Source organism: Nocardia sp. NPDC055029 (assembly GCF_053608525.1).
On sequence record NZ_JBSGVQ010000007.1, the window covers coordinates 56,822 to 112,308 of the forward strand.

Here is a 55,487-nt window from a genome sequence, read left to right on the forward strand (position 1 = left end):
CTACTCCACACATCGTGTCGTGGTAGCTGCGCATCGACTGCGCGGTGAAACTCGGCGCGAGGATGTTGTGCGCTCGGTGCCAGTTCGGCTCATGGTTGTAGGCCGTGAACAGGCCGTCACGAGCGATCGGCCGCAGCTTCTTGAACAGGACCCCGACGTGCTTGGTCCAGAACTTCTCGTCGTTGACCTCGTTGATCAGGTCGGTGCCCGAAACCACGACCATCGGCCAGTTCATGATCTTGCGCTCGAAAATCTCGCCGAGGTTCTGCGCGTCCCGCCACGACATCTGGACAGGCTTGACCGGATCGGTGGTCAGCAAGTCGCCGAACCACGGAAGCCGGAACTTCGGGTGGGGGAGAGCGCGGTGGGGCGTCGGGGCCGAGGTGGTGGTCACCATGGCGTAGCTCCTATCTGGCCACAGACAGATCGAGACGTCTGCGGTCATCGGTTGTGAGCATGCCGCGGGCGCGCGGCCATGCTTTGGCCAGCGCCAGCAGCTCCACAAGCTCTGCAGTGAGATCGTGGGTCCCTGGCTGGATTTCGGTGCGGAATGATGTGAGGCCGATCCGCGGTTCGCGGCCACCGGCTTTGGCGGCCATCGCCACCGCGACCCTCCGTGCGTTGTCCTGTGCACCGCCGCCGCCGGGCCGAAGAGTCTCGCCGGCATCGGTATAGCGCTCGAGGTCCAACAGGCTGTCGCGGATCTCCACGGTCATGCGATGCAGAAGAACCGCTGCGTCGATGTCGCTGCCTCGGCCCCGCGGCAGATCCAGCACGACCTCGGGTACTGCAGCGGTCAAATCCGCCCACAGGGGGTGCAGGCGTCGCCGGTACCGGCTGACGCGGTCCCAGCCCAGCCTCGTGATGAGAGTACTGACCAAGGGGACTACCGTGACGCCGACCAGGAGGACCGTCGCGGCCACGAACGTCGCTGCGTCTCTTCGCATCTCGGGATCGGCGATCGACTGGTCGGTCAGGACGCAAGTGATCGCCTCGACCACGCTGAAGGTTATGTCGGCGCAGAGCCCGACGCCGGTGATCACGATGACAGCGAAGACCGCGCGTTCGTAGACGGTGGTGTCCGCATGGCGCATCTCCCGGATGCAGATCCGGACGAGCAATATCATGGCGGCCGCGATGGGAAGGCAGTAGACGATCAAGAAGACGACCGCCGGCCAGCCCAGAAGCTGATCGACGAGCAGGTTCGCTCGCCGCGCTGGTGTGCCGGCGATCATGAGGATCACGGTGCAGGCGACAACGAAGAGGTCGTATCTGCGCTGTCGTTTCCATGCTGTTGCCGGGTCGGCGCCGCCCCACAGTTTGGCGATCCCGTAGAGGCTGGACACGATCAGCAAGACCGGTCCATGCGACACCTGTCTAGCCAGATTCACGACGTTGTTGTCGTCTCCCGGCAGCATCCAGGCCAGGGCGTGTTCGACCCATGACTCGCGCAGCAGCATGCCGACCAGCGCGGCAGCGATCGCGCGGTTGATCAGCCGGTCCACCGTGGTCTCGTTCAGCAGCAGTGCGCGCCCGGTCAGGGTCGCAAAGATGCCTACGATGATCGGCACGCTCAGATACAGCGGAATGTGGGATGTCATCTCACCGGTGCCGGGCGCGGAAGAGCGTCGAGCGGATCCGACTCGGCGTCCGTTGGGGAAGCATGGCGTGGACCATCAAGAGGTCGGCGAAAGTCTCGGCGTCACGCTCGCGGTCGCTGCCGTAGTCCTGTCTCCGCAGTACGCTGCGGATACTTTCGGCTGTCAGGGACGGCATCAAGTCGTTCAACGGCAGAGCATCGGCAGCCTCGGTCGAGCCGGCCCCCGCCTGGTCGTGGCCGAGCAGCATGTGCCCGATCTCGTGGGCGATGATGTGGTAGGCGTGCGACTCGGTTGCGCCGCCGTACATGATCACGTCGTCGTGTTCGCGCGCGATCCACAATCCGCTGCCGGTTCCGCATCCGGTACCTGCCAGCGCTTGTGGATCGATCGGGCACAGCACGATCGGACGTCCGCGGGCTTCGGCGACGCGGTTGACGTACTCGGTCGGATCCCACGGGTAGGGGATCGGCGCCGTGCGCGTCAGTTCGTCGAATTTCTGTTGGTCCATCATCACCCCCCTGTCGGCCCTGGCCGACTTAACGCTTCTCGTCGATCTCTGCAAGATGGGCCAGCGCCGCGGCGAGCTGTCCGGCATCGACATTGGCACCTCGCAACGCGATGTGCTTGACACCGGCATCACGCGCGGCGGCCAGCAATCGCAGGTCCTGGTCGATACCGGCTACGACATGCGGCTCGGTGCCCAAGTAGATACCAGACACCGAGAAATGCTGCGCAATGCCGGAAAGCAGATCAGGGTCGGCGCTGCCGTCGTCGTGATCGCCCGCACGAAGTCGGACGATCTCGATCTCCTCGACAGATCTGCCGATGAGGTGACTGATGGACCGGGCGACGATGGTCACGGATTGTTCAGGTTCCGACCTTGAATGGAAGGTCCTGAACAGCTGGTTGACCCTTGCACTCAAGGGAGGCAGCAGCGGACTGTCACTCGGCATGCATGTCACCTCCTCTGCTGCTTGGCCCGACGCTCGAACTTCTGCTGCAAGTCCGCAGAGAGATTCTCGGCGTACCTACCGCCGGCGAGGTATCGCCGATACAGCCGATCCTCGGCGTTCGGGTCGTCGCTCGCAACGGGAGTCGACAGCGCCTCCCCGAGAACAACCTCCAGTCCTGCGTGGAGAGTTCCCTGAGATCGGTTGCGCGCCATCATATCTGAGACCCATTGCCCAACAATCAGGTTGACCTCGTAATCGAGACGCTCAGCGAGTCCGCGTAGGCTGGCGAGTTTGGGATCACCATCGAGGGCAGTGTGGAAATCTGCTTGGATCTCCATCAACCCCGAGACCCGTTCGAGCGGAACCTCGATTGTCCCGCCGGTCAGCCTGAGCGGCTCACCGCCTCGACGCTCATCCTCCAGCCCGACCGGTGTGGCCGCGTACCAGTAGGCGCCCGCCGCCGAGCCGGGCACCCATTGCAGGGACGTGTCGAGGCGGTTGAAGGTCTTCTTCTTGGGGTTGGTGATCTCCCCGGCCTCGATCTTGACCATCGTCGGCTTCGACGGCCCACCGGCATCGGCCACATCGGCCAAGGACATGTTGAGCTTCTTCTCGCGGCGGTCTCGGACGAACCCCGCGAGGATCTCGGCATGTCCTCCTGGCATGGAACACATCGTAGCGATAGTTGACCGATTTTCTCCTACATCTCACTGTTGATGCGTGGCACCGAAGGACTTTCGGTAATTTTTAACCGAAATTTCTTGCCGGTAGTCGTTGCTGTGACTAGGCTCGGCGATGTCGCCTCCGGGCTGAGCTCGAAGGTCGAAGAGAGACAACAAGAGTCGAACGTTCGGGGGAGATGCCGAGGAGACGGAACAGGGTCAGCCGGTCTGGTCCGCGCCGACGTGCGCGACAGGCCCGACCCCATTGCGTGTCAGAGGACCGGGCCATGCGAGTCGTGGTGCGCGGGCAGACCGTGGACGCTGGAGGGGAGCGTCCACGGTTCTGCCGTACGGGATGTCGACACGGTTCATCGGCGAGTGGGCGGCTACGAGCATCGGCCTAGCCAGGGCATCCACGATACGTCGGTGCGCCGGGATGAGGCCGGTCAAGCTGCATGATTCACCCGTTCGGCGACGAACGAGATCGGCCGGTCAGGCGTTTCGCGGCGCGTACATGATGACCGCGACCCCGGCCAAGCAGATCGCCGCGCCGATCACATCCCAGCGATCGGGTCGGAACCCGTCCAGTGCCATGCCCCACAGCAGCGATCCGGCGACGAACACCCCGCCGTAAGCGGCCAGGATGCGTCCGAAGTTGGCGTCGGGCTGCAACGTCGCGACGAATCCGTAGATCCCCAGCGCGATCACCCCGGCACCGATCCAGGCCCATCCGCGGTGCTCGCGCACTCCTTGCCAGACCAGCCAGGCACCGCCGATCTCGGCGATCGCGGCCAGGACGAACAACAGGATCGAGCGCACCACCGTCATCCGCTGAGCCTAATTCTCCGGTGTCAGGAGGTGGTGACCGTCGTCATGCCACCCGCCGAACTGTTGGATGTTCACCTCGACCCAGAAAAGCTTCGATGCGACGGTGGCGGCCGTCGCACAGCCCGGCGTGATTCACAGTGCTGCCTGCGAACGCCGAACGGTCTCGGGATCGATCTCCTGGATCTGCAGAACGACGCCGTCCGGATCGGTAACCCGGATGCTGCGGCCGAAATCCTCCTCGACGAGGGTGTGCTCGTAACCGTCGGCGCTCAGCCGGGCGGAAACGTCCTCGAGCCGTTGATCGGTGGAGAAACCGAGTTCGACCGTGCCGGGCGCGCGCCCCTTCGAGACCGCGGCGTCGTGGATCCCGACCGCGCCGGCGGAGGCGTCCAGCTGCGCCCATACGGCGACGCTCTCCTCAGCGCGATAGGTCAATCCGAGACCTTCGTAGAAGCGACGGGATGCCGCTACATCGGCGACGTAGCGGATGGGCAGAACTGTCAGCACGAGAGTCTCCTTGGCGTTCACGGACTTCCGGCGTAGCCGGGTCGCCCTGGACGGGTACACACGACCACTGTGACCTGTACGAGGGAGATCGTCGTTCACGGCGGTGTCACATGGCGGATACCAGCATTAGAGTTGGTGCTCATGGTGGAAGTCGTCAGTCTCGACGAGGATGACCGGCGCATACTGCACGCGATCCAGCTCGACGGCCGTGCCTCGTTCGCACGCATCGCGACGGTGCTCGGCCTGTCGGAGCGCGCGGTCTCGCGTCGATACCACCGCCTGCGTTCCCGGCTGGTGCTGCGGGTGGTCGGCGTGACCCGGCACGACCCGCGCGCGCAGGCCGACTGGTTGCTGCGCATCACGGCTCCACCGGCATCGGTCGACGCCCTCGCTCGAGCACTCGCCGCCCGCAACGACACCTCCTGGATCGCGTCGCTGGCGGGCAGCGGCGAGCTCACCTGCATGCTGCGCACCACCGCGACAACCCGCGAGGCCGGCGACGTGCTCGAGCAGTTCCGACGGCGCGCCGATATCAACACGATGACCGCCCAGCGACTGCTCACCCCTGTCGCCGGTGTCGGCGGATGGCCAGGCCGACTACAAGCGCTCACCCTCGAAGAGCAAGCGGCCATCGCCCCGGCTCCCGCGACGCTGACACCTGAGCGGTCGTGGACAGACACACCCCGCTCGGCCGCCGACGAACGTCTGCTCGCGCTACTCGCCATCGACGGGCGGATGAGCATCGCACGCCTCGCCGCCGTCTCCGGCATCCCCGAATCGACTGTGCGCCGCCGAATCGGCGAGCTCACCGAACGCGGCGTGCTGATGTTCGAGGTCGAAGTCGATCCCAAGTTCTACGGATGCAACCTCGACGTCATCTGCTGGCTGGACGCGCGTCCCTCCGCACTGCGTGTCGTGACCGATGCCATCGGCTCCCATGCCGAAGTCGCGTTCGCCGCGACGACCACCGGTGCGAGCAACGTCCTGACCCTTCTCGAATTCACTGCCGCCGATGAACTCCACGACTACCTCGCCGACCGCATCGGTGGCCTGCCCGGTGTGCACCATGTCCGCAGCGAGATCATCTCGGGCTGGATCAAGCGAGCCGGCCCACTGCTGATACCTCGCGCCTGACACATCGCTGCGAGTAGACCGCCCGGCCCCGGGCAAGAAGTCGCCTGCACCGCCGTCGTCGCGAGTTCAAGGCCGCCGACAACGGCTGATCCAACTCCACGTCATCGAAATCCCCTGGGAGCCTTCGGGTTCCCGAGGGATTTCGCACTGTGGGTGCGCTTGCGGTTCTGAGCGAGGGGATCGGCGCGGGATAGTGTGGCGATATGACTTCGGTGGGGGAGATGCCGCGGCCGGGGCGACAGCGTCAACGACCGCCCGGCTGGTGGTTGATCACGATGGGCGTGGTGACCGCGGTGACTTGGCTTGCGGCATTGATCCTCTCGATCACGCAAGGCCTCGACTCGAATCTGCTGCTCGCTGTCCTTGCGATGGCGACCATTCTGGCGGCGGGCATACCCTGGCTGGTCCTGGCGCTGGTGGGCGTGGTGAAGTACCGCGCCTTCGCGGTGTCGTCGATCCTGCCGCTGATCCTCGTGGGGACGATGGTGGCGGTCGATCAACGTCTTCCGGAGCGGGCGGCGTGGCGGTTGTCCGAGGGCGCCATGACCGACGAGGCGCAGGAGTGCGCCGAACGAACCCAGCCGACGTGGATCGGCGTGCACCGAGTCGATTCGGTCCGCCGAAACGATGACGGCGCCTGCCTGTTCCGCGTCGGCAATGGCATCGGCTCGAACGGATTCGCCTACTTCGCGCCGGGCACCACCGCACCGGAACGAACCGAGGCGGAGGCGGCGATCTACTACCTGCCCTTCGACGAGGCTTGGCACAAGTACGACTACAACTACTGGTGACATGCGGGGTGCGGTGTCGGCGCAGCGGACGACATCGATTGAGCTCGGCGGGTCGTGCCAGTTCTCACCAGAAGTGGGGTGTGAGGCCCCAGAAGTCGAATTCGGCGGTGTGCAGGGTGCGCAGGGCGGTGCGGGTGGGGAAGCGGTCGGGGTCGGCGCCGGTGGCGGCGAGGGTGACCGTGTGGCCGTCGGTGGAGAAGGAGAGGTTTACGCCCACCTCTACGCGGCGGAACATATCGGGGTCGCCGGTGCAGACTACCGGGCGCATGAGGACGGCGGCGGCGTGGTGGTCGCCGATGGCGGCGACGCCCTTGGCTGTTTCACCGAGGTTGGTGCACAGGCATTCCGGGGCTTTGGCGGTGCGGGCGAAGTGGTGCAGGACGAAGCGGGGGAGGATCATCTGCAGGGGTTGCAGGTGCTGGAGGGCGGGGGTGGTCGCCGGGTCGCGGTAGGCGGTGGCGGCACGTTTGACCGACGCGCGGACGGCGCCCAGGTCGATGCGGTCGGTGGTGCTGTATCGGACCGAAATCGGTAGGCCGGTGGTGGCATTCGCGCGGGGATCGTTCGTGGTGCGCATCGAGTGGGGGATGTCGACGCGGATGTCGGCGGTGTCGCCGACGCGGCCGCTGCGACCGAGCAGGCCTGCCCCGAGTGCGATCAACAGGCCGTTGGTCGTGCCGGAATGCGTTGCGGCGACACTGTTCCACTGGTCGAGGTCGAGTTGCACGACGACATCCGCGGGCGACCATCGCGCGGGCAGTGGCAACGGGGGAGTCGTGGGGCGGGGAGTGCGGTCGGGCTCGGTGACGGCGCGAGCCGCGACTGCGGCACGGATGCCTTTCACCACCGCGCGTAGCTGCGCGCCCGCATCGGTGGCGGCCCAGGGCTGGCGTTGGCAGTTCTGGCCGGTGATGAACTTCACCGGCACCGCCGTACGGTGTGCCGTATGAAGCCTTTCCGCTGTGTCACGGGAAACGGTCGATCTTGGATCAGCGCCGGGCCGAGCGAGGCGAATCCGTAACTCCGAAACGGATTTCTGGAAACACGCCCGAGGAGCACCACTCTGAGACATAGTGGTAGACGCTCGCGTACCCCACTCATACGCGGGCGTACCTCACTCGATGTTCGTGAATTGGATCAGTAACCTTATGAGGACGAGCACATCCCCCGCGGCGGCCCGCGCCGTCGCCATCACAGCCCTGATCGTTGGTTCCGCAGGCGGATTTCCCGGGGCGGCCTACGCCGACAACGCACCCGGTTCTCCCACGGTGATCACGGTCGACACCACAGCAGACGGCGTCGCGGCCGATCCACAAAGCGGGTTATGCCGTACTGCCTCCGGCACCTGCACACTGCGAGCGGCGGTTCAGACGGCCAATGCCCGGCCGGGGAGCGCAATCGTGGTGCCCGAGGGGCGCTACATCTTGACGATCCCGCCCGACCCACAGAAAGTGCAGGGCCGCAACCCGGATCCGACCACGGGAGACCTGAACCTCACCGCGCCGACGACGCTGCGTGGCGCGGGCCGCGACCGGACAGTGTTGGATGCCAATGGGATCGACAGGGTGCTCAGTATCTCCGCGCCCGTGACGTTGACGGGATCGACCGTGACCGGCGGAGTCACCGCGCAGCATGAGATCCCGTACTACGACACCGGCGGCGGCGGAATTTCCAATTCGTCGAATCTCGTACTCGACGATGTCGTGGTCCGGGGTAACAGCGCCGGGTACGGCGGCGGGATCTTCAACGTGCCGGGGTCGGACCTGCAGACGAGAAACACGACTATCACCGGCAACACATCCGGCGAGGCGGGCGGCGTGCGATGCGATAACACCTGCACCTTCACCGACTCGACGATCTCCGACAACCGCGTGGTCAATCCCGAAGTGTGGTACCGCCCGGGTGGATTCGCCGGACGCGGCGGCGGCGTAGACGTCCGGGGCCGGGGCGTGGTGACTTTCGATCGTGCGACCGTCACCGGAAACAGCGCCTCGGACGCGGGTGGTGGCATCAACGTGGCGCCCGCCTACCTCGACACCCTTCCACAGCAGGTGACGGACGTGGTGAATTTTCCAGTGGGCACCGTGATATTGCGGAACTCCACCATCCGGGGAAACACCTCCGACACCGTTCGGGCCAACTGCGCGAAGGTGTTCGCGAGGATTGTTTCCGAAGGCGGCAACACCAGCGACGACGATTCCTGCGACCTCACCGGGCCGGGCGACAAAGTCGTGCCCTAGCCGGCAGGGATTTCCAGCCCGAGCAGCGTGCGGTGGATGTACAACACCATGTCCTCGAGCTCGAGCAAGTCACCTCCGGCGCGCAGGGTCCTGCGGACGGCCTCGTTGGTCGCATCGGTCACCGCCAGATACGCGTCGTCCGGCACCGATGGATCAACGGGGCCTGCCGCTGCACGCCATGATCGGATGAACCCGGCAAACCAGTGCTGGCATCGCTCGAACGACTCGATCGCGCGCGGCCCGGCCGGGGCGGTCTCCAGATAGAACGAGCGGGCGAACGACGGTTCGTCACGCAACAGGGTGAGGTATTCGCGAATTCCCAGCCGCAGTGCCTCGAACGGCTCCACCGGTCCGGCGAATACCTCCCTCATCACGTGCTCGAGATGCTCGATCATCAGATCCCGGCCCGTCTCGGCCGCGGCGAGGAAGCACGCTTCCTTGTCCGGGAAGTGCTGGTAGAACGTCCGGCGCGAAACCTTCGCCGCCGCAGCGATATCCGCGATCGTCACAGTGAGATAGCCGCGATCCGCGACGACGACCGTCACCCCGTACAAAAGCCGCTGCCGCTGCGACCCGGCAACCAGCTCACGAGCAAGGCCATGCGGCCCGTGCGGCAACTCCGCCAGGGTCGGCTCCAGCAACTTCTTACGTCCCACCCGCACCTTCATATCAGGCGCGCGCCTGGCGTGAAGAGCCGGTTCGGCAGACCAAAGGAGACTCCGGTCCGCACGGATCGGAATCTCTACCGCCTCAGCGCCAACGATCACCGTGGCCGGAATCGCTCACCGCGTTCGGCGATGTTCTCCGGTGCCGCCGTGAATGGCCAAGTCCCGCAGCCGGAGCCAATCGATCGTGGGCGCGGCGGCAGGGGTCCCCGGCCGGTTTCGCGGTACCAGCACGCGCAGCGCGCCCGGTTCGATGACGCAGCGCACGGGGGTGTCGAACTGAAGGGATTCGCCGTCGACGCCGACCGGGATCCGCGGTGCGTCGGTGTCGACGGTGACTTCGATCGTGGTCCGCTGTGTCAGGCCGTGGCTGCGGGTGCGACGGATCAGGCCGACCGCGTCGCGGGTGTTCGCGACCGAGAGGGTGACCGCGCCGAGCGCGCCGCGATCGAGGCGATCCCGTCGGCTCAGCCCAGCGAGATCGCTGGTGCCGTAGGGGTTGTTGCTGACCAGGATCGCCTGCGGCCCCGTGATCGTCGTGCCGTCGACGCGCACGACGAGCCGGTTGCCCGCGTGCCCGGCGAGGAGATCGGGGAGTAGGCGCAAGACTGTCGCGGTCTTGTCGTCGCGGTAGGCGGGACTGCGCACGATCTCGGCGTAGACGCCGAACGACGCGTTGTTGACGAAGGGCAGGCCGTTGATGCGGCCGAGGTCGACGCGCAACTCCACCCCGTCGCGGAGGGCGTCGAGCCCGGCGGCCGGATCGGCGCGGTCGAGGCCGAGGTCCATCGCGAAGTGATTCCGGGTCCCCGCGCTGATCACCAGGAACGGCAGTCCGTGCTCGGCGGCGATGCCTGCCACCAGCGCCTGGGTGCCGTCACCGCCCGCCACCCCGAGCAGATCCGCGCCTCGGTCGACGGCTTGCCTGGCCAGCGCCTCGACATCGACGGAGCCCTCCAGCAGGGCGACTTCGGCCCCGAGTTCCTCGGCTTTGCGGCGCAGATCGAACTTCTCGACCTTCCCACCGCCGGAACGCGGATTCATGATCAGGAACGGATGCCGGGCCTGCGGGGCGGGATGCTCGACCGCGGCGGTGCGCGGACTCCCGGTGCGCAGCGCGACGCGCGCGCAGGCGACCGCCAGCAGGGCCGATCCGGCGGCGAGCAGCGCCACCCACAGCAGGTGGGCGCGCACGAAGGCCACGATGACGAAGATCGGCGACAGCACCGCGATCGCCAGCGACACCCAGCGCGCAGGCCCGTACATGGTCAGAAACCAGTACAGCGCGGCGACCGTGACCACAACGCCGCCGGTACCCACGATCAGCAACCCGAGCGTCCCGACCACCCCCGCGAACAGCACCGGGATCACGGCTGTCATGGCGGCGAAGAGGAAGGCCGCCCTGGCCGCCCAGCATCGGATCCGAGCCGCGGAGTCATCGTTCACCGTGTGGACCGCCGATCGTCGTCGCACATCGCCGGAATGGACTCAGTGTTGGGGCTGCCAGGCCATGACGGCCCAGATGACGGCCACGCTGAGCCCGATGATCACGAGGGACCAGGCCGGGTAGTAGGGCAGGGACAAGAAATTCGCGACGATCACCAACGCGGCGACTCCCAGCGCGCTGTATCGGCCCCAAGTCGTCCCCATTACCAGGCCGACGCCGACGACCAGCGCCAGTACGCCGAGCACGACATGGACCCAGCCCCAGGTCGTGGTGTCGAATTTGTACACATATTCGGTTCCGGCGATATATATTTCGTCGCTCTGCAGGGCGGAAATACCCTGCAGGACCGAGACTGCCGCCAAGATGAGAAGCATGCACCCGGCCACGACGGATATTCCCTCCGCGACGGCCTGCCGTTGAAAAGGCTCTGCCTCGGGCGGGGGGCGGTGCGCCGGTGGTGTATCGCTCGTCATTTTCGACTCCTCGTGGTTGTAGAAGACGGCTCGGCCTCGGCGCGATCGAGTTCCTCGTCGAGCGCGAGGGCGGCGGCGATCAGAGCCAGGTGGGTGAATGCCTGCGGGAAATTGCCCAGTTGCTCGCCGGACGGACCGATCTCCTCGGCGAACAGGCCGACGTGATTGGCATAGGTAAGCATCTTGTCGAAGGCGTAGCGGGCCTGTTGCAGCCGTCCGGTCCGCGCGAGGGCTTCCACGTACAGAAAGCTGCACAGATTGAAGGTGCCTTCGGTCCCGCGCAGACCGTCCGGCGATGCCTCGGGGTCGTAGCGGTAGACCAGGCTGTCGCTGACGAGCTCCCGGTCCATCGCGTCGAGGGTGCTCAGCCACATCGGGTCGGTCGGTGACAGGAAGCCCATGCGGGGCATGAGCAGCAGCGACGCGTCGAGGACCTCGGTGGCGTAGTGCTGCACGAACGCCTGGCGCTGCTCGCTCCAGCCCCGCTCGACGATCTCGCGGAAGACCGCGTCGCGTTCGGCCGTCCAGCGGGCCAGGTCGGCGGGTCTGGCCTGCTCGGTCGCCATCCGGATGCCGCGGTCGAAGGCCACCCAGGTCATCAGCCTGCTGTAGGTGAATTCCTGTTTGCCACCGCGTGTTTCCCAGATTCCCTCGTCCGGTCGGTCCCAGTTGTCGGCGAGCCAGTCGAGGAGACCGGTGAAGGTCCGCCATCCGGAGATGGCGGCCAGATCGGTGGCCTGGGCCAGGGCATCGGCCGCCTCGCCGTAGATGTCGAGCTGAATCTGGTCTGCCGCGCCGTTTCCGACCCGTACCGGCGCCGAACCCTGGTAGCCCTCCAGATGAGTCAGGATCACTTCGTCCAGCCGGGGGTCGCCGTCGACGCGGTACATGATCTGCAGCGGTTCACCCGAGACGGTCCCGCCCGCCTCGACCCGGTCGCGCAGCCAGTGGCGAAACGCGTAGGCCTCCGCGGTGAACCCGAGGTCCATCAAGGCCCGGACCGAGAGGGAGGCATCCCGGATCCAGGTGTAGCGGTAGTCCCAGTTGCGTTCGCCGCCGATCTGCTCGGGCAGTCCCATGGTGGCCGCCGCGATGGGCGCACCGGTCGGCGCGTAGGTGAGCAGTTTGAGGGTGATAGCGGAACGGTTGACTTCGTCGCGCCAGCGGCCGCGGTAGGTGGACGAGCGCAACCAGGCCTGCCAGAAGTGACGGCACCGGTCCAACTCCTCGGCGATGTCATCCCACGACGGAGGCGCCGCGGCGGGCCCACCCGCGGCGGTGGTCGTCAGCACGACGGCGGCTCGCTCACCCGCGGCCAGCGTGAATCGCGCGGTGACATCGGTGCCGTCGGGGTGCAGCGTGATCGGGTCGGTGGTCTGCAGGTGGAGGTCGGCGGTGGCGGACCGGAACACGGCGGTGCGGTCGTCGGCTCGGTCGAGGGTGTGGGTGGCGCGTCCGTAGTCGAACCGGGGGCGGCACCCGAGGGTGAAGGTCAGGCTTCCGCGCACCACCCGCACGACTCGCACCAGCCGGTGCCGGTCGGTGGGCGCGGTGTTCTCGATCGGTTCCATGAAGTCGGCGACCTCGCCGACGCCGTCGGGCCCGGAGAACCGGGTGACCAGGACGGCCGTGTCCGGGAGGTAGAGCTGCCGGACGGCGCCCGCGGCGGTGGTGTCGACGGCGATCGAGCAGTACCCGCCCTTCTCGCTGTCGAGCAGCGAGGCGAACACGCTGGGGGAATCGAATCGGGGAGCACACCACCAGTCGATCGTTCCGGCGGCCGAGACCAGCGCCGCGGTCTGGAGATCACCGACGATGCCGTGCTCGTCGATCGGTGGGTACGCGTTCACGAGCGCTCCTCCCTCGGACCGTCCGCCCGGTGGCCGGCCGACTTCAGCCAACCAGCGGACCGCGTCGGCGGCCTCACCCGGAACGGGTGAATCTCGTGGCCGGTCAGTGGGTCAAGATCACCTTGATCGCCACGACGGTGGTGGCCGCGCAGCTCAGGAGTACCGCTCCGACCAGTGTCGAACGGTCGGGACCTCGCCCCTGGAGCCGATGGATGACGAAGGCGATGCCGCCGATCCGTACCAGCATCACCACCTCCGCGAGTATTTGCGCGGTGCGCGGTTCGAGCCACCCGAAGGCCGCGGCCGCCAGGATCGCGCAGGGCACCACCGCCGAGCTGAGGATGGGCAGCGAGTCGCGCAGATTCGCCCAGCGCTGTGGGGTGAAGCGCGGTGGGTAGTGCCGCACCGATCGACCGACGCTCTCGGCGAAGGAGTGCGCGATGAACGTGGACAAGGCGGTGCCGATGACGACGAGGATGCCGACATTCTCGGCGGACGGCGAGACCGGGATCAGCGCGGCGAGGATCAGGACGTTGCCGTAGATGTAGGCGCTGATGCGACTGGCCGCGTTGCCCTGATCGAGCGGGGCGCGGGCGAACAAGGGTCGGTGCAGGAGCTCGTATCTGTTGCCTGCCATCGGTCCTCACCGTGTTCGTCGGGCGTCACCGGTCTCACTTCGGAAAGGTTTGCTCCCTCGGTACTATATATTTCGACGGCGAAATTCTGTGGACCGTCCGTGCCGGTCGAAAATGCGCCTCGACCGGCAATTGATCGTCCGACGTGCCGATCGCGAGCGGAACTCGGGCATCGGGCAGATTCCGCGTCGGCACCCGCCTCACCTGCTGAAACGGCGATCACGTTGTCGGCGAGACGAATACACGAGCGCGCTCGCTGGTAATGCTCCAACGTCGGCGATATCGCGTCGTGATCAGCGGCAGCGAGTTGCTATGGTGGGCAGGCGAATCGTTCGTCCGAATGTTAGGAAGCTTGATGGGAAGCACTGCTCTCGACGTCATTGCCCTGCTGGTCAACCGTGCCGCCGGTTTCTGGAACTGGATGGCGACCGGCTCTGCGGGATTCCCGCCGCTGTGACGGTGTGACCTGTGCGCGCGAAACCCCCGAAAGCCCCTCGGCTTTCGGGGGTTTCGTCATTTCCCCGGCGGGCGGATCGGCCGGGGCTCCGTAGGGTGGGGCCATGACCACCGTGGAGACCGAGGCCCTGCCACCGACCCGGCGCTGGGTGCTGGCGATGCGCACGTCGGTGACGCTGGCGACCGGGGCGATCCTCGCCCTGCTGCTGAACGACGCCACCGAGTTCGACCTGCTTGTCGTGGTCGTCGCCGTCCTCGCGCTGCTGGTCGCCGGGGTGCTGTGGATGGTCTTCGCGCCGATCGGGTGTGCGCGATACCGCCGCTACGGCACCGTGGCGATCGCGCCGCTGGTGGTCCTGATCGGGATCGGCATCGCGGCGGCGGGCATCCCGGATCGGGTGGCGTGGTGGCTGTCGGAATCGGCGATGAGCGAGGCCGCGCATGGGTCGTGCGACGACGCCGACGGCGGCTGGGTGGGGGTCGTCCGGGTGTCCTCGATCGCGAGCCGGGACGGCGGCTGCCTGTTCGGGATCGGTGACTCGCTCGGCGGCCTGGCGCACTTTCCCGCCGGTGCCCGCCCGCCGGTGCACGTCCCGTCGGCGTACCGGCCGGTCTACACGCCGTTCGACGGGAACTGGTACCGGTTCTCCGTGGACACGCATGACGGGCACTGAGACGGACGTCCGGTTCTGTCGGACCCCGGCGTTACCGTTGGCGCACAGCCCATGTCGAGGAGGGTGACGATGACCGACAGTGTCGACGGCGTGCGGGAACGAGCGCAGCGTCCGGAGGATCTGAGCCGGCTGGTGGTCGAACGGCTCAATGCCGGCGACGTGGAGGGCCTGGTCGAGTTGTACGAATCCGATGCGGTGCTCGCCCTGCCGCACGGGGTCGTGGCGACGGGGATCGAGGAGATCCGGGCAGCCTACGCGCGCCTGGTTGCCGACCGTCCGGTGTTCCAGCCGGGGCCCCAGGCGCCCGCTCTGCAAGCAGGCGATCTCGCACTCACCTCGTCGCGGCTGCCCGGCGGCACCGGCGCCACCGTCGAGGTGGCGCGCAGGCAGCCCGACGGTAGCTGGCGCTGGATCCTTGACCAGCCGAACGTGCTGGGCTGATCAGGCCCGCGAATCCGTTGCGTCAGTTCTGGTTCAGGCCCGTCGACAGCACGACGACGACCTTGTCCTGGGTCACTTCCCTGACCCGGACATCCATGCCGTTGGATGCCTGCGACTGCCCGACCGGCACCGTGACCTGCTGACCGCCGACGCTCAAGGTGACCACGTCACCGTCGACGGCGACCAGTTCGGCATCGATGCCGAGGACCGAGGCCTTCGCGTTCACCCCGCGATCGAAGGTGACGGTGCAGCCGCTGACGGTGCACTCGGAGGTGGTGCCGTGGCCCGTCATGGTGCAGGCGGACGCGGCGAAGGGAAGCAGGAGGGCAAACGCGGACAGCGCGATCAGCCGACGAACAGGCATGACGGTCAGTGTAGTGCGAGTCGGCCGGTCGCCGTGAAAAGCGTGGACTAGGGATCGAAGGTACAACGGATCGGTCTCGCCGTGTTGCGGGTGCCCCGTGCCGGTAATAGCGTCGCTGAGAGGTAACTGGCATCGCAGCATTGGTGCCGATCGTGTCCGGTGCGTGTCGGGGTGACTGGTCGAAGCTGTCGATGGCGGACAGATCTGCCGGTCCGGGTGGTCGCTGGAAGCGGCGGCGGAGATCGGGAGGTGGGACCATGATCGCGGGCGAGATGACTGTTGCCAGCCGCTGGTGGTGGCGACCGGGGTGGACTCCGGGACGTTCGTTCTATGACTGGCAGGTCACCCCGACCCAGCCGGTCGCCGACAAGCTGGTGGAGATCTTCGCACCCACCATCGCCCGCCTGCCCGGGCTCGAGCAGGTCGACGCGGCCCGCCTGCGCATCGGCGTGCAGGGGATCGGCTTCGTCGACGGGGTGAAGGGGGTGCACCTGGCGGCGCTGGTCGCCGGCGCCAGGGCGCGGCTGGCCGACCACGCGCCGTTCCAGATCGCGTTCGGCCCGCCGGTGGTCGCCGCCGACTCGGTCCGCCTGCCGATCGCCCTGCCCGCGGAGCTGCTGAGTGTGCGCACGGACCTGACCGGCGCGCTGACCGACGTGTGGATCCGGGAGCGGATTCCCGAATTCGGTGAGCCGCTGCGCCCGTATCTGGCACTGGCCCACGCCACCCGCCCCATGCCGGTCGAGCCGCTGCGCGCGGCGTTCGCGGAGGACGGCTTCGCCGACTTCACCCTCGACGACACGGTCTCGGCGATCAAGCTGGTCGAATTGCAGTGCGAGAGCGGGCGATACGACTTCGCCGAGGTGAGTACCGCCGACCTGCTCCGGGTGCCGGAGCCGGTCGTCGAACCCACCGTCTACGACGATCCGCTCTTCGGCGCGCTGAGGTGGCCGGAGGACGTTCTCAGGGGTTGAGCCGGGGCGGCGGTGCGCCGTGCGGTAGGCGTGGACCCACCGCGAGACGGGCGCCCGCGGTTCGGCCGTTGCCCCAGCCGAGCTTCTCGCGGTATCGGCCGATCTGCTCGGTCGGCAGCGTGGCCGTCGGTGCGAGCGGCGCGGCATCGGGAGCGACGTAGAGCGCGTCCGCCGGGCAGTAGGCCTCGCACATGAAGCAGGTCTGGCAATCGGATTGCCGTGCGATAACCGGTATTCCGGTGTCGGTGCGGTCGAAGACGTTGGTGGGGCAGGCCAGCACGCACTTGTCGCAGCCGATGCAGTCCTGTGCCCGCAGCAGTTCGATCACGACGCCACCGCCAGGCCGGAGTTGTGGGTCTGCGCCGTGCCGGTCCACGGTGTGTCGAGTCCGCCGGCGACCACATGGTGATGCTGTGCCGGGTCGGTGCCGGGATGGTCGGCGCGTTTGCTCATGCCGCGAGTCTCGGTGCGCGACAACGTCGATCGATACATCAGCCTGCCCACCGCGGTGATCGCCGCGGCCTGCCTGGCCCGCACCCGCTCGTCGCCGGTCGCCCCACCCAATTCCGCGGCTGCCGCGTTCCACAGCTCGTCCAGGCGGGCGAGCGCGGGCCGCAGCCGATCGCCGTGGCGCAGATAGTTCTTCTCGAACGGGATCAGCTCGTGCTGCGCGGCCGTCACCACCTCGGCGGCGGTCAGTGATCCGGAACCGGTGGGCCGCAACCCGACTCGGCCCGCGCCCTCGACCTCGCCGCCAGGCGACGCCGAGCGGGCATGGCGCGCGGCGCCCGCCCCGGCCCAGCTGCCCGACGACATCGCCCACGCCGCATTGTGACTTCCGCCGCCGGTGAAGCCGCCACAGATGCGCTCCCTGGTCGCCGCGTCGCCTGCCGCGAACAAGCCGGGAACCGTGGTGGCGCAGTCGTCGTCGACCACATCGAGGCCGCCGGTGCCGCGTACGGTGCCCTCGGCGAGCAGGTCGATCTCGAAACGCTGGGTGAACGGGTCGATGCCGCGCCGGTCGAACTGGAGGAAGAAGTTCGGCTGACCGAGGCGCATCTGCGCCTGCACCGTCGCGTCGGCGCGATCGAGCTGAGCGAACACCTTCTCCTGCACCAGGGTTCGCGCGATCACCGACCGGCCCCTGGTGGAGCCCGCGTCCTCCAGTACCCGTCCGTCCTCGCCGAAGAAGGTGGCGTAGCCGTAGTACGCGGTCTTGGTGATCGTGGAGCCCTTCGGCACGATCGCGTAGGCGTTGGAGAATTCCATCCCCGAGAACCTGGCGCCGACCTCCGCGGCCATCAGCGCGCCGTCGCCGGTGTCGACATTGGTGCCAAGCGCCCCGGACAGGAACGCGCAGCCACCGGAGGCCAGCACCACCGCGCCCGCGGTGATCCGGTAGTCGCGGTCGAGCTGACGCTGGTGACCCGCGGCGCCGCGCACCGCGCCCGCGTCGTCGACGAGCAGTTCCAGTGCGGGGGAGTGATCGTGGATTCGGACGCCGATCCGTTGGAGCCAGGCGCGCATCCGGCGCATGTACTCCGGCCCCTGCACACCGGTGCGCCATTGCTCGCCGGTCGCCGGGTCGACCGGGAACGGGTAGCGGCCTTCGACGGCGAGCCGGTTCATGTTCGTGTAGGTCTGGTCGAGGACGCGGTCCATCCAGTAGTGGTCGGCGAGGTGGCCGCCCAGCGCTTCGCGGGCCGCCTTGGCCGACGCGCGCGCCTCGGCTTCCGGTGCGACGTACCAGACGCCGGTGCCCGACGGTGCCGTGGCGCCACTGGTTCCGCAGTACCCCTTGTCGACCAGGATCACGTCGGCGCCGGACTCCCGGGCGTGGATCGCCGCCCAGGAGGCGGCCGGACCGCCGCCGATCACCAGGACATCCGTACTCGCGTGCCAGGTTTCGCTCATCGAATCGTTCTCCTGTCGAAAAACCGGTGCCCGGCCCGGAAGACCGGGCACCGGAGGGGTTGTCAGGCGCCGGTGAATTTCGCGCCGGCCACCGAGCTGGACGCCACACCGTCGACGCCGACCGGGATATCGCCCTCGAGGGTGGTGCGGTAGAGCACCCGGGTGACGTCGAGATGATCGAGGTCGCTCGGGGCCAGGTGGGCGGTGGCCCGGTTGTCCCAGAACGCGATGCTGCCCTTGTCCCACCGGAACCGGACGGTGTAGGCGGGGTGGGAGATCTCGTCGAAGAGCAGCTGCAGCAGGGCATCGCTCTGTGGTGGGGTCAGGCCGATGATCCGGGTGGTGAAGCCGGGATTGACGAACAGCACCCGCTCACCGGTCACCGGATGCACCCGCACCACCGGGTGCTCGGTCACCAGCGGCGAGGCCGCGATCTTGCGGGCGTAGTCGCTGTCGGCGTCCCACGGCGGGATCCGGCCACCGAAGCGGTGTTCGGCGCGCAGGCCGTCGAGGAAGGTGCGCAGCGATTCCGGCAGCCCGGCGTAGGCGGCGGCCAGATTGGTCCACTGGGTGTCGCCGCCACGCTCCGGGGCGATCTCCGCGCGCAGGATGGAGGCGGCGGGCGGGTTGATCAGCGGGGAGACATCGGTATGCCACTGGTTGGTGTAGCTGAACTTCTTGCGGCCGAATCGCTTCTCGTAGAGGCGGCTGTCGACGGCGAGGATCTCCGGGTGCTCGGTGGGCGCGTCGTCGTCGTAGGGGTGTGACGGGGTGACGGCGCCGAAGCGGCGGGAGAACGCGATCTGCTCGGCGTGGCCGATCTGCTGATCACGGAAGAACAGCACCTTGTGCCGGTGCAATGCCGCGGTGAGCTCGTCGACGTGGGCGTCGGTCAGTTCCTGGCGCAGGTCGATGCCGGTGACTTCGGCGCCGATGTGCCCGGCGACCGGGGCGATCTCCAGCGTGGTGGCGGTGCGGGGGCTTTCGATGGTGGTCATGTCGTTGGTCCTTCGGTGGAGCAGGCTGGGGCGTGGGTGGTCATCGGCCCGGACAGGCGCTGCTCACCACCCGCATGAGCTCGATGTCGAGTCGCCGGGTGTGCATCAGGCGCTCACCCGTGAATCACGCTGGGCGAACTGGCTTTCGACGGGGTCGAGCCCGTAATGACCACGCAGCGTTGTGGATTCGTAGTCGGCGCGGAACAGGCCGCGTTCCTGCAGGATCGGCACCACCCGGTCGACGAAGTCCTCGAGGCCGCCGGGCAGGTACGGCGGCATGATGTTGAAGCCGTCGGCCGCGCCCGCGTCGAACCAGGTGTGCAGCTCGTCGGCCACCTGCTCGGGGGTACCGGCGAACGTACGGTGTCCACGGCCGCCGCCCAGCTTGCCGATGAGCTGGCGCACCGTGAGATCCTCGGTTTCGGCCAGCTCCTTGACCAGCGTGAAGCGGCTCTTGCCACCCTCTATCTCGCTCTCGGCGGGCAACGGGGGCAGCGGTGCGTCCAGTGCGTGCGCGGTGAGGTCGACGCCGAGCATGGACGAGAGCTGGCGCAGCGCGTAGTCGGGCGAGATCAGGTCGGTGAACTCCTGCTCGAGCGCTCTGGCCTCCTCGACGGTGTCGGCGATGAACGGAACGAGGCCGGGCAGCACCTTGAGTTCGTGCTCGGCGCGACCGTACTTCGCCAGCCGTGCCTTGAGATCGCGGTAGAACCGGACGCCCTCTTCCACGGTGCGTTGCGCGGTGAACACCGCCTCGGCACGGTGCGCGGCGAACTCCTTGCCCGACTCCGATGACCCCGCCTGCACCAGCAGCGGCCTGCCCTGCGGTCCGCGCGGCGAATTCAGCGGCCCGCGCACCCGGAATCGCTCCCCGGCGTAGTCGAGGGTGTGCACCCGGGTGGGGTCGGCGAAGACGCCCGCCTTGGTGTCGAGCACGATCGCCTCGGATTCCCAGCTGTCCCAGAGCGCGACAGCCACGTCGACGAACTCCTCTGCCCGCTCGTAGCGACGGGCGTGCTCGGGAATCGCGTCGAGGCCGAAGTTGTAGGCCTCGTCGACACTGCCGGAAGTGACGATGTTCCACCCCGCCCTGCCCGCGCTGATGTGGTCGAGCGAGGCGAACTTGCGGGCCAGGTTGAACGGCTCGTTGTAGCTGGTCGAGGCGGTGGCGATCAGGCCGATCCGCTCGGTGGCGGTGGCGATCGCCGACAGCAGCGTCACCGGCTCGAACACCGCGAGAGTATTGCGTTCGATGCGCGGGCCGACGGCGAGGGTGTCGGCGAAGAACACCGAGTCGAGCTTGCCCCGCTCGGCGATGCGGGCCAGGTTCTGGAAATGCCGGACGTCGAGCACGCGGTGCGCGTCGGTGCGCGGGTGGCGCCAGGCGGCCTCGTGGTGGCCGACGCCCATCAGGAAGGCGTTGAGATGGAAGGTCTTGCGGGACATGGGGAACTCCTGGTCAGGCGTCGGCCGGTGAGGTGCGCCAGCGCGACAGGCGGCGTTCCAGTGCGACGAGGGCGAAGTTGAAACCGAGGCCGATCAGCGAGATGGCCACGATGCCCGCGTACATCTGCGGGATCTGGAAGTTCTGCTGGGCGGCGGTGATGAGGTAGCCGAGGCCGGCGCGGGCGCCGACCATCTCCGCGGCGATGAGCACGAGGATCGAGCCAGCCGCTGCCATCCTGATTCCGGTGAAGATGGACGGGACTGCCGCGGGCAGGATCACCTTCTGGAACAGCCTGATCGGCGAGAAGCCGAGCGACACCGCCGATTTCACCAGCAGCGGATCGACGGTGCGGACGCCGGTGATGGTGTTGAGCAGGATCGGGAAGAAGGTGGCGTAGCCGATCAGCGCGATCTTCGACGTCTCGCCGATCCCGAGAATCAGGACGAACACCGGCAGCAGCGCCAACGCGGCGGTGTTGCGGAACAGCTCGAGGACCGGATTCAGGAAATCCGACACCGGCTTGTACCAGGCGATGGCGATCCCCACCGGCACCGCGATCACCAGGGCGATGGAGAAACCGGTGACCGAGCGGGTGAGGCTGGCCGAAACATGCTCGCCCAGTTGCCCGTTGGCGGTGAGTTCGGCGAAGGCCTGCACGACCACCGAGAACGGTGGCAGGAACACCTCGTCGACCACGCCGAGGCGCGGCGCGAGTTCCCACGCGCCGAGCAGCAGTACGAAGGCGAGCAGGGGCTTGGTGATGCGCACCAGGGTGGTGGCGCTCGTGCGGGCGGCGCGGACGAGCCCGGCCGGGAGGGCCGGCCTGGGGATCGCGACGGCGCCGCGGGGCGTGGCCGGTTCGGCGGTGACCTCGCTCGGGCGGACGAGCAGGGGGACGGCGCTAGACATGGGCGGGACTCCTGTCGGTGGACGCGTCCGCGGCGGCGGCGCTGTCGTCGGTCGCGAGCTCGAGCCGCTGGGCCCGGCTCACCTCGCTCTGCAGTTCGGTCCAGATGCGGTGGCGGTAGTCGCGGAACTGTTCGCTGGAGCGGACATCGTTGTCGCCGGTGCGGTCGATGTCGATGTCGATCACGGCCTTGACCCGGCCCGGCCGGGAGGTGAGCACCGCGACGCGCTGACCGAGATACACGGCCTCGTCGATGCCGTGGGTGATGAACAGGATGGTCTTGCCGGTCGTGCGCCAGATGCGCAGCAGTTCGTCCTGCAGCGACTCCCTGGTCTGGGCGTCGAGCGCGGCGAACGGTTCGTCCATCAGCAGGACCTCCGGGTCGAAGGCCAGGCTGCGGGCGATCGCGACGCGCTGCTTCATGCCGCCGGACAGCTCGTGCGGGTAGCGGTCGCCGAACCCGGCCAGGCCGACCAGTTCCAGGTAGTGGTCGGCGATCTGCCTGCGCTCCTTGCGGGCGACACCCTTGGCTTCGAGCCCGAACTGGATATTGGCGCGGGCGGTGCGCCACGGCAGCAGCGCGTACTGCTGGAACACCACACCGCGGTCGAGGCCGGGGCCGGTGATCGGTGCGCCGTCGAGCAGGATCTGCCCCGAGCTCGGTGTGCTCAGGCCGCCGAGCAGGTCGAGCAGGGTGGACTTGCCGGAACCGCTCGGCCCGACCAGGACGAGGAATTCGCCGGCCCCGACCTCGATCGTGATGTCGTCGATCGCGGTGAACTTCTCGGCCGCGCCACGGACGGCGAACTGCTTGCCTACCCCGTGCAGCGCGAGTTTGGCTGTGGTGCTGCTCATTTCGCGGCCACCACCTCTCCGGTCGGGCCGCTGGCCGGCTGGTAGGTGCCGTTGGCGTAGGGGTTGTCCTTGTTGGTGAACAGATCGGTGGCGGCGATCTTGCCCTTGGGCAGTTCCCCGTTGCGCTCGAGCCAGTCGATCCAGATCTGGATCTCCTTGTCCGCGATCACCGCACCCGGCACCGGAATGCCGGAGCTGCGCCAGTAGTCGAGCAGTTTCAGATTCTCGTTGCGGCCGCGCTTGGTGATGATGTCGGTGAACTTGGCGATCACCTCATCGCGCGGCGTGATCTGCAGCCAGCGGGTCGCACGGGCCGTGCCCTGCACGAAATCCTTGACCGCTTCGGGGTTCTCCGCGATGAAATCCTTGCGGAAAACATAGGTGCCGTAATCGAATTCGCCGAAGATGGCGGTGTCGGTGAACAGCGGTCGCACCCCACCGCGCCCGACGGCGGTCTCGCGCCACACGCTGTTCAGCGCGCCGACGTCGATCTGACCGCTGCGCAACGCTTCCTCGGTATTGACCGGCGGCACCACGATCAGCTGGACCTGCTTGATCTCGGCCTCGGTCAGGCCCTGCCGGTGCAGCCATTCACGGGTGACGAACTCGTGGTGCGCGCCGAGGGTGTTGACGCCGACCTTCTTGCCGATCAGGTCGCGGGCGCTGGTGATCCCGGAGTCCTCGCGGACGAAGTAGCCGGTGTAGGACTTGGCGTCGGAACCGTAGGAACTCAGTACCGACTGCACGGGGGCGCCACCGGCGGCGAGCTTGACCACCGCGCCGTTGAACGCGCTGCCGAATTCGATCTGTTTGGTGGCGGCGGCCTGGATATTGGCCGGTCCGCTGGTGGTATCACCCTCCCACCGCAAGCTGATCTTGCTGAAGTAGCCGAGGTTGTCGGCGAGTTCGTAGGCGGTGACCAGGCCGGTCTGGCCCTGATAGCGCAGCACGGTCTTGCCGTCGGCGGTCGTCGGCGCCTCGGCGGCGCCGCACGCGGTGACCACCGCGAGGGCGGCGGGAGCGACGAGCGCGGCGGCGAGCGCACGCAGCGGACGTCGTCGGAAGATGGTGGACAACATGATGGGGGTTCTTTCGACGGCACGCGTGACCGCGCGGCGAGCCACACGTGGGCACGCCGCGACGATCCGCGCGAGGGGATTACCGGGGAGCGAGAAAAGGCGAATCGGCGACGGAGAATGCCGCCGCGCTGTCAGCTGCGACAGAATCCGGGAGACAGGCGCATCAGGTCCACCGTTCGGCGGCGGACGAGCGCGGGGGATTCGATCATGTCGAGACTTTCCTTACAGGTGCGACGAAGGATGCGCCGCATCGAATTACATAGTGCGCCTGCCGATATCGACCGGGCAATGGTGTTTTCGCATCGTGGAAATCATGGTGAGCCGAATCCCGTACCAGCGGCGGCGGTGTGGAAATACGGACCGATCCGCACGGCGATCTGGTGCATCGCGGGGACGACGGCCCGCACGAGATCGCGGTCGAGGCGCACCGCGCGCGCCTGCACACCCAGCGCGCCCCACACCTGCTTGTCGGGCCCGAGCACGGGGACGGCGATCGCGCGGATCGGTTCGTCGCTGTCGATCTCCTCCACCGCGAACCCGCGCCTGCGCACGGTGTCGAACAGTTCGCCGTTGCCGCGGTCGGCCCTGGCCGGTGTGTGCGCGAGCAGCGCGTGGCCGACGGCGCTGGCAGTGAGCGGTCGGCGTTCCTGCGGAATCTGGTTGTGGCAGAAGGATACCGGCGGCCTCGCGTGGAAGACGGTGAGGGCTTCCTCCGCATCGGGCACACTCAGGCTGACGGTGATCTTGATGCCGGCGGCGAGCGCGTACAGGTGCGGCGCGGCGGCATCGAGGCCGAGCCGCGACAGCGCGGGCCTGGCCAGGCAGGCCAGACCGTGCCCGATCCGGTAGCGGTCGGTGGCCGGGTCCTGCTCGAGCAGCCTGCCGCGCACCAGGGCCTGCGCGAGCCGGAAGGTGGTGCTCACCGGCAGTCCCGATCGCTGCGCCAGCTCGCTCAGCGACAGCTCAGGATCGCCCCCGTGGAAGCAGTTCAGCACATGCACCGCGCGGTCGACTGCTTGCGCGCCGGAACGCGGTGGTTCGGTGGTGGTCATGGCGACTCCCTCTCGACGGGTGCCGTGAACTATCGCCACTGTCGTGACCAGGCGCAATGCTTCCGCGCAGCGATAGCGGAATTCGGCGGCACCGGCCTGCGGAAACGGGCGTGGGCGGCGCGCCGGTCGAGGGTGCCCTTTCGAGGAATCGCTCGCGGGGTCCGCGGACCCAGGCAGAATCGATCCCACGGGCCATCTGAGGAGAGCGCAGATGAAGAAGCTGATCAATGATCCGGCGACGGTGATCCACGACGCGCTGTTCGGTCTGGCCGCGGCGCATCCGGAGCTGCGAGTCGACCTGGACAACCGGCTGGTGTTGCGCGCCGAGCCGCCGACACCGGGAAAAGTGGCGCTGCTCTCGGGCGGCGGGTCCGGGCACGAGCCGCTGCACGGTGGGTTCGTCGGCTTCGGCATGCTCGACGCCGCCTGCGCCGGTGAGGTTTTCACCTCGCCGGTGCCGGACCAGATCCTGGCAGCGACCAGCGCCGTCGACGCGGGCGCCGGGGTGCTGCACCTGGTCAAGAACTACACCGGTGACGTGATGAACTTCGAGATGGCCGCCGAACTGGCCGCCGCCGAGACCGGCGCCACGGTGCTGTCGGTGATCATCGACGACGACGTCGCCGTGCAGGACAGCCTGTACACCGCGGGCCGTCGTGGTGTCGGCGGGACCGTGGTGGTGGAGAAGATCGCGGGGGCGGCGGCCGAACAGGGCAGGCCGCTGGCGGCGGTGGCCGAGGTCGCGCGCACGGTGAACGAGCGCACCCGGAGTATGGGAATGGCACTGACCTCGTGCACCGTCCCCGCCGCGGGCAAGCCCACCTTCGCGCTCGGCGAGGACGAAATGGAGATCGGCGTCGGCATCCACGGCGAGCCGGGGCGCCGCCGCACGGCACTCGCGCCCGCGAAGGAAGTGGCCGCGATGCTGGTCGAGCCGGTCCTCGCCGATCTGCCGTTCGCCAGGGGCGACCGGGTGATCTGCTTCGTCAACGGGCTGGGTGGCACCCCGCTGCTCGAGCTGTACATCGTGTTCGGCGAGGTCGCCCGGATCCTCGCCGGACACGGCGTCGAGATCGCGCGCTCACTGGTCGGCCCCTACATCACCTCGCTGGAGATGGCCGGGTGTTCGGTGACGCTGACCAAGCTCGACGACGACCTGCTGTCGCTGTGGGACGCGCCGGTGCGCACCCCCGCCCTGCGCTGGGGAGCCTGATGACAACGATCGATGCGACGCGGTGGCTGCGTGCGTTCGCCGCGCTGATCGACGAACACGCCGACGAACTCACCGCGCTCGACGCCGCCATCGGTGACGCCGACCACGGCAGCAATATGCGGCGCGGCACCGCGGCCGTCGTCGCCGCACTCGATGACGATCCCCAGCCGACCGCGGGCGCGGTACTCAAACAGGTCGGCATGGTCCTGGTTCGTAGCGTCGGCGGCGCGAGCGGACCGCTCTACGGCACGTTCTTCCTGCGCGGTGCCACCGCGACCGGCGACGGCGAGCTCGACGGGCCGACCTTCGCCGCGGCCTTCCGGGCCGGTCTCGGCGGCGTGGTCGCCCGGGGCAAGGCCGAATTGGGCGACAAGACGATGGTCGACGCGCTCGCGCCCGCGGCCGACGCCCTCGACGAGCAGCTTGCCGCCGGAGCAGACCTGGCGGTGGCACTGGATGCCGCGCTGGCCGCGGCGACGACCGGCCGCGACGCGACCATCCCCCTCGTCGCCCGCAAAGGCCGTGCTTCCTATCTGGGGGAACGTAGTGCGGGACACCAGGATCCGGGCGCGACCAGCGTGACCTTGCTCGTCGCCGCGGCCAGGCAGGCGCTGCGGTGATCGGGATCGTCGCGGTCTCGCACAGTCACACGCTCGCACACGCGGCAGCCGCGCTGGCCGGGGAGATGCTGCGCGAGCAGCCGGTGCGGATCGAGATCGCGGCCGGGCTGGACGAGCAGACCTTCGGCACCGACGCCGTCGCCGTGTCGGAGGCCATCGCCGCCGCCGACAGCGGCGACGGGGTGCTGGTGCTGATGGATCTGGGCAGTGCGATGCTCTCGGCCGAACTCGCGCTGGAGTTGCTGGCGGGGGATCATCGGGTGCGGCTGTGCGCGGCGCCGTTCGTCGAAGGTCTGATCGCGGCCGCGGTGTCGGCGGCGGGCGGGGCCGATCTGGACGAGGTAGCGGCCGAGGCATCGAATGCACTGGTGGGCAAGCAGACTCACCTCGGTGCGGGTGCGGGTGCGGGTGCCGGGAGTGCCCCCGGGACTTCGGAGCGCGAAAAGGTACAGCGAGCCGCCGACCTCGCCCGCGAGATCGAGTGGAACGGCCGGGGGTTCGCCGTCGCCGAGTCCGGCCCGGTGTCACGGGCCGAATTCATCGTCGACAATCCGCACGGTCTGCATGCCAGGCCCGCGGCCCGGCTGGTCGGCGCGGTCCGCGGACTCGACAGTTCCGTGCTGCTGGGCAATCTCACCACCGGCGCCGGTCCCGCGCCCGCCTCGAGTCTGAGCCGGCTCGCCGCGCTGGGCGCACTGGCCGGTCATCGCCTCGAAGTCGCGGCGACCGGGGCCGACGCGGCGGAGGCCGTGGACCGGGTACTCGCCCTCGCCGCACGCCATTTCGACGAAGCACCCGGCCTCGTCGCCGAGGTCGCGCCCGTTGCGCGCGGGACCGGTCCGCTGCCCGCCTCACCCGGCATCGGAATCGGGCCGAGCTGGCAGCTCGCCGCCGCGCGGTTCGACACCACCGACCTCGACGATCCCGGACGAGCCGAGACTCCTGCAGGCGAGCGACGCAGGCTCGATGCCGCCATCAGCAGGGTGCGCGCCGAAATCGACCGGCTACGGGTCACCGCCGGGACGGAGGCGGGCATCTTCGCGGCGCATCAGGTGCTGCTGGACGACACGGAAGTGCTCGACGCCGTCCATTCCCGGATCGCCACGGGGACAGGCGCTGCCCTCGCCTGGGCCGGCGTGCTCGATGCCGGTGCGGCGGAACTGGATCGGCTGCCCGACGAGTACCAGCGAGCGCGCGCTGGTGATGTGCGGGCCGTGCGCGACCAGGTGCTGGCCGAACTGACGGGGCGTGCGACGCGGTTGGTCAGCCGCGCAGGCGTTCTCGTCGCCGCGGATCTCACCCCGGCCCAGGCCGCCGCGCTGGATCGGGCACAGGTCACCGGCATCGTGCTGGCCAACGGGAGCCCGACCGCGCACAGCACGATTCTGGTGCGCGCGCACGGGATTCCCGCAGTGGTCGGCGCGGGCCCGCGCGTGCTGGAGACCGTGGCGGGGACCACCGTCGCGCTGGACGGACAAACCGGTGCGCTGGTCATCGATCCGGACCCTGAGGTACTGGCCGAGTTCACCGAACGTGCTGTGGCGCAACAGCATCAGCGCGACGCCGCGCTCGTAGCCGCAGGCAAGCCCGCCGTCACCCGCGACCGCGTTACCGTGCACGTGGCGGCGAATGTCAGCGATCTCGCCGACGCGTCCGCGGCCGTGCGCAACGGCGCCGACCTCGCCGGGCTGGTCCGCACCGAATTGCTGTTCCTCGGCCGGGCGGACGCGCCATCGATCGACGAACAGGAACAGGCCTACCGCGCTCTGGCCGAGGCCCTCGACGGGCGCAAACTGATCCTGCGCACCCTCGACGTCGGCGGCGACAAACCGCTGCCCTACATCGAGCAGGCGCCCGAAGCGAATCCATTCCTCGGCGTGCGCGGTATCCGCCTCACCCTCGCGCGCCCCGAGCTGCTGCGCGATCAGCTGACCGCGATCGGCCGGGTCGCCGCCGACCACCCCGTCGGGGTGATGTTCCCGATGGTGACCCAGCTGTCGGAGCTCCTGGAGGCCCGCCGCATTCTGAGTGAAGTTGTCCCGCAGAACATTCCGCTGGACATCGGCATCATGGTGGAGGTCCCCGCGACCGCGGCCAAAACCGCCGCCTTCGCCGACCACGTCGACTTCCTCAGCATCGGCACCAACGACCTCACCCAATACGCCATGGCCGCCGAACGAGGCAACGAATCCCTCGGCTCCCTCGCCGACCCCCTCGACCCCGGCGTCCTGCATCTGATCGACACCGTGAGCCGGGCAGCCACGGGCCGGGCACGAGTCGCGGTCTGCGGCGAAGCGGCCGCCGACCCAGCCGCGGCCCCGGTGCTGCTCGGTCTCGGCGTCCACGAGCTCAGCGTCGGCCCGCCCTCGATCCCACTGGTGAAAGCCGCCGTCCGGGAACTGGATTCGACATCGTGCCGCGCACTCGCCACCCGCGCGCTGACCTGCTCGTCAGCCGAGGAGGTCAGAGCACTGATTCCCTGAACGACTGCCGACCTGGATGCCGTCGTGAGGAAGCGGAACTCGCTGCGCCGGCGCCTCGACCGCGCACTCGGATCGACCACCGGCAGCAACCGCTGGTGACCGGCCGCTGCTCCAGGTCAGTCGTCGTCGGAATCTTGCGGCGGGTTCGGATGCGTACCGGGGCCGGACAGCCGGACCACACCCGCATCGAGGTCGATCGCCAGCGCGGGATGGTGGCCCTGGCCATCGCTGTCACCACTGCCTTCGTTCTGCAGCTTCTTACCCGGAAACAGTTCGCCCATGATGCCCACGCCTCCACGATAGCCAAGCTCACCGGTCGGGACCTGCCCGCGAGCATTATCCACGACGCCAGCCTGCAACGGGCTCCACAGCGACAGAACTCGGCATGCCGGCCTTGACGACAATCGCCGGACGGACATCTGCCCCATCACGCATGCCGAACTTGTCGGCGTCTACTCGTAGCGTTCATGGAATGAACTGGCGACCGTGGCTGGAGCTGTGGAGCGAGGAATGGATCACCGCCAATAATCCCGGTGGCTTGGAGCCCGAGGTGGTGCGGCAGCGCTGGCTCGGCGCGGCATCGACGCCCGTCATTGTATCCAAGCTCGACAGCGAGTTGCTCGAATACGGCACGACCTCGCGCGCCGACAAGGAGGTTGCGTTTCTCGCGGGAATCCTCGCTCGGTTCCCGACCAACGAAGCGTTCGAGGCACTGCTCGATCGGTCCACGATCCCCCCAGTTGCGGACGCGCTGGCCGAAGCCATCGCAAGATTCCCGAACCGAGCGCAGCGCCTGACCGCTTGAACGCCTTGGTCCAGGAATTGATCTCGTAGTTGCGGTGCTGTGGCGCGACGGGGACGAGTTGTGTCGGTGCTGGCCCAGTCTCAAGCGCAGCGCATCGGCATGAGCGCGTACTGCAGGAGGCTGTAGGACGCTCGGCCCGTTGATCTTCCGCGGAGGATGAGTGTGCTTGTTGGCCACGGGGCGCACGTTGTCGGCCGAGTCCTGACGTTTCGTTAGAATCGCTCATGACGCCGAGGGAACTGTTCTTCCAACTGGGAGCTGATCGCCGACGACAGGTTCACCTTTCGCTATGCGAGGATGCCCTGCCGACCTGGATCGGCTTTATTCGGGGCGAGCCCGCCCCGCTTCGCTACCGCGACTCGGTTGTCGGGATGTGGCACCACGTGGATGTCGAGCTTCCGGCCGATGCCCTTCGCTCCGCTCGCGCCGGTGTGGATCTCGCGGATATCGGCAGCCGATACCTTGAGCCCATCACCGCGCTGCAAGACGACGATCTGGCATTCCCGGACTCGGTCGAGTTCGCCTATTACGCGATCTACAACTGCTTTTGCAAGTACGTCCGCGGCGACGACATCCCGGATTGGCTGATCGTCAACCAGGCCTTGTCGGTTCACGACGACAGCGAAGTGGCGTCACGCCTGGCGCGCACGATCGACGACATCGACCCAACCACGAGCGGGAACGCCGAGGATGTCGGATCGATGGGATAACGCCCTTGGTACTGGTGATCAACTCCGCGACCTGGAAGCGCAGGCGTGGTCGAGCAGCGACGGGTCGAGGGGCAAGTACGCCATGGGGTGCCGAATGACGCCTGGCCGATCAAGAGACCGATCCGCTGGTCCACCCCGCTGATGCTCCACATCCCCGACGATGTTCGGGTGGGGGCTCAGTGGTTTCACCAGCGCCTCGCGCTGGCCGTTCAGCCAGCGCGATCAACGGCATGTGCGGACGTAGCGACGGCCCCGAGATACCCCGGGGCCGTCGATCTTCAGCTACGCGGCGCAAGCCACATCCCGGACCTGCCGACATTCAGCCTAACGACAACATTGCAGCCATGTCTTGACATAAAGGGGAGCCATTGCAGCGCGCTTTCATGCGAGCGGTATGGCCGCGGTTGCCCATTCAGGTAGCAGCTCGCAGCTCGCGAACCATTCGGGCGGCACGCCCTCGAGGACGGGGCTGGCACCGAGAATGCCGCCGATGATTGCGCATGTGGTGTCACGATCACCGCCCACCGAGGCGGCTGTCCAGCACGAGTCGGCGAAATCATGGCCGTGGTGAGCCGCGACCCAGAGACAGAACGGGACGGTATCGAGCGCGGAGGTGTCGTGTCCGACTCCCAATTCCACAGCCGCAGTGACAGAATCGCGGACATCCCGGGCTTCTCTGATCTTGTCTCGGACCGGGCCAGCCGGCGTCCGGGCGGCCACCGTACCGAGAAACTGACTGCGGCGTAGCTGCGGTTGCGCCGAGAACAAGGCAGCAGCGACAGCCACCGCGACCGCACCGGCTACAGCATCGGGGTGGGCATGAGTGACTACCGCCGAAGCTGTCGCCTCATCGACGACCCGGTCAAGGTCGTCGGCGAACCACGCACCCAGCGGCGCCACTCGCATAGCGGCACCATTGCCCCACGAACCCTGCCCCTCGCGTGCCTGTTGAGCAAGTTCACGCCAGTGATAGCCCTTTTGCCGCATGAGCCGCAGGATCCGGCTTGTCCCGGGCCCGTATCGGCGATAGATGTCGTAATGCTCAGCGAAGGAACGAGCCAGCACCTCCTGATCGATTCGACCGTGGGCACTGAGCACAGCGAAAATCGAGCACGCCATCTGCGTATCGTCGGTCCACAACCACGGCCCAGGGAACAGGGTTCGCGACCGCAACGCGCCATGATTGATAGAGTCGTCGAAACACGCCCCGAACGCGTCCCCTACCGCCAAACCGCGCAAAGAGGACAGTGCCCGCGCCCGTGCATCAGGGTTCATCCAGCCAGTCTGACAGCCACTGCGACCACCGGCCCAAATCCGAGGTTGCCCGAACGCACGTAGACCACGGTCAGGATGCCGTGAGCCGCAACGGATCTAACCCGACACTGCGGACTCTGGCCGACGCTGTCAGCGCGGTATGCGGCAATACAGGATGTTCTCGAGAGCGGTCTCGGTGATGCGTTTGCGCAACGGGCAGGTGCGACTTGGGCGTGTCATTTGCGGGCGGCGATTGCGGCGTCGAGCTCCTGGACAGCTTTGTCGTACTGATTGCGGTCGAACAGGAATGGACCGAATGCGGTGTAGTTACGAGTGGTCCGGTAGGGCTGTTCGAAGCAGTCCCACACGACAAGGTCGCCGGTCAGGCTTATGCGCGTCAGCAGCGGCCAGCAGCCCAATTCCCCGCAACTGCAAGCAAGTACGAGGGTCTTCTGTCTCGTGAGGGAAGAGGACCCGTGGAAATGGTCGTTCGCTGACTCGAACCGGAAGAACAGGGGAGCGAGGCCACCGTACGCGTCACCCGCAGGCTCCATGCCAGCGCGGATTTCGAAGGTGTCGATGAGATCGGTCAGAGGGATGGTATCGATGCGGGGCATGATCCGGTGGGCGTCGGTACGTCCAGGCGGTCCCGGCCGATAATCGAACCCGATCTCGCTGATGGCTGTTAAACGCTTGCGCTGCAAGCGTTTGCGATCTCGGGCGATCGACCTGACACTCGCACGACGGCGCGCGTCGGGAGTCTGGGCCCTTCCGGGGATCATCGCCCGAGGCGCACGACGCCCTTCCCAGTTGAAAGAATCATGGCGTCAACGTACCCAGCGCTCGCCCATCCCGCAAGGTGGACGACCTCCGCTGCGCCGCCCAGACCGTCGCTCATCGGCAGATGCCGAGGACATTCGCGACCGCGCGCCCAGCGGCAGAAGAGTGTGTTCGGGTGGTGGATAGCGGCCTACTGTTGGACGGCTCGGGAAGTCCGAGGCACCCCTCGGCCTGCAGAAGGATCCAGCAGCGCGATCTGCCGCGAGATAAGCTCATCCGGCGCGGGAGACTACCGGGGAGGGTGGAAGTTCTATGATTCCAGCAATATTGGCTGCGATGGCGGGAGTCCTGGGCATCGTGATCGGTCGTTTCTGGGATTCCCACGCCGAGTCCACGAGGTGGCGTCGAGACCAGAACACTGCCAGCTACCAACGCTACGCGGAAGAGTTCCAGTCTTCATACGGGCTGATTCGTGCCATCGCTCTTGCGGACCGCGGGAGTGAGACCCTCGCCCGAGCGAAGGCCGATGGATTTCAAGCGTCTGACGCTGCGTTCATCACTGTGTGGATGCATGGGTCGGCATCGGTTGTCGAAGCTGCCACGAGAGTCGAGCACGCGATGACGGAGCTGTACGAGCAAGCACAAGAACAGACCGTGTCCATCGACGGTTGGCGGCAGATGGCCGACCCCACCCGCCGTGCGTTCGAGGGGTTTCTCCGCACGATGCGTAACGAACTGGCCCTGCCAGCTGTGTCTTCGGCTTTCTTCCGAGATCGGAGTCAACCGGCCGTGGTGGCCCCTCCTGGATGAGAGTCGATCATGGGGCGATGCACGCTCATCGGCCTGAGCGGCGTTCGGAGCCGGACATCTCGCCTCGCAGACCTCGAACGCACGGTGCGTGACAACAACGACGGAAATCTGGTGACAGATTCGCTGACCAAAGCGACCTGCCTCACGAGCTCGGGCATCGCTGGTGGTGACACACGTGGTGGTCAGCCACATCATTGAGGCGGACAACCGTATCTGCCACTTGATCAGGACGCCTGCCACCTAGAACGCGCGGGGCTACAACGCATCGGAGTGTGCTCGATCGCTGCGTCAGTAGAGAGCGCATTCCCATGACTCGAGGGCTGCTTGCCCCCTCGGGAGTTCCCCAGTGCAGTACTGGTACAGGAAAGCGGCGGCGCGACTCTCGGCGTACTTCTCGTTGAGTGGTTCTCCATCGTCGTCGAGTTCGAGGACATTGGCGAAGATCGCGAAACAGGTCTCCATCTGGGAAGGCGAGTCCTTCAGTTCGTCCCAGTAGTTGAGGCCCTCCAGCATCGGATAACCGACCGAACCGCGGGCGACCCAGCCGGCGAACCGACGGATCGCCCCCGACGCGCCGTGACCAAGATTTGTTGCCATCCGGCGAACCTATCCGGTGGGAGCCATGAGCGGATGTTCAGATGACACGCTCAGTCCGCGAGACATGCCCGCAAGCGGTGTCAGATTTCGCCGATACCAGTGGATCTCAGCGCCGCCGCCCGATGTCCGAATTCACCGATAGACGACGTCCGAACTCACCGCCGTGGCACTGAACTCGACGGTTGGTCAGGGAGGCCATACCCGCCCAGTACATTTTCGATCTCCAACGCACCGAGCGTCTCATGACGGGCAGTCGGTCAGCCTCACCCTGTCCTTCCACGCAGTCGGACAGCACGAAATCAGGTAGACCGCCACCGGCGGCGGTGGCATGATCCAGCGCGGTGCTGGATCAGAACGGACGGTGGGTTGTTGGTAGATCTCGATCTGGACGCGATCGCGCAGTGGGCCGAAGAGGTTTCCGCCGCAGCAATTCAACGCCCATATGCCAGTTGATTCCGCACTCGTCCGATACCACCGAAGCGATGCCGAGATCGCCAACGACGATGTCTACTCTGGGGCGATCTATCTGATCAGATCACCCGCGACGCTGCCGCCGTCGAGCGGATAGCGAGTGGCCTACCTTGTCGCCGGGCAAATACAGGGCTCCAACCCTGGAGATGGTGTTAGGCGATCGGTTCCCACCCGGACCAGGGTCTAGGACCAGCCCGGCCACGAAGGCAGTCAACTCGGTGTTGGGCCTGGGATTCATGTTTCATGTTCGCTCCTGCCACTTGGGCGGCCATGGAGGTCATGCGTAGCTCTCGAATATCGCGTAGCAGTGTGAACCCGGCCCAGGTTGTCACGTCGTCGCCGTATGCGTCACAGAAGTCGGCGTACCGTTCGGCTGAGATCCAGCCGAACGAACTGTGTTTGATCGCAGTCGACACGAGGTCCCACTCGGGCGGACCAACAGAAGCCCGTTCCAGATCAAGTAACGTGGTCACTCCCGCGTCGGTCGTGACCACGTTCCCTTCCCATGCATCACCGTGGATCGGCGACCACGGCTTGCCGGATGGCAATTCCTTCCAGCCTGCACGCAGCTCGGAGACTCGTTCACGCATCCAGCGCTGGTCTGTTTCCCTCAGTGAAGATGCACCGTCGATCCGCTGTTCGAGTCGAACGAAGGGCTCGACATCCGACAAGAACGCTGGCACAGGCAGGTTGTGTAGCTTGCGAAGTGCTCCACCTATCTCGCGTTCGGTTCCGTTTCGGTGTGGTGGTAGTTCCTTCCACAACGTCACGGGGCGCGAGTCGATGACGGCGAAATCGGAGCGGCTACCCAGCGGTTGAACGGCCGCAACGTTGTGGGATTGGAGCCAGGCAGCGATCTCGAGTTCGCGGCGCGCCGCGGCGGTCTGACCCGCGCGAGCTATGCGAACCACCAACCGCTGCCCGGGTACTCGAAAGATCGCGTTCTCGGCGATCTTGATGGCGATCATGCCGTCGGCGGCGATGCCTGCGCCCGCGCAGGCACGTCGGGCGACTTCCTCGAGTTGCTGTGCGCTCATACGTTGGGCGATGGCGCCGGGATCTTGACGTCGGCGCGATGTGCGTAGCGACGAAGCTCCGCAATATCCTCGGCGGCTCGCTGGGACTTGAGTTCGCGAGCTCGCCCGATCGCTTGCCCCGCAATCGCCAACGCTTCATCACTGTCACCGGTCGCCATGACCAGCGATGCCAGCTTGATCGTCGACATCGTGCGTGACCGCGCTGCGGCGTCGGCGTGTCCGTTGACCGCAGCGGACAGACGTTCGCGGGCCTCTCCCACGAAACTTCCGTGGACTGCGATGTCGAACAGGGCGTGGCCGGTATCGCCCGCGTGCTGCGCGCTGTCGTAGTAGCGCATCCATGCGGGGTCATCGCCAGGCACGCAGCGGCTGAAATCACGGTCTGCTTTGGCCACAGAGTTCAGCGTGGCGGGAACGTCTCCCAGTTTGGCGTGTACGCGCGCTTCGGTGGTGTGCAGCATCGCGCGCTCGGTCGCGGTGAGCTTGTCGGCTTCGGTGAATGCCCTTCGCACATAGCCGAGTCCGTCATGATTGCGGCCGGTCCAGATCGCGTGCCGGGCCATGGAGGACAGGATTTTCGCCCGCAGGTTCACCGCGCCGGACTCCTCGGCGCAATCGAGCGCGAGCGCGAACATGGATTCGGCGTCGCTGTGCGCGCACGCGTCGAAGGCCATGAACGCGGCGGTGTGCGCGAGTGAGCCGACCGACATCTGTAGTGCGGCGCGGTCGCGAGGTGAACAGTCAGCGCGTAGGTAGGCAACCGCGACCCGCAGCTGTGCGACCACCACGTCACGGACGAGGCCGCCGCCGTAGGTGGCGTCCCATCGTGCGAACAGCTGCGCGGCCTCGCGAATCTGTTCGATCTCGACGACGCCGACGCGTGACGGGCTGGTGACTGTGCGGGTTTCGCTCAGCATCTTGGTGAGGCGGTCCGGCGTAACCATGACTGTTGCAGCGGTAGCTGCGGCCGCACGCAGGAATCCTTGTCGGTCCACGGCGTCCACGGTAGCGGCGTTCGGAAGCTTGAACCACAACAAGTCCGGCGGGATTCGCAGGACGGTCGCCCAGCTGATCAGCTTGGACAGCATCTCGGGCGGCGGGCCGTTCTCTATCCGGCTCAACTGTGCTTGGCTCAGGCCCAACCACTGGGCCACCTGTATCTGACTGAGTGGCTGCCCGTGGGCGGGGTGGTTGCGATACGCCTCGATGACCGAGCCCATATGCCAGCTGGCGAGCGCCACACGCAACGGGTTGTGAGACCAGAATTCGGCCGGCATCTCAGGAGGCCCGTCGAATGGCTCGATGTGCGCGCACTTAGCGCACCAGGGGCCAGGATTCAGCCGACTCAGCACACCCCCACAGGTCGCGCAGTTGCGTCCGTTGCTCGTACGCGTCATCGTCTGCGCTCCCCTCGATCGGTGCCCCACACACAACGCGAATATGACGACGCTATCACCCGCTCAGGGTGCTGGTATGCGTCGTGCGTATGTCCGTTATCCACTGTGCGCGTTGCCCATAGGTGAGTTTCAAAGCGATTGTCAGTTTGTCCGCATCACAACGAAACGGACCTTGTAACCAACGGCAAGCCGACCGAGGTGGCCCGATGACAAACACGCTCGAAACCGATGTTCTCGCCATGCTCGAACGTGGTGGGATGCTGACCGCCGAGACGATCGCGCGCAACCTGAACACGTCGCCCTGGCGGGTGTCGCGTGTCCTGCACACGTTGCGCCGCAACGGTGACGCTTTCCGGAACCGGCAGGCGCAGTGGCAGATATCGGCCGGGCAGCGTCGCCCGCGACGTCAGGCGACCCGATGAATCACCCCACGCCAGCCACACCCGAGAGACTTGCCGACCTGATAGCCGCGCTGGAAGCAATGCGCGAAGCCGGATGGATCGACATCACGCCCGAACCGACACCGAGCCAGGGCGCAGGGCCGACCGGTCCGAACGGGGGCTACCGATGACACAAACCAGCCCACCCACCCCTATCTACAACGAAACGCCCCGCTCACGGTGTGAGTTCTACCGGCGCGTGTGCTCACTGCCCACCGTGGACGACCCGGTAACCGGGCGGATCACGATGCGGGCGGGGTTGGTCGGGGCGGTGATGATGCCCACCGAGCTGGCCGAGCGTGTCAAAACGGCCCTTGATGTTCGTGGGGTCGCGCCATTGACGATCATCGGCCACCCCCGCGCGGACATGTGGACGTTCTTGGTGCGCGCCGATATCCGGCCGATCGGTGACCCCGAAATCGTGGCCCGACTATGGCAAGCGCGGGTGGTGGTGATCCGTGAAGGCGATATCGCGCTGCCGTCCCCGACCCGCGACGAGCTGATGGTCCGCACGTGGATATCTCCGGCCATCAGCGCTTTCCGGCCCTCGGGCGCGGTGGTCGTCCATTGCGCCCTTGGGTTCATACCGCAGCGGCACCGGCGATGAACCGAAGAGGTCGGTCTCCGTGCCCGGACGAACCCGACGTCCATATATCGATCGAATTCTTTAGTGTGCGAATGGATTTCGTCGCGTGCCCGACGGCCGCACTCGTGTTCGTCTGTGACGTGGCCGCCCGCCGACCTGGCACCGTAGCCGTGGATTCCAGACACTGCGCGGGGTTTCCCGCCTGCCGAACGAACGTCTGTATCTGCTGCCCTGACCGGGCCTCCACCCGAACCAACCGCATGCCCACCCATGCGCGTGCCCCGGTGAAACCCACACGACACCTCACCGGCGGCCGCGCCGGACGGGCGGCCCCGGAGTCGTTTCCCAGCGATCTCCGGGGCCACACCAACTTTCGATCCGCAGGAAGGAGACCCCACGTGAGCGAACCCGGCCGCTCCACAGTCCTGGACCTGTCCCGCCCCAACAGCGCACGCATTTACACCGCCCTACTCGGTGGCAAGGACTACTACACCGCCGATCATGCGATCGCGCAGAAGCTGGCACGGAACAAGATCGCGCCCGCGATCACCGAATCACGGCGGTTCGCCCTACGCGCGGTCGGACACCTCATCGACCACCACCAGGTAACCCCGTTCGTGGAACTGGGATGCGGTATTCCGCACACACCCAACATCCACGACATCGCCGGGGATCGCCTCGACACCGCGCGCACGTTGTACATCGACAACGATCAACTCGCGGCGACCCACGCCCGCGCACTGATGACCGGACACACCACCCACACCGCCGAAATCGACCTCACCGACACCACCGCCGTACTCGACGCCATCACCACCACCCTCGACCCCACGGCACCGATCGCGCTCTGCCTGTCCGGCACCGCCGAACTGATCGGCGACGCCCCGGCGATGCTGGCGGCATTGACCCGCGCGCTACCGGCCGAAACATGGCTGGTGTTCACCCACATCACCGCCGACATGCACGGCCACCACATCGACGCAGCCGCAGAGACCTTGTGCGCGGCCGGGATCGCTTACCACCCACGCACCCACGACGACCTCACAGCGATGCTCACCGGATACCGCCTACACACCCCCGGACTGATCGAGCCACACCGCTGGCGACCCGAACTTCTCGGCGTCGGCCGCTACGACCACGCCATCGAACCGCTACACCCCGCCGTGTGGGACCTGAGCGCTTACGCCGCCATCGGCCAACAGTGCCCGACCTGATTGCACCGACCACACGTCTGCACACCGCATGGCTCGAGGCGCGTGACGACTGGGGGCCCGGCGTTCACGAGGACGGTTTCGGGCTGCGGCCGTCCGACGAGGTCGCCTCGCCGGCCGGGTTCGTGGCGTGGGTGACGCGCCTGGCTGAGGATTCTGATCCAGCGAAGGCGACGGAGGGTGGCCGGGTGCGCTGCACCTATCGATGGATCGTCGACGGGGACCGGGTCCTCGGCGGAATGGCGCTGCGGCACGAGTTCAGCGATCTCGGCCATATCGGCTACGGCATCCGGCCGTCCGCGAGGCGGCGAGGACTGGCTACCTGGGCGCTGGGCCGAATGCTCGGTGAGGCACAGGAACTCGGCCTGGACCGCGTACTGATCATCTGCGCAATCGACAACATAGCCTCGGCGAAGACGATCGAGCGCAACGGTGGCGTCCTCGAAGGTGTCCGCGACACCGAGCACGGCCCTACGCGGCGGTACTGGTTCGAAATCGGTGCGCTGGGGAGTTGACTCCCGGTCACACATCCGCCGGTGGGAGTCGGCACGGCCGCTACGAACCCAGAACATGGGAGAGCATGGACCGCGGCTTGCGGGTTGAGGCGGTCTTCGCGTCTCGAGGCTGCGTCAGCTTGACATGGACAGACAGGCCGTGGCGGCATGCGGACGGCAACTGGAGCTCAGCGAAGCGTGTCTCGCCTTCGCCGGTCTTCCAGCATGGAACGACCAACCTGAGATCGTCGAGAAGCTGCTCGCCGACTTCCTGCAGTGACCTGCCCGATCCCTTCCGCCTGAGGTTCTCACCAGAAGCGCGGGGTCAGGCCCCAGTCCGCGAATTCCGCGGCGAGGAGTTCCTGGAGGGCCGCGCGGGTGGGGAAGCGGTCGGGGTCGCCGCCGGTGACGACCAGGGTGACGGTGTCGTCGTCGCAGGAGAAGGCGAGGTTGACGCCTACCTCTACCTGGCGGAACAGGTCGACCGGGCCGGGGTTCACGACCGGGCGCATGATGACGTCGCGGGCTCGGTGGGGGCCGAGGACGGCGATGTTCTGGGCGGTGCGGCCCATATTGGTGCACAGGCATTCGGGTGCCTTGGCGGTGCGGGCGAACTTGTGCAGCACCACCTTCGGCAGCAGCATCTGCACCGGTTGCAGGTGCTGGATCGGGGGGATGGTCTCGGGGTTGCGGTAGGCCAGGCCCGCCGCCTTGAGTGCGGCGCGGACCGCGGGGAGGTCGGCGCGCTCGCCTGCCCGGTAGGTGACGCTGATCGGCAGGCCGGTGGTGGCGTTGGCGCGGGGATCGTCGGCGACGCGCATCGAGTGGGGGATGTCGACGCGGACGTCGGCGCCGTCGGCGATGCGGCCGCTGCGTCCCAGCAGGCCGACGGCGACGCCGATCAGCAGGCCGTTGGTGGTGCCGCCGTTGGCGGCGGCGACCGCGTCCCAGTCGGCGAGGTCGACCTGGACGATCGTCTCGGCGGCCTGCCAGGTCTCGGCGTGCGGCAGGCGGGGCTCGGCCGGGCGCGGATTGCGGGCCGGTTCGCTGACCCCGCGGGCGCGGCGCGCGGCGCGCACACCGCGCGCGACGGCGCGCAACTGTCCCCTGGCATCGGCGAGATCGGCGGCGAAGCGGCCCGAACCCGCCACCGGGCCGACCAGATTGCCCGCGCTGGCGGCGCGGTCGGGGGTCTCGCTGCGATTGAGCCGGTCGAGGGAATCGACGATCGCGTGCATCATGCCGCCACCGTCACAGGCGACATGCGAGGCGACCAGGGTGACGACGGTGCCGCCGGACTCCGTGTGCGCGCCCGCGAGCTGCCACACCAGCCCGCGCTCGGGGTCGAACTCCACCGCGGCCTGCTCGAGGAACCACTCCAGCACCGCGTCGTCGGGCAGTGGCGTCGCCGACCAGACCAGGGGAAGCGACTCCTCGGCGGGCTCCCAGTGGGCCCGCGCGATCGGGAACCGGGTGGTGCGGACCCGGCGGGCGATGAACCCGGTCGACAGATGCGCGTGCCAGTGCCGCAGCAGCTCGGGGTCGAGGCGCTCGTCGAACCGGTAGGCCAGCTGGTTGACCAGGGCGTTCGGGTAGAGGCTGTGCAGTTTGAAGAACAGGTCGTCGTCGGCGGTGATCCGGTTGAGGCCGGCCGGTCCGGCCACGACGGCGGGGGAGGTGACGGTCATCGGTAACTCCTCATCGGGAACGGAGAGTGCGCACGGTCAGCGGCGCGAAGACGGCGACAACGACCACCGAGGCCACCAGCGACCAGCACGCGTCGGCACCGACGGTGCCGTGGGCGGCCAGCTCGCGCACCGCGGAGACCAGGTAGGACACCGGATTCACGTTCGAGACGTGCTGCATCCAGGTCGGCATGGATTCCTCGGGCACCAGGGCATTGGAGGCGAAACCGAGGAAGGTGAGCACGAGCATGCACATGCCCTGCACCGCGGCGGGCCGGGCGACGGTGGCGCCGATGAACGCGAACAGCCAGCTGATCGCGGTCGTGGCGAAGACGACCAGGACGGCGCCCGCCAGGAAGCCTGCGGTGTGCTCGGGCCGGTAGCCCATGCAGAAGCCGACGATCACCACCGTCGTCGCGGCGATGAGATAGCGCACCGTACCCGCCAGCAACGCTCCCGCAACCGGTGCCGAGCGGGCGATCGGCATCGCGACGAACCGGTCGAACACACCCGAATGGATGTCCTCGGACAGCTGCACACCGGTGGCGACCGAGGAGGTCAGCACGATCTGCACCAGCACACCGGGAATCATGATCGGCAGATACGCCTCCATGCTGCCGGCGATGGCGGTGCCGAAGATGCTGCCGAACAACACCGGTCCCACGATCGGCAGCAGGATGGCGTCGTAGAGCAACTGCGGACTGTGCCGGAAGGTGAGCAACCCGCGCCAGGCCATCATCAGCGAATGCTGCAGGGCGGCGAGCGCACTGACACGGGTGACCCGCGGAGCGCGCACGACCTGTGTCGGCTCGGCGGCGGTCTCGGTGGTGAGAGTCATGGCGGTTCTCGAACTTTCCCGGAGGGTGGTCACGCCACGCCGACGCTGTCGGTGGTCTTCGCGTGCCCGGTCAGCGACAGGAACACCTCGTTGAGGTCGGGCCGGTCGACCGCGAAACCACGCAGGGTGATGTCGGCGGCGCGGCAGGCCGCGACGATGTCGGCGCCGAGCGCGACATCACGCAGGGCGACGGTCAGCATGCCCGTCGAGGAACCTTCGGGGATGTCGCCGGTCAGGTCCTGGATCAGCGTCTCGGCGCGGCGCAGGTCCGCGGTGTCGGGGATGTCCAGGCGCAGAACCTGTTCTCCGATGGACGCTTTCAGCTCGGCGGCGGTGCCCTCGGCGACCAGCGTCCCGCGGTCGATGACCGCGATCCGGTCGGCGAGCGCGTCGGCTTCCTCCAGGTACTGGGTGGTCAGCAGCACGGTCGCGCCGCGGTCGACGAGGCCGCGCACGATGCCCCACATGCGATCACGGGTGTGCGGGTCGAGGCCGGTCGTCGGCTCGTCGAGGAAGATCAGCGGTGGCACCGTGATCAGCGTCGCGGCCAGATCGAGGCGGCGGCGCATGCCACCGGAGAACGCGGACACACTGCGGCGGGCGACGGCCGAGAGCTCGAACTCCTCGAGAAGTTCGTCGCTGCGCTGCGCCGCGGCACGCCGGGACAATCCGAGGAGTCGCCCGAACAGGCGCAGATTCTCACCGGCGGTAAGCGTTTCGTCGACGGAGGCGTACTGGCCGGTGAGCCCGATCATCGAGCGGACCGCGGTCGCGTCGCGCACCACGTCGAAGCCGAAGACCTCGGCGCTGCCGCGATCCGGGCGCAGCAGTGTCGCCAGCATGCGGACCGTGGTTGTCTTGCCCGCGCCGTTGGGGCCGAGCATCGCGAACACCGAACCAGCGGGAATGCTCAGGTCGATGCTGCCGACCGCGGTGAAGTCACCGTAGGACTTGCCGAGTCCGCTGGTGCGCACGGCGATTTCGGTGCTACTCACTGCGGCCTCCCGGCATGATCCAGTTCGGGTGCCGGGAACGACGCGGGGACAAGGGCTTCCACCTCGTCGGCGGCGAGACTGACGCCGCTGTCGGGGAAACGGCCCGCGTAGGCGGCGGCACGTGCGACGACATTCGGGTCGGCGACCCGGTCCAGCATGGCGGTGAGCGCGTCCGCGTCCAGATCGGTGGCGCGCAGGGTGTCGGCCAGGCCGAGCCGCGACAGCGCGCGCCCCCAATACGGTTGATCGGCCTGGATCGAGCAGATCACCTGCGGCACACCGGCACGCAGCGCGGCGGCCGTCGTGCCCGCCCCGCCGTGGTGCACCGCGGCGACGCACCGCGGGAACACCGCGGCGTGGTCGACCTGGTCGACGATCGCGACCTCGGCCGACAGTTCGGGCTCGATGCCCGCCCAGCCCGCGGCGAGCAGCAGCCGTCTGCCGCGCCGGGCGCAGACCGTGCGCAGCATCGTCACCAGCGCCGCCGGATCGTCGACCGCCATCGAGCCGAAGCCGACATAGATCGGCGCCGCCCCCGCGTCGAGCCAGGCGGACAGCGCGGAATCGACCGGGCCACCGAGGGAACCGTCGGTGTCGACGGCGAACCCGGTGATCGGGTGCCGATCCGGCAGCTCCGCCGCCAACCCGGGAAACAGGTCGACGTCATAGGCCTGGATCGACACCCTGTCCGGCAGTGGATGTTCGACGATCCCGAACTCGGCCAGCGGTTCGGCCAGCGCGGCGTCGCGCGCCCACCGCAGCCCGGACCAGATCCGCCGATTGAGCGCACCGGGAATCCGCTGACCCCACGCGGTCGGCACCACCGGTACCGAGCGATTCGGATGGATCGGGAAGAAATGCACTGCGGCCAACGGCAATCCGACGCGCCGCGCGGCCTTCTCGGCCGCTTCCTCACCTGCCATCCCGGTCACCAGCACGTCGTGGCCCGGCGCCAGGACGAGCAGGTCGCCCACCGCCTCGGTCACACCGCGCCGCTGCAGATCCAGCACCGCACGCAGCCGCTGTCGCGGACTGAGGCTGCGGAACCGGCGATCGGCGTGCTGGGTGCGCAGCAGTTCGGCACTGTCGCGACCGAAACCGACGGCGGGAACACCGTGGCCGGTCGCGAACTCGACGAGATTGGGGGAGAGGGCGAGCGTCACCGAGTGCCCGCGAGCCCGCAGTTCGCGGGCAAGCAGGATGCCGGGCTGGGCATCGCCCCGGCTCCCGGTGAAGGCCAGCAGTGCACGCATCGTCAGCCCGCGCTCAGCGCTGCCGACGCGGCGTCGGCGACCGGTGCGGCCGCGGCGGGCGCGGCGAGGGTGGTGACCGCGTAGATGGCCCTGGCGAATTCGGTGAGGAAACGGTCCATCACCTCGGCGGGCAGACCGGCGGGGTAGCGGGTGGAGACGTAGAGACCCTCAGGGCCGCGCACGACCCAGAAGTACACCTCGTCGGTGGAGTACGAGACGGCGCGCAGGGTGCGTCCGCGCAGGTCGGCGACCAGTTCGTAGTCCGGGAGCATGCGGATGTCGAGGAAGGAGGCGCCGAAGGTCGGGCCTTCGAGCGCGCCCGCCATCGCCAGGGACCGGCCCCACGAGGCGTCGTTGCAGACATGGGCGCGCTTGAGCGCGGCCCGGGTGACATCCAGCGCGACCGACATGTCGGCGCCCGCGGGCAAGGCGATGTCGACCGGGACGACATTGACGAACCAGCCCATCGACTCGAGCCAGCTCAGATCCGGCCGGGTCGCGATCGGCATGATCGTGCGGAAACGGTCGTCGCCGAACACTTCCCGGGACGCGGCGGCGAGCGCGGCGAAGACGGTGACCGAGAGCCGGTGCTTGATCCGGCCGAGCGACGCCTCCACCTCTTCGAGCTGCTCGAGGGTCAGCAGCGTGCGCGAGACACTGGGCTGGGCGTGCTCACCGTCGAGCGCGGCGACCATGCCCTCGGCGAAACGAGGCATGGGCGATCCGGGCTCACCGACGAAATCGCGCCACACCGCCACGGCGGGGGAGTCGGGGGTGAGTTCTTCGGCCGCGGCGCGCTCGACGGCGGCGTAGTCGGCGGCGCTGCCGAAGGTGGCCGAATCGCGGATCTCGCCGCCGGTGCGCACGGCGGTGTAGAGGGTGCGCAGCTCGAGGATGAGCACGGCCTGCGAGTAGGCGTCGAGCACCGAGTGGTCGGCGGCGACCAGGACGGTGAAGTCGTCGGTGTCATGCGCGACGGTGGCCACCAGCAGGTGCGGCCACACCAGCGGGGAAAGACGCAGTTCCAGTGTGCCGCAGAGGAAGTCGTTGATCTGGTCGCCGTCGGTGAGATCGGCGACCGGAACGCCGGTGACCCGCACGGTGCCGGGGGCGGTGGTCACCCGGTGGTAGTCGCCGTCACCGGTGGGGGCGACGGTGGTCCGGAATCCCTCGTGGCGGTCGTGCCACAGCTCCAGCGTCGTGGCCCACACCTGCGCGTCGAGCGGGGCGTCCATCTCGAAGATGGTGCCGATCCAGCGCCCGCGCCCCGGGCTGGGATCCTCGGGATCGAGGAAGCCGAGGTACTGGGAGTGGACGCTGGCGAGCGGGCGCTCGTCGTCGTACCAGGAACCGGGAGAGGCGAGTTCGGGCGTCCAGATGGACAGTGCGCCGGAGCGAATCCGGAATTCGGACAGGTGGGTGTATTCCATGCGGGGGTCACCTCGGGGTGCAATGCAAGCCGAAATCGGCGCGAACGGGGAAGGTCGGTGAGCGCGGCCGCGTCACCGGGTGTTGCTCTGGATCCCGCACCGGATGTAGCTGGCGAACCCTGGGCTATCCCGAGTCTATAACTCTGAGAGTTTTCTGAAATGCTCGTTAGTCACAACTGGTCTATGTGAAGAAGCTCACTTTCGAATTGTGTCGGATCGCCAGCGTAACCCGGTGCCCCTGAAGTAAGGGGGTTTCTGTTCAGAAATCTGAGCGAAGGTGGCCGGCAGTGCTGTGAGCTGCGGTTATGGTGCTGATGGAGCGCCGTACTCGGCGAGAACGGTGCCATGCCGGACCACGCCGGACAGTCCTGGCAGCTCTGTCGGGGGCGACCAGGACCGGAATCCGTCATAGCTGTCGCTGAAGAAATAGCGACCATCGAGGTAGGCATCGAGGTAGATCCGGTGCCCACCGTCGGGCAGCCGGACCACCGACTGGCCTTCGCGCGGACCACCCCATCCGGCCCAATCGCCGGTCGCCACGAACGTATAGGGCCCGATCGGGCGATCGGCCACGGCGAGTTCGATCAGCTTGGAATCCTCGTTCTTGACGAACGCGAACACCCGGCCCGCCAGACGCACCAGCGTGGTGTCGATGTAGCCGAGGGAACCCGGCTTGCCAGGGCCGAGTCCGAGCAGGGGGACCGGCGGCGCCCAGGTCGTGAGCCCGGCGTCGAGGGGGATCAGCAGGTGCGGGGTGAATCCGCGTCCCCCGGTGAGCGAGACGATGATGCCGACCCGGCCCGCCGCGTCGGCATACCACTCCGGCGCCCATGCGCCCTCGAGCCTGCCCGGCACGAGCATCGGGATATTGCCGAGCGCGGTCCAGGTGATCCGGTCCAGGCTGCGGGCCAGGCCGATCGCGGTGGCGTCTCCGGCGATCGTGTAGGTGAGGTAGTAGATGCCGTCGCTGTGGAGCAGGATGCTGGGATCGCGGACCAGGCCCGACGGCGGCGTGAACGCGTGCTCGCTGACGGCGGTGAAGTCGGTGCCGTCCGTCGATTCGTAGACGGCGAGGGTGGTATCGCTGTCGGCGCGGAACGCGGTCATCGTGTACCGGATCGGTGCGCGGTCCGGGTCGGCCCCGACGCCGGGCCCGAGGGCGGACTGCGCGCGCGCCGTGCCCGCGGCCAGCAGCGGCAGCCCGGCCAGCAGTGCGAGTGCGGATCTGCGGCCCACGGTCATCGCCATGACGTGGGATTATCCGGCCGCGACGGCGCCGGATGCGGCAGGCGCGCCGGTCAGCCGCGGACGTTCACTGGTTCCGCGTCCGGAGTAGCTGCCGGAGCGGGCGCCAGCGGTAGCCGCGCGTCCAGGACCAGTCCCAGCAGGCCGATCGACAGGCAGATGGCCGACACGGTGACGGCGATCGGGTTGGTGTCACCCGCCAGGGAGCCGGCGAGGATCACCGTCGAGATCGTGCCGGGCGCCGAACCGGCGAGCGTGGCGATCAGATACGGCAGCGTGCGGACCGAGGACAGGCCACAGCAGTAGTTGACGATCGAGAACGGTGCCATCGGGATCATCCGCAGGGCGGCGACCGCGAGCCAGCCGCGCTGGGCCAGCCGGGTATCGATCGCCCGGACCGCGGGGTGGTTCAGGTGGTCGGCGACCCTGGCCCGGCCCACCGCGCGCACCCCCAGCAAGGCCAGCGTCGCACTGACGCCGGTCGCGCCCAGCGCGATGACCGAACCGAGGACCGGGCCGAACAACACCCCGCTGGTCACCGTCAGGACGGTGCGCGGCACCGGGGCCACCGCGACGAGCGCATAGAAGAGGAAGAACAACACCGGCAGCAGCGGCCCCGCGCCCCCCGCCCACTCCCTGATCTGCTGCGGACCGGGCAGCGGAACCAGCATCGCCACCACGAACAGCACGGCGATCCCGGCCAGGGCCATGAGCAGGCGCGGGGATCTGATCAGTCCAGACACCGCGCAAGCGTACCGGTCGGTAGGGGATGGCCCCAGTGCTCGGACAGCGTGTCACAGTTAGCATCATGGATGAACCGGACACATCCTGGTTCGCCGCTGTATCCGCTGCTGGGTTGGTGCTGCCGGATCGGCAGTACACCGGGGTGCGGTCGTCGAATGGAAGAGGGAACAGCAGCTATGCCGATTGGTTCAGAGTCCGGGGCGGGGCTCGCACCGGATCCGGTGCCCGAATATGCCGCATGGCGCAAGGGCGTGGCGGGCGTGCTGGCCAAAGCGCGACGAGTCGAGGCATCCGAGCTCCCCGCGGAGCCCGAGCATCTGCTCGACGAGACCACCTATGACGGGCTCACCATCGCCCCGCTCTACACCCGCCGCGACGAGCTGCCCGAGCAGCCGCTGCCCGGCGCCTTCCCGTTCGTCCGTGGTGGCAGTGCCACCCGCGACCCGCAGCGCGGCTGGTTCGTCGCCGCCTTCGCCGGCTCGGCCGACGCCGCGGCCACCAACCAGACGATCCTGTCCTGGCTGGAGAACGGCGTCAGTGCCCTCTCGCTCGGGGTCGGCGCCGACGGCGTCGCGATCGCCGACATCCCCACCGCGCTGTCCGGCCTGCTCTTCGAACTGGCCCCGCTGACCCTGGTCGCGGGCGCCGACGTCGACGCCGCCGCCGACCAGGTCTTCTCGCTGCTCGACGGCTACCAGCTCGCCGACCGCGCCGAGATCCAGGTCGGGCTCGGCGCGGCCCCGCTGACGAGCGCGTTCGCCGGCACCGCCGACATCGACACCGATCAGGCCGTCGCGCTGGCGTCCCGCGCGATCGCCCGCCCGGAGACGGTGCGCGCGATCACGGTCGACGGCACCGCCTTCCACAACGCCGGCGCCGCCGACGCCCAGGAACTCGGCGCGTCCGTCGCCGCGGGCCTGGCCTACCTGCGCGCACTGACCGCCGCGGGTGTCGACATCGCCGACGCGTTCGGTCAGCTCGAGTTCCGCTTCGCGGCCACCGACGATCAGTTCGCCACCATCGCGAAATTCCGTGCCGCCCGGCGACTCTGGGCCCGCGTGGCCCACGTGTGTGGTGCGCCCGCCTTCGGCGCGGCTCCCCAGCGCGCGGTCACCTCGGCCGCGATGATGACCCAGCGCGATCCGTGGGTGAACCTGCTGCGCACCACCCTGGCTGCCTTCGGCGCCGGTGTCGGTGGTGCCGACTCGGTCACCGTGCTGCCCTTCGACTCCGCGCTGCCCACCGGCGAACTCGGTGTGTCGCAGTCGTTCTCGGAGCGCATGGCCCGCAATATCCAGCTGCTGCTGCTCGAGGAATCACGCCTCGGTCACGTCCAGGACCCGGCCGCCGGCTCCTGGTACGTCGACTCGCTGACCGACGAACTGGCCGCCAAGGCCTGGGAGTTCATGCAGGAGATCGAGGCCGCGGGCGGTTACCCCGCCGCGCTCGCCGCCGGTCTGGTCGCCGAGCGCATCGCCGAGACGGCCGCCACCCGCGCCGCCGACATCGCGCACCGCAAGACCGCGGTCACCGGCGTCAACGAGTTCCCCAACCTCGCCGAGACACCGCTGTCGGAGCAGGCGCGCGCCGATGTCTCGGTCGCCCGCTACGGCGCCGCGTTCGAATCGCTGCGCAACCGGTCCGACGCGTACCTGGCCGCCAACGGCGCCCGGCCGAAGGCGCTGATCGTTCCGCTCGGCCAGGTCGCCGAACACAACGCGCGCACCATCTTCACCGCGAACGTGCTGGCCTCCGGTGGCATCGAGTCGGTCAACCCCGGCCCGCTGACCGTCGACGGTATCGCCGCCGCCGCTGCCGAATCCGGCGCGCGGATCGCGGTTCTGTGTGGTGCGGACAAGCGCTACGGTGAGGAAGCGGGCGCCGCGGTCGACGCGTTGCGCGCCGCGGGCATCGACACGGTACTGCTGGCCGGGCCGGAGAAGTCGGTCGCGCAGTACAGCGGTACACAGCGTCCCGACGGGTACCTGACCCTGCGCATCGACGCGGTCGCGGTCCTGTCGCAGCTGCTGGAGAAGGTGGGAGCCTGATGACCACATCCGATATCGAGCACCTGATCGGTAGTTTCGCCGAGGTGCCGCTCACCGAGCGCGCGCCCGAGGCCGCCGACGTGGACGACGCGCAGGTGAAGGAGTTCGTGGCCGAGGCCGCCGCGGCCAACCACACCACCGCCGACCAGCTCACCTGGGCCACACCCGAGGGCATCGACGTGCCGCCGGTGTTCACCAAGGCCGACCGGGATGCCGTTGTCGCGCAGGGCTATCCGCTCGACACGGTGCCCGGTGTCGCGCCGTTCCTGCGTGGTCCCTACCCGACCATGTATGTCAACCAGCCGTGGACCATCCGCCAGTACGCGGGTTTCTCCACCGCCGCCGACTCGAACGCCTTCTACCGCCGCAACCTGCAGGCCGGTCAGAAGGGCCTGTCGGTCGCCTTCGACCTCGCCACCCACCGTGGCTACGACTCCGATCACCCGCGCGTGCAGGGTGACGTCGGCATGGCAGGCGTCGCGATCGACTCGATCCTGGACATGCGCCAGCTCTTCGACCAGATCCCCCTGGATCAGGTGTCGGTGTCGATGACCATGAACGGCGCGGTGCTGCCGATCCTGGCGCTCTACGTCGTCGCCGCCGAGGAGCAGGGCGTCACGCCCGAGCAGCTGGCCGGAACCATTCAGAACGACATTCTGAAAGAGTTCATGGTCCGCAACACCTACATCTACCCGCCCAAGCCCTCGATGCGGATCATCTCCGACATCTTCGCCTTCACCAGCGCGAAGATGCCGAAGTTCAACTCGATCTCCATCTCGGGCTATCACATCCAAGAGGCCGGTGCCACCGCCGATCTGGAGCTGGCCTACACCCTGGCCGACGGTGTGGAGTACATCCGCGCCGGTATCGCGGCGGGCATGGATGTCGACAAGTTCGCCCCGCGCCTGTCGTTCTTCTGGGCGATCGGCATGAACTTCTTCATGGAGGTGGCCAAGCTGCGCGCCGGGCGCCTGCTGTGGAGCGAGCTGGTCTCCAAGTTCGAGCCCAAGAGCGCCAAATCGCTCTCGCTGCGCACTCATTCGCAGACCTCCGGCTGGTCGCTCACCGCGCAGGACGCCTACAACAATGTGGCGCGCACCTGTATCGAGGCGATGGCCGCGACCCAGGGTCACACCCAGTCGCTGCACACCAACGCCCTCGACGAGGCACTGGCGCTGCCGACGGACTTCTCCGCCCGCATCGCCCGCAACACCCAGCTGCTGATCCAGCAGGAGTCCAACACCACGCGCCCGATCGACCCGTGGGGCGGCTCGTACTACGTCGAGTGGCTCACCCACCAGCTGGCCGAGCGCGCCCGCGCCCACATCGCCGAGGTGGAAGCGCACGGCGGTATGGCACAGGCGATCTCGGAGGGCATTCCGAAGCTGCGCATCGAAGAGGCCGCCGCCCGCACCCAGGCGCGCATCGACACCGGGCAGCAGCCGGTGATCGGCGTCAACAAGTACCAGGTCGAAGAGGACCACGAGGTCGAGGTCCTCAAGGTCGAGAACTCGCGCGTGCGCGCCGAGCAGATCGAGAAGCTGGAACGCCTTCGCGCCGAACGCGATTCGGCCGCCGTCGAGGCCGCGCTGGCCAACCTGACCCGCGCTGCCGCCGCCACCGAAGGCGGGATGGAGAACAACCTGCTGGCGCTGGCCATCGACGCCGCCCGGGCCAAGGCCACCGTCGGTGAGATCTCCGACGCACTGGAGAAGGTCTACGGCCGCCATCAGGCCGAAATCCGTACGCTCTCCGGTGTGTACCGTGACGAAGCAGGCAAGGCATCCAACATCGGCGCGGCCATCGCGCTCGTCGAGGAGTTCGGCGAAGCCGAGGGCCGTCGTCCCCGCATCCTGGTCGCCAAGATGGGCCAGGACGGCCACGACCGCGGCCAGAAGGTGATCGCCACCGCGTTCGCCGACCTCGGCATGGACGTCGACGTGGGCCCGCTGTTCCAGACCCCCGAAGAGGTGGCGCGCCAGGCGGCCGACAACGACGTGCACATCGTCGGTGTCTCCTCGCTGGCCGCAGGCCACCTCACGCTGGTGCCCGCCCTGCGGCAGGCACTGGCCGATGTCGGTCGCCCCGACATCATGGTCATCGTCGGCGGCGTCATCCCGCCCGGTGACTTCGACGAGCTCTACGAGGCAGGCGCGGCGGCGATCTTCCCGCCCGGAACGGTGATCGCCGATGCCGCCATCGACCTGCTGAAGAAGCTGGCCGCCTCCCTGGGCCACGAGATCGGCGGCGGCACAGCCGAATGAGCGACGCCGCACACACGGCCGGGGGTGGCCAGGCCCACCCCCGGCTCGGCACCACCGCGGGTGTCGGTGCCCCGCGCAACGGCGACCGGACCGTCACCGGCGTCCGCCGCACCATCGACGTCGACGCGCTCGCCGACGAGGTGAAAGCCGGACAGCGCTCGGCCCTGGCCCGCGCGATCACCCTGGTGGAATCCACCCGCGCCGACCATCGCGAACTGGCCCAGCAGTTGCTGCTGCGGCTGGGCACCGAGCCGGGCACCGTGGTGTCCAACCGGGTCGGGATCACCGGTGTCCCCGGCGTCGGCAAATCGACGTTCATCGACGCGCTCGGCATGTACCTGCTCGGCAAGGGGCATCGGGTCGCTGTCCTGGCCGTCGACCCGTCCTCGACCCGCACCGGCGGGTCGATCCTCGGTGACAAGACGCGCATGGCCCGGTTGTCGCTGGAAGCCGACGCGTTCATCCGGCCCTCGCCCACCGCGGGCACCCTCGGCGGTGTCGCCAAAGCGACCCGGGAGACCATCGTGCTGCTCGAGGCCGCCGGCTACGACGTGATCCTGGTCGAGACCGTCGGCGTCGGCCAGTCCGAGGTCACCGTCGCCAACATGGTCGACGTCTTCTGCTTCCTCACCCTCGCCCGCACCGGTGACCAGCTGCAGGGCATCAAGAAGGGCGTGCTGGAGCTGGCCGAGCTGGTCGCGGTCAACAAGGCCGACGGCAAGCACGAGATGGAAGCCAAGAGCGCGGCCCGTGAACTGCAAGGCGCCCTTCGGCTGATCCACCCGCACGACGCTCTCTGGCGCCCACCCGTGCTCACCATGAGCGGTCTGGAAGGCCAGGGCCTGGACAAGTTCTGGGACACAGTCCTCGAACATCGCCGCGTCCTCACCGAGGCGGGGGAGTTCGCCGAGAAGCGCCGCCGCCAGCAGGTCGACTGGACCTGGACCATGGTCCACGACCAGATCCTGCGCCGCCTCGCCGACAACCCGGCCGTGAAATCCGTTCGCGCCCAAGTCGAATCCGCCGTCCGGGACGGCACGCTCACTCCGGCCCTCGCCGCCGAACAAATCCTCGGCGCCTTCGACGCCTGACCAGAATTTTCGCAACCAAGGGTTGCGCGAACTCTTGTCGGCGTGAATACTTAGGTATGTGCCTAAGTATTCATCGGGTGAGCCGGACGGAGGACTGGACAGCGTCTTCCGGGCGCTGGCGGATCCGACGCGGCGGGCGATCGTCGAGCGGCTCGCTCGCGGCCCTGCGTCGGTGTCGGATCTCGCGGCGCCGTTCGAGGTCGCGCTGCCGACGATCGTGCAGCACCTGAAGGCGCTCGAGGCAGGCCAGATCGTCAGCTCGGCCAAGATCGGGCGCGTGCGCACCTACCAGCTGGTGCCCGGGGCCTTCGGGCTCGCGATCGACTGGTTGCGCCAGCAGCGGCCACCGGCCGAACGGCAGCTGGACCGGCTCACGGCACTACTCACCGAATCAGCGAACAACACAGAGGGAGAACAACAATGACCGACACCGCTACCCGCTCCATCGCCCACGCTCAGTTCACCATCGAGCGCGAGGTGCCCGTCGCCCCTGCCGTCGCGTTCCAGGCATTCGCCGATCCCACCGTCAAGAGCAAGTGGTTCGGCGGCGAAGAAGGCTGGGAACAGGGCGAGGTCTCCGTCGACTTCCGCGTCGGCGGCCTCGAGATCAACGAAGGCACCTTCCAGGAGACGATGACCTCCCGTTTCGTCGCCATCTACACCGACATCATCGACAACGAACGCCTCGTCTACACCTACGACATGTGGCTCAACGGCGCCCATATCTCCACCTCGGTCGCCACCTGGGAATTCGAGCCGACCACCACCGGCACCAAGCTCACCCTCGTCGAATTCGGCGCCCACCTCGACGGCCACGACACCGGCGCCCAGCGTGAGGAGGGCACCCGCGAGCTCGTCGCGGCCCTGGCGAAGTACCTGGAATCGGTTGCCTGACGCGGCTCACCCGTGCCCCATCGTCCCCCTGTCCATCGGCGCCGGCTGCTGTCCCGGCGCCAGGACCAGGAACTGGCCCATCATGCCCTGGTCCTCGTGATGCAGCAGATGGCAGTGGTACATGTACGGGAACGTCGGGTCGGTGTGGTCGGCGAAGTGCATGGCCAGGGTGTAGGTGGCGCCCGGCGCGGTATAGACGGTGTCCTTCCAGCCGGAAAGTGCCGGGGGAGGCGGGTTTCCGTCGATCGCCAGGATCTGGAACTGGACATCGTGGACGTGGAAGTTGTGCGGCCAGTTGTCCTTGTTGCGCACCGACCAGACCTCGGTGGTGTCGACGGGAATCGTCATATCGATGCGGTTCATGTCCATCCGGCGGTTGTTGATCATGAACCACTGCAACTCGAAGGTCCGCGTCGGCGCCGTGTTCGCCGCGGCGAGTGGGCTCATCGGCACGAGTGCCGCGGGGAGGGCCGCCGATGGCCGCAGGGTGTCGGCGGCGCGCAGGGCAAGGATGTCGAAGGAGTCGTCGAAGCCGAACTCGGCGGCCCGATCGATGCCGTCGCGGTCACCGATCGGCAGGGACCGTAGCGTGACATTCTCGCCCGCGCGGACGGTGACCACGATCTCGGCCCGCTCACCCGGACTGAGCGGGAGCTGGCTCAGGGCAACGGGTTCCGGCATAAGCCCGCCGTCGGTGCCGATCAGCTGGAACTGTCTGCCGTCGGCGAGCGCGAGGTTGTAGAGGCGGCCCGACGACCCGTTGAGGATGCGGAGCCGGACGCGCTCGGTCGTGACTGTGAAGTGGGCGCCCGCGATACCGTTGGTCACGATGATGTCGCCCAGCAGGCCGACATCGGTGGCGTCGGATTCGTCGAGCCCACCGTCGGCGGTGAATCGGCGATCCTGGATCACCAGCGGAATATCGTCTACGCCATAGTCTTTCGGTAGCTCCAGGCGATCGGTGGCATCGTCGTCGATCAGGAAGAAGCCGGCCAGCCCGCGCTGGACATGCTTTTCGGTCGCGCCGTGCGGGTGGGGGTGATACCAGAGCGTGGCGGCCTGCTGATCCACCCGCCAGCGCGGCGTCCACTCCGTACCGGGGGCGATCATCTGATGCGGTCCGCCGTCGAAGGCCGCGGGCAGAT

General features: G+C 67.9%; 58 protein-coding genes and 1 pseudogene (2 of these 59 running past the window's edge). 23 read left to right on the forward strand and 36 right to left on the reverse strand.

Annotation, left to right across the window (positions count from 1 at the left end; all coding sequences use genetic code 11):
- From ACWF9G_RS08920 to ACWF9G_RS08950, 7 genes are all read right to left on the reverse strand, one after another.
- A protein-coding gene (locus ACWF9G_RS08920; protein WP_452514626.1) for a cytochrome P450 crosses the window boundary here: on the reverse strand, positions 1-397 show its start. It extends 1,019 nt beyond the left edge of the window; the window shows 397 of its 1,416 coding nt (coding positions 1-397); its start codon is at positions 395-397; its stop codon lies off the left edge, out of view.
- Between the two features lie 10 nt (positions 398-407).
- Positions 408-1,601: an MAB_1171c family putative transporter gene (locus ACWF9G_RS08925; protein ID WP_452514627.1), complete on the reverse strand. Its 1,194-nt coding sequence runs from the start codon at positions 1,599-1,601 to the stop codon at positions 408-410.
- A 1-nt stretch (position 1,602) separates the two neighbouring features.
- Positions 1,603-2,196 carry a hypothetical protein gene (locus ACWF9G_RS08930; RefSeq protein WP_379309116.1) on the reverse strand — a complete coding sequence of 198 codons (594 nt, stop codon included), beginning with the start codon at positions 2,194-2,196 and terminating at the stop codon, positions 1,603-1,605.
- On the reverse strand, positions 2,138-2,461 hold the full coding sequence (locus tag ACWF9G_RS08935) for a hypothetical protein (RefSeq protein ID WP_379032151.1): 324 nt from the start codon (positions 2,459-2,461) through the stop codon (positions 2,138-2,140). The genes ACWF9G_RS08930 and ACWF9G_RS08935 overlap by 59 nt, the downstream gene beginning before the upstream one ends.
- Before the next feature lie 98 nt (positions 2,462-2,559).
- Entirely contained in the window at positions 2,560-3,219 is a 660-nt protein-coding gene (locus ACWF9G_RS08940) for a hypothetical protein (protein WP_379309117.1), read from the reverse strand.
- Between the two features lie 489 nt (positions 3,220-3,708).
- Positions 3,709-4,044 (reverse strand): YnfA family protein, encoded by a 336-nt coding sequence (locus ACWF9G_RS08945; protein ID WP_452514628.1) that lies wholly within the window; start codon positions 4,042-4,044, stop codon positions 3,709-3,711.
- A 132-nt stretch (positions 4,045-4,176) separates the two neighbouring features.
- The gene (locus ACWF9G_RS08950) at positions 4,177-4,551 is read right to left on the reverse strand and encodes a VOC family protein (RefSeq protein WP_379309119.1); all 375 of its coding nucleotides are present in this window, start codon (positions 4,549-4,551) and stop codon (positions 4,177-4,179) included.
- Positions 4,552-4,692: 141 nt separating this feature from the next.
- On the opposite strand from ACWF9G_RS08950, the gene ACWF9G_RS08955 reads away from it, so the two are divergent.
- Together ACWF9G_RS08955 and ACWF9G_RS08960 are read left to right on the forward strand one after the other, a co-directional pair.
- Positions 4,693-5,685, forward strand: a complete 993-nt coding sequence (locus tag ACWF9G_RS08955; RefSeq protein ID WP_452514629.1) for an Lrp/AsnC family transcriptional regulator — start codon at positions 4,693-4,695, stop codon at positions 5,683-5,685.
- Between the two features lie 275 nt (positions 5,686-5,960).
- Complete coding sequence (locus ACWF9G_RS08960) at positions 5,961-6,476, forward strand: hypothetical protein (protein WP_452514630.1); 516 nt, start codon at positions 5,961-5,963, stop codon at positions 6,474-6,476.
- A gap of 64 nt (positions 6,477-6,540) precedes the next feature.
- Here ACWF9G_RS08960 and ACWF9G_RS08965 read toward each other — a convergent pair whose 3' ends face one another.
- Complete coding sequence (locus ACWF9G_RS08965; RefSeq protein WP_452514631.1) at positions 6,541-7,404, reverse strand: hypothetical protein; 864 nt, start codon at positions 7,402-7,404, stop codon at positions 6,541-6,543.
- 220 nt (positions 7,405-7,624) lie between these two features.
- On the opposite strand from ACWF9G_RS08965, the gene ACWF9G_RS08970 reads away from it, so the two are divergent.
- Positions 7,625-8,716: a CSLREA domain-containing protein gene (locus tag ACWF9G_RS08970; RefSeq protein WP_452514632.1), complete on the forward strand. Its 1,092-nt coding sequence runs from the start codon at positions 7,625-7,627 to the stop codon at positions 8,714-8,716.
- On the opposite strand, the gene ACWF9G_RS08975 is transcribed toward ACWF9G_RS08970, so the two are convergent.
- From ACWF9G_RS08975 to ACWF9G_RS08995, 5 genes are all read right to left on the reverse strand, one after another.
- Positions 8,713-9,384 (reverse strand): TetR/AcrR family transcriptional regulator, encoded by a 672-nt coding sequence (locus tag ACWF9G_RS08975; protein WP_452514633.1) that lies wholly within the window; start codon positions 9,382-9,384, stop codon positions 8,713-8,715. The genes ACWF9G_RS08970 and ACWF9G_RS08975 overlap by 4 nt on opposite strands.
- A 114-nt stretch (positions 9,385-9,498) precedes the next feature.
- Complete coding sequence (locus ACWF9G_RS08980) at positions 9,499-10,761, reverse strand: diacylglycerol/lipid kinase family protein (protein WP_452514634.1); 1,263 nt, start codon at positions 10,759-10,761, stop codon at positions 9,499-9,501.
- A 108-nt stretch (positions 10,762-10,869) separates the two neighbouring features.
- A complete protein-coding gene (locus ACWF9G_RS08985; RefSeq protein WP_452514635.1) occupies positions 10,870-11,301 on the reverse strand; it encodes a DUF7144 family membrane protein in 432 nt (143 codons plus the stop codon).
- Positions 11,298-13,151, reverse strand: a complete 1,854-nt coding sequence (locus tag ACWF9G_RS08990) for a glycoside hydrolase family 15 protein (protein WP_452514636.1) — start codon at positions 13,149-13,151, stop codon at positions 11,298-11,300. The genes ACWF9G_RS08985 and ACWF9G_RS08990 overlap by 4 nt, the downstream gene beginning before the upstream one ends.
- Before the next feature lie 103 nt (positions 13,152-13,254).
- Positions 13,255-13,788 carry a hypothetical protein gene (locus tag ACWF9G_RS08995; protein WP_452514637.1) on the reverse strand — a complete coding sequence of 178 codons (534 nt, stop codon included), beginning with the start codon at positions 13,786-13,788 and terminating at the stop codon, positions 13,255-13,257.
- Between the two features lie 558 nt (positions 13,789-14,346).
- Between ACWF9G_RS08995 and ACWF9G_RS09000 the strand changes: the two genes are divergently transcribed.
- On the forward strand, positions 14,347-14,916 hold the full coding sequence (locus tag ACWF9G_RS09000; protein WP_452514638.1) for a hypothetical protein: 570 nt from the start codon (positions 14,347-14,349) through the stop codon (positions 14,914-14,916).
- A 69-nt stretch (positions 14,917-14,985) separates the two neighbouring features.
- On the forward strand, positions 14,986-15,357 hold the full coding sequence (locus ACWF9G_RS09005) for a YybH family protein (RefSeq protein WP_452514639.1): 372 nt from the start codon (positions 14,986-14,988) through the stop codon (positions 15,355-15,357).
- 22 nt (positions 15,358-15,379) lie between these two features.
- On the opposite strand, the gene ACWF9G_RS09010 is transcribed toward ACWF9G_RS09005, so the two are convergent.
- Positions 15,380-15,721, reverse strand: coding sequence for an LSm family protein (locus ACWF9G_RS09010; protein ID WP_189028041.1), 342 nt, complete (start codon positions 15,719-15,721; stop codon positions 15,380-15,382).
- Between the two features lie 272 nt (positions 15,722-15,993).
- Here ACWF9G_RS09010 and ACWF9G_RS09015 point away from each other — a divergent pair, with 272 nt between their 5' ends.
- Positions 15,994-16,695, forward strand: a complete 702-nt coding sequence (locus tag ACWF9G_RS09015; RefSeq protein ID WP_452514640.1) for a hypothetical protein — start codon at positions 15,994-15,996, stop codon at positions 16,693-16,695.
- Here ACWF9G_RS09015 and ACWF9G_RS09020 read toward each other — a convergent pair.
- The 8 genes from ACWF9G_RS09020 to ACWF9G_RS09055 form a co-directional block, all read right to left on the reverse strand.
- Positions 16,685-17,023 (reverse strand): 4Fe-4S dicluster domain-containing protein, encoded by a 339-nt coding sequence (locus ACWF9G_RS09020; protein ID WP_379309136.1) that lies wholly within the window; start codon positions 17,021-17,023, stop codon positions 16,685-16,687. The genes ACWF9G_RS09015 and ACWF9G_RS09020 overlap by 11 nt on opposite strands.
- Positions 17,020-18,609, reverse strand: a complete 1,590-nt coding sequence (locus tag ACWF9G_RS09025; protein WP_452514641.1) for an FAD-binding protein — start codon at positions 18,607-18,609, stop codon at positions 17,020-17,022. The genes ACWF9G_RS09020 and ACWF9G_RS09025 overlap by 4 nt, the downstream gene beginning before the upstream one ends.
- A 62-nt stretch (positions 18,610-18,671) precedes the next feature.
- Entirely contained in the window at positions 18,672-19,607 is a 936-nt protein-coding gene (locus tag ACWF9G_RS09030) for a TauD/TfdA dioxygenase family protein (protein ID WP_452514642.1), read from the reverse strand.
- Positions 19,608-19,712: 105 nt separating this feature from the next.
- Positions 19,713-21,053, reverse strand: a complete 1,341-nt coding sequence (locus ACWF9G_RS09035; protein WP_452514643.1) for an LLM class flavin-dependent oxidoreductase — start codon at positions 21,051-21,053, stop codon at positions 19,713-19,715.
- A gap of 13 nt (positions 21,054-21,066) precedes the next feature.
- Entirely contained in the window at positions 21,067-21,963 is an 897-nt protein-coding gene (locus ACWF9G_RS09040) for an ABC transporter permease (RefSeq protein WP_452514644.1), read from the reverse strand.
- Positions 21,956-22,816: an ABC transporter ATP-binding protein gene (locus tag ACWF9G_RS09045; protein WP_379309141.1), complete on the reverse strand. Its 861-nt coding sequence runs from the start codon at positions 22,814-22,816 to the stop codon at positions 21,956-21,958. The genes ACWF9G_RS09040 and ACWF9G_RS09045 overlap by 8 nt, the downstream gene beginning before the upstream one ends.
- Positions 22,813-23,895 carry an ABC transporter substrate-binding protein gene (locus ACWF9G_RS09050; protein WP_452514645.1) on the reverse strand — a complete coding sequence of 361 codons (1,083 nt, stop codon included), beginning with the start codon at positions 23,893-23,895 and terminating at the stop codon, positions 22,813-22,815. The genes ACWF9G_RS09045 and ACWF9G_RS09050 overlap by 4 nt, the downstream gene beginning before the upstream one ends.
- Before the next feature lie 311 nt (positions 23,896-24,206).
- Positions 24,207-24,947: an IclR family transcriptional regulator gene (locus ACWF9G_RS09055; RefSeq protein ID WP_452514646.1), complete on the reverse strand. Its 741-nt coding sequence runs from the start codon at positions 24,945-24,947 to the stop codon at positions 24,207-24,209.
- A 211-nt stretch (positions 24,948-25,158) separates the two neighbouring features.
- Here ACWF9G_RS09055 and dhaK point away from each other — a divergent pair, with 211 nt between their 5' ends.
- From dhaK to ptsP, 3 genes are read left to right on the forward strand one after another with little or no spacing between them, the layout of a single operon-like run.
- Positions 25,159-26,160 carry a dihydroxyacetone kinase subunit DhaK gene (gene dhaK, locus ACWF9G_RS09060; protein ID WP_452514647.1) on the forward strand — a complete coding sequence of 334 codons (1,002 nt, stop codon included), beginning with the start codon at positions 25,159-25,161 and terminating at the stop codon, positions 26,158-26,160.
- Positions 26,160-26,780 (forward strand): dihydroxyacetone kinase subunit DhaL, encoded by a 621-nt coding sequence (gene dhaL, locus ACWF9G_RS09065; protein WP_452514648.1) that lies wholly within the window; start codon positions 26,160-26,162, stop codon positions 26,778-26,780. The genes dhaK and dhaL overlap by 1 nt, the downstream gene beginning before the upstream one ends.
- On the forward strand, positions 26,777-29,263 hold the full coding sequence (ptsP, locus tag ACWF9G_RS09070; protein ID WP_452514649.1) for a phosphoenolpyruvate--protein phosphotransferase: 2,487 nt from the start codon (positions 26,777-26,779) through the stop codon (positions 29,261-29,263). The genes dhaL and ptsP overlap by 4 nt, the downstream gene beginning before the upstream one ends.
- A 116-nt stretch (positions 29,264-29,379) precedes the next feature.
- Here ptsP and ACWF9G_RS09075 read toward each other — a convergent pair whose 3' ends face one another.
- Entirely contained in the window at positions 29,380-29,553 is a 174-nt protein-coding gene (locus ACWF9G_RS09075) for a hypothetical protein (RefSeq protein ID WP_379309154.1), read from the reverse strand.
- Positions 29,554-29,735: 182 nt separating this feature from the next.
- Here ACWF9G_RS09075 and ACWF9G_RS09080 point away from each other — a divergent pair, with 182 nt between their 5' ends.
- Positions 29,736-30,068: a hypothetical protein gene (locus ACWF9G_RS09080; protein ID WP_452514650.1), complete on the forward strand. Its 333-nt coding sequence runs from the start codon at positions 29,736-29,738 to the stop codon at positions 30,066-30,068.
- 224 nt (positions 30,069-30,292) lie between these two features.
- Positions 30,293-30,778 carry a hypothetical protein gene (locus tag ACWF9G_RS09085; RefSeq protein WP_452514651.1) on the forward strand — a complete coding sequence of 162 codons (486 nt, stop codon included), beginning with the start codon at positions 30,293-30,295 and terminating at the stop codon, positions 30,776-30,778.
- A gap of 381 nt (positions 30,779-31,159) precedes the next feature.
- Here ACWF9G_RS09085 and ACWF9G_RS09090 read toward each other — a convergent pair whose 3' ends face one another.
- Complete coding sequence (locus ACWF9G_RS09090; protein WP_452514652.1) at positions 31,160-32,053, reverse strand: ADP-ribosylglycohydrolase family protein; 894 nt, start codon at positions 32,051-32,053, stop codon at positions 31,160-31,162.
- A 215-nt stretch (positions 32,054-32,268) separates the two neighbouring features.
- Entirely contained in the window at positions 32,269-32,736 is a 468-nt protein-coding gene (locus tag ACWF9G_RS09095) for a hypothetical protein (RefSeq protein WP_452514653.1), read from the reverse strand.
- A gap of 412 nt (positions 32,737-33,148) precedes the next feature.
- Between ACWF9G_RS09095 and ACWF9G_RS09100 the strand changes: the two genes are divergently transcribed.
- The gene (locus ACWF9G_RS09100) at positions 33,149-33,622 is read left to right on the forward strand and encodes a hypothetical protein (protein WP_452514654.1); all 474 of its coding nucleotides are present in this window, start codon (positions 33,149-33,151) and stop codon (positions 33,620-33,622) included.
- Between the two features lie 288 nt (positions 33,623-33,910).
- Here the strand turns inward: ACWF9G_RS09100 and ACWF9G_RS09105 are convergent, their stop codons facing one another.
- From ACWF9G_RS09105 to ACWF9G_RS09115, 3 genes are all read right to left on the reverse strand, one after another.
- On the reverse strand, positions 33,911-34,219 hold the full coding sequence (locus ACWF9G_RS09105; RefSeq protein WP_452514655.1) for a DUF7677 family protein: 309 nt from the start codon (positions 34,217-34,219) through the stop codon (positions 33,911-33,913).
- A gap of 623 nt (positions 34,220-34,842) precedes the next feature.
- Positions 34,843-35,727 (reverse strand): phosphotransferase enzyme family protein, encoded by an 885-nt coding sequence (locus tag ACWF9G_RS09110; protein ID WP_452514656.1) that lies wholly within the window; start codon positions 35,725-35,727, stop codon positions 34,843-34,845.
- Positions 35,724-37,004: a helix-turn-helix domain-containing protein gene (locus tag ACWF9G_RS09115; RefSeq protein ID WP_452514657.1), complete on the reverse strand. Its 1,281-nt coding sequence runs from the start codon at positions 37,002-37,004 to the stop codon at positions 35,724-35,726. The genes ACWF9G_RS09110 and ACWF9G_RS09115 overlap by 4 nt, the downstream gene beginning before the upstream one ends.
- A 326-nt stretch (positions 37,005-37,330) precedes the next feature.
- Between ACWF9G_RS09115 and ACWF9G_RS09120 the strand changes: the two genes are divergently transcribed.
- The 6 genes and pseudogenes from ACWF9G_RS09120 to ACWF9G_RS09145 all read left to right on the forward strand — a co-directional run bounded on the left by ACWF9G_RS09120 (position 37,331) and on the right by ACWF9G_RS09145 (position 40,135).
- Complete coding sequence (locus ACWF9G_RS09120; RefSeq protein ID WP_452514658.1) at positions 37,331-37,546, forward strand: hypothetical protein; 216 nt, start codon at positions 37,331-37,333, stop codon at positions 37,544-37,546.
- Between the two features lie 235 nt (positions 37,547-37,781).
- Positions 37,782-38,171 (forward strand): DNA-directed RNA polymerase subunit beta, encoded by a 390-nt coding sequence (locus ACWF9G_RS09125; RefSeq protein WP_452514659.1) that lies wholly within the window; start codon positions 37,782-37,784, stop codon positions 38,169-38,171.
- A gap of 377 nt (positions 38,172-38,548) precedes the next feature.
- Entirely contained in the window at positions 38,549-39,364 is an 816-nt protein-coding gene (locus tag ACWF9G_RS09130) for an SAM-dependent methyltransferase (protein ID WP_452514660.1), read from the forward strand.
- Positions 39,352-39,876, forward strand: coding sequence for a GNAT family N-acetyltransferase (locus ACWF9G_RS09135; protein ID WP_452514661.1), 525 nt, complete (start codon positions 39,352-39,354; stop codon positions 39,874-39,876). The genes ACWF9G_RS09130 and ACWF9G_RS09135 overlap by 13 nt, the downstream gene beginning before the upstream one ends.
- Positions 39,877-39,941: 65 nt before the next feature.
- Positions 39,942-39,992, forward strand: a pseudogene (locus ACWF9G_RS09140) (hypothetical protein); the annotation flags it as partial.
- A gap of 8 nt (positions 39,993-40,000) precedes the next feature.
- The gene (locus ACWF9G_RS09145; RefSeq protein ID WP_452514662.1) at positions 40,001-40,135 is read left to right on the forward strand and encodes a hypothetical protein; all 135 of its coding nucleotides are present in this window, start codon (positions 40,001-40,003) and stop codon (positions 40,133-40,135) included.
- A 28-nt stretch (positions 40,136-40,163) separates the two neighbouring features.
- Here ACWF9G_RS09145 and ACWF9G_RS09150 read toward each other — a convergent pair whose 3' ends face one another.
- The 7 genes from ACWF9G_RS09150 to ACWF9G_RS09180 form a co-directional block, all read right to left on the reverse strand.
- Positions 40,164-41,543 (reverse strand): hypothetical protein, encoded by a 1,380-nt coding sequence (locus tag ACWF9G_RS09150; RefSeq protein WP_452514663.1) that lies wholly within the window; start codon positions 41,541-41,543, stop codon positions 40,164-40,166.
- A 10-nt stretch (positions 41,544-41,553) separates the two neighbouring features.
- Complete coding sequence (locus ACWF9G_RS09155) at positions 41,554-42,378, reverse strand: ABC transporter permease (RefSeq protein WP_379308280.1); 825 nt, start codon at positions 42,376-42,378, stop codon at positions 41,554-41,556.
- Positions 42,379-42,407: 29 nt separating this feature from the next.
- On the reverse strand, positions 42,408-43,373 hold the full coding sequence (locus ACWF9G_RS09160) for an ATP-binding cassette domain-containing protein (RefSeq protein ID WP_452514664.1): 966 nt from the start codon (positions 43,371-43,373) through the stop codon (positions 42,408-42,410).
- A complete protein-coding gene (locus ACWF9G_RS09165) occupies positions 43,370-44,626 on the reverse strand; it encodes a glycosyltransferase (RefSeq protein WP_452514665.1) in 1,257 nt (418 codons plus the stop codon). The genes ACWF9G_RS09160 and ACWF9G_RS09165 overlap by 4 nt, the downstream gene beginning before the upstream one ends.
- Before the next feature lie 2 nt (positions 44,627-44,628).
- Positions 44,629-46,056: a condensation domain-containing protein gene (locus ACWF9G_RS09170; RefSeq protein ID WP_379308277.1), complete on the reverse strand. Its 1,428-nt coding sequence runs from the start codon at positions 46,054-46,056 to the stop codon at positions 44,629-44,631.
- A gap of 303 nt (positions 46,057-46,359) precedes the next feature.
- Positions 46,360-47,304: a hypothetical protein gene (locus tag ACWF9G_RS09175; RefSeq protein ID WP_452514666.1), complete on the reverse strand. Its 945-nt coding sequence runs from the start codon at positions 47,302-47,304 to the stop codon at positions 46,360-46,362.
- A 50-nt stretch (positions 47,305-47,354) separates the two neighbouring features.
- Positions 47,355-48,044 carry a TVP38/TMEM64 family protein gene (locus ACWF9G_RS09180; RefSeq protein ID WP_379308275.1) on the reverse strand — a complete coding sequence of 230 codons (690 nt, stop codon included), beginning with the start codon at positions 48,042-48,044 and terminating at the stop codon, positions 47,355-47,357.
- A gap of 177 nt (positions 48,045-48,221) precedes the next feature.
- On the opposite strand from ACWF9G_RS09180, the gene ACWF9G_RS09185 reads away from it, so the two are divergent.
- The 5 genes from ACWF9G_RS09185 to ACWF9G_RS09205 are packed head-to-tail and all read left to right on the forward strand — an operon-like array spanning position 48,222 to position 54,342.
- Positions 48,222-50,093 carry a methylmalonyl-CoA mutase family protein gene (locus ACWF9G_RS09185; protein WP_452514667.1) on the forward strand — a complete coding sequence of 624 codons (1,872 nt, stop codon included), beginning with the start codon at positions 48,222-48,224 and terminating at the stop codon, positions 50,091-50,093.
- Entirely contained in the window at positions 50,093-52,357 is a 2,265-nt protein-coding gene (gene scpA / locus ACWF9G_RS09190) for a methylmalonyl-CoA mutase (protein WP_452514668.1), read from the forward strand. Before ACWF9G_RS09185 ends, scpA begins: the two co-directional genes overlap by 1 nt.
- A complete protein-coding gene (gene meaB / locus ACWF9G_RS09195; RefSeq protein WP_452514669.1) occupies positions 52,354-53,448 on the forward strand; it encodes a methylmalonyl Co-A mutase-associated GTPase MeaB in 1,095 nt (364 codons plus the stop codon). The genes scpA and meaB overlap by 4 nt, the downstream gene beginning before the upstream one ends.
- A 58-nt stretch (positions 53,449-53,506) precedes the next feature.
- On the forward strand, positions 53,507-53,872 hold the full coding sequence (locus ACWF9G_RS09200) for an ArsR/SmtB family transcription factor (RefSeq protein WP_452514670.1): 366 nt from the start codon (positions 53,507-53,509) through the stop codon (positions 53,870-53,872).
- Positions 53,869-54,342 (forward strand): SRPBCC domain-containing protein, encoded by a 474-nt coding sequence (locus tag ACWF9G_RS09205; protein WP_452514671.1) that lies wholly within the window; start codon positions 53,869-53,871, stop codon positions 54,340-54,342. The genes ACWF9G_RS09200 and ACWF9G_RS09205 overlap by 4 nt, the downstream gene beginning before the upstream one ends.
- Positions 54,343-54,348: 6 nt before the next feature.
- Here ACWF9G_RS09205 and ACWF9G_RS09210 read toward each other — a convergent pair whose 3' ends face one another.
- On the reverse strand, positions 54,349-55,487 hold the 3' portion of the coding sequence (locus ACWF9G_RS09210) for a multicopper oxidase family protein (RefSeq protein ID WP_452514672.1). Its footprint extends 346 nt past the window's final position; the window shows 1,139 of its 1,485 coding nt (coding positions 347-1,485); its start codon lies off the right edge, out of view — the gene reads right to left on this strand; it ends in the stop codon at positions 54,349-54,351.

Bases quoted from the DNA above. Each gene is read 5' to 3' on its own strand.
- ACWF9G_RS08925 (WP_452514627.1), bottom strand. From the start codon at position 1,601: ATGACATCCCACATTCCGCTGTATCTGAGCGTGCCGATCATCGTAGGC.
- ACWF9G_RS08930 (WP_379309116.1), bottom strand. From the start codon at position 2,196: ATGCCGGACAGCTCGCCGCGGCGCTGGCCCATCTTGCAGAGATCGACG.
- ACWF9G_RS08940 (WP_379309117.1), bottom strand. From the start codon at position 3,219: ATGCCAGGAGGACATGCCGAGATCCTCGCGGGGTTCGTCCGAGACCGC.
- ACWF9G_RS08945 (WP_452514628.1), bottom strand. From the start codon at position 4,044: ATGACGGTGGTGCGCTCGATCCTGTTGTTCGTCCTGGCCGCGATCGCC.
- ACWF9G_RS08955 (WP_452514629.1), top strand. From the start codon at position 4,693: ATGGTGGAAGTCGTCAGTCTCGACGAGGATGACCGGCGCATACTGCAC.
- ACWF9G_RS08960 (WP_452514630.1), top strand. From the start codon at position 5,961: ATGGGCGTGGTGACCGCGGTGACTTGGCTTGCGGCATTGATCCTCTCG.
- ACWF9G_RS08970 (WP_452514632.1), top strand. From the start codon at position 7,625: ATGAGGACGAGCACATCCCCCGCGGCGGCCCGCGCCGTCGCCATCACA.
- ACWF9G_RS08975 (WP_452514633.1), bottom strand. From the start codon at position 9,384: ATGAAGGTGCGGGTGGGACGTAAGAAGTTGCTGGAGCCGACCCTGGCG.
- ACWF9G_RS08980 (WP_452514634.1), bottom strand. From the start codon at position 10,761: ATGACAGCCGTGATCCCGGTGCTGTTCGCGGGGGTGGTCGGGACGCTC.
- ACWF9G_RS08985 (WP_452514635.1), bottom strand. From the start codon at position 11,301: ATGACGAGCGATACACCACCGGCGCACCGCCCCCCGCCCGAGGCAGAG.
- ACWF9G_RS08995 (WP_452514637.1), bottom strand. From the start codon at position 13,788: ATGGCAGGCAACAGATACGAGCTCCTGCACCGACCCTTGTTCGCCCGC.
- ACWF9G_RS09000 (WP_452514638.1), top strand. From the start codon at position 14,347: ATGACCACCGTGGAGACCGAGGCCCTGCCACCGACCCGGCGCTGGGTG.
- ACWF9G_RS09005 (WP_452514639.1), top strand. From the start codon at position 14,986: ATGACCGACAGTGTCGACGGCGTGCGGGAACGAGCGCAGCGTCCGGAG.
- ACWF9G_RS09010 (WP_189028041.1), bottom strand. From the start codon at position 15,721: ATGCCTGTTCGTCGGCTGATCGCGCTGTCCGCGTTTGCCCTCCTGCTT.
- ACWF9G_RS09015 (WP_452514640.1), top strand. From the start codon at position 15,994: ATGACTGTTGCCAGCCGCTGGTGGTGGCGACCGGGGTGGACTCCGGGA.
- ACWF9G_RS09025 (WP_452514641.1), bottom strand. From the start codon at position 18,609: ATGAGCGAAACCTGGCACGCGAGTACGGATGTCCTGGTGATCGGCGGC.
- ACWF9G_RS09030 (WP_452514642.1), bottom strand. From the start codon at position 19,607: ATGACCACCATCGAAAGCCCCCGCACCGCCACCACGCTGGAGATCGCC.
- ACWF9G_RS09035 (WP_452514643.1), bottom strand. From the start codon at position 21,053: ATGTCCCGCAAGACCTTCCATCTCAACGCCTTCCTGATGGGCGTCGGC.
- ACWF9G_RS09040 (WP_452514644.1), bottom strand. From the start codon at position 21,963: ATGTCTAGCGCCGTCCCCCTGCTCGTCCGCCCGAGCGAGGTCACCGCC.
- ACWF9G_RS09045 (WP_379309141.1), bottom strand. From the start codon at position 22,816: ATGAGCAGCACCACAGCCAAACTCGCGCTGCACGGGGTAGGCAAGCAG.
- ACWF9G_RS09050 (WP_452514645.1), bottom strand. From the start codon at position 23,895: ATGTTGTCCACCATCTTCCGACGACGTCCGCTGCGTGCGCTCGCCGCC.
- ACWF9G_RS09055 (WP_452514646.1), bottom strand. From the start codon at position 24,947: ATGACCACCACCGAACCACCGCGTTCCGGCGCGCAAGCAGTCGACCGC.
- dhaK (WP_452514647.1), top strand. From the start codon at position 25,159: ATGAAGAAGCTGATCAATGATCCGGCGACGGTGATCCACGACGCGCTG.
- dhaL (WP_452514648.1), top strand. From the start codon at position 26,160: ATGACAACGATCGATGCGACGCGGTGGCTGCGTGCGTTCGCCGCGCTG.
- ACWF9G_RS09080 (WP_452514650.1), top strand. From the start codon at position 29,736: ATGAACTGGCGACCGTGGCTGGAGCTGTGGAGCGAGGAATGGATCACC.
- ACWF9G_RS09085 (WP_452514651.1), top strand. From the start codon at position 30,293: ATGACGCCGAGGGAACTGTTCTTCCAACTGGGAGCTGATCGCCGACGA.
- ACWF9G_RS09090 (WP_452514652.1), bottom strand. From the start codon at position 32,053: ATGAACCCTGATGCACGGGCGCGGGCACTGTCCTCTTTGCGCGGTTTG.
- ACWF9G_RS09100 (WP_452514654.1), top strand. From the start codon at position 33,149: ATGGCGGGAGTCCTGGGCATCGTGATCGGTCGTTTCTGGGATTCCCAC.
- ACWF9G_RS09105 (WP_452514655.1), bottom strand. From the start codon at position 34,219: ATGGCAACAAATCTTGGTCACGGCGCGTCGGGGGCGATCCGTCGGTTC.
- ACWF9G_RS09110 (WP_452514656.1), bottom strand. From the start codon at position 35,727: ATGAGCGCACAGCAACTCGAGGAAGTCGCCCGACGTGCCTGCGCGGGC.
- ACWF9G_RS09115 (WP_452514657.1), bottom strand. From the start codon at position 37,004: ATGCCGGCCGAATTCTGGTCTCACAACCCGTTGCGTGTGGCGCTCGCC.
- ACWF9G_RS09120 (WP_452514658.1), top strand. From the start codon at position 37,331: ATGACAAACACGCTCGAAACCGATGTTCTCGCCATGCTCGAACGTGGT.
- ACWF9G_RS09145 (WP_452514662.1), top strand. From the start codon at position 40,001: ATGGACAGACAGGCCGTGGCGGCATGCGGACGGCAACTGGAGCTCAGC.
- ACWF9G_RS09150 (WP_452514663.1), bottom strand. From the start codon at position 41,543: ATGACCGTCACCTCCCCCGCCGTCGTGGCCGGACCGGCCGGCCTCAAC.
- ACWF9G_RS09155 (WP_379308280.1), bottom strand. From the start codon at position 42,378: ATGACTCTCACCACCGAGACCGCCGCCGAGCCGACACAGGTCGTGCGC.
- ACWF9G_RS09165 (WP_452514665.1), bottom strand. From the start codon at position 44,626: ATGCGTGCACTGCTGGCCTTCACCGGGAGCCGGGGCGATGCCCAGCCC.
- ACWF9G_RS09170 (WP_379308277.1), bottom strand. From the start codon at position 46,056: ATGGAATACACCCACCTGTCCGAATTCCGGATTCGCTCCGGCGCACTG.
- ACWF9G_RS09175 (WP_452514666.1), bottom strand. From the start codon at position 47,304: ATGGCGATGACCGTGGGCCGCAGATCCGCACTCGCACTGCTGGCCGGG.
- ACWF9G_RS09185 (WP_452514667.1), top strand. From the start codon at position 48,222: ATGCCGATTGGTTCAGAGTCCGGGGCGGGGCTCGCACCGGATCCGGTG.
- scpA (WP_452514668.1), top strand. From the start codon at position 50,093: ATGACCACATCCGATATCGAGCACCTGATCGGTAGTTTCGCCGAGGTG.
- meaB (WP_452514669.1), top strand. From the start codon at position 52,354: ATGAGCGACGCCGCACACACGGCCGGGGGTGGCCAGGCCCACCCCCGG.
- ACWF9G_RS09205 (WP_452514671.1), top strand. From the start codon at position 53,869: ATGACCGACACCGCTACCCGCTCCATCGCCCACGCTCAGTTCACCATC.